50 protein-coding genes and 2 pseudogenes (2 of these 52 only partly in view) are annotated in these 57671 nt (G+C 63.4%); 26 read left to right on the forward strand and 26 right to left on the reverse strand.

Going from position 1 to position 57671, the window contains the following annotated elements:
* Together C163_RS20945 and C163_RS20950 are read right to left on the reverse strand one after the other, a co-directional pair.
* Positions 1-49, reverse strand: the start of a protein-coding gene (locus tag C163_RS20945; RefSeq protein ID WP_025340459.1) for a prepilin peptidase. The gene continues 470 nt to the left of window position 1, outside the view; 49 of the gene's 519 nt are visible here — the first part of the coding sequence; the start codon lies at positions 47-49; its stop codon lies off the left edge, out of view.
* Between the two features lie 30 nt (positions 50-79).
* A complete protein-coding gene (locus C163_RS20950; protein ID WP_025340460.1) occupies positions 80-289 on the reverse strand; it encodes a Flp family type IVb pilin in 210 nt (69 codons plus the stop codon).
* Positions 290-739: 450 nt separating this feature from the next.
* Here C163_RS20950 and C163_RS20955 point away from each other — a divergent pair, with 450 nt between their 5' ends.
* On the forward strand, positions 740-1618 hold the full coding sequence (locus C163_RS20955; protein WP_025340461.1) for a DNA-binding response regulator: 879 nt from the start codon (positions 740-742) through the stop codon (positions 1616-1618).
* Here C163_RS20955 and C163_RS20960 read toward each other — a convergent pair.
* The 4 genes from C163_RS20960 to C163_RS20970 all read right to left on the reverse strand — a co-directional run bounded on the left by C163_RS20960 (position 1603) and on the right by C163_RS20970 (position 4681).
* Positions 1603-2103, reverse strand: a complete 501-nt coding sequence (locus C163_RS20960) for an AlpA family transcriptional regulator (RefSeq protein WP_025340462.1) — start codon at positions 2101-2103, stop codon at positions 1603-1605. The two genes, C163_RS20955 and C163_RS20960, sit on opposite strands and share 16 nt — an antisense overlap.
* A 5-nt stretch (positions 2104-2108) precedes the next feature.
* Positions 2109-2384, reverse strand: coding sequence for a hypothetical protein (locus tag C163_RS27570; RefSeq protein WP_081742319.1), 276 nt, complete (start codon positions 2382-2384; stop codon positions 2109-2111).
* A 194-nt stretch (positions 2385-2578) separates the two neighbouring features.
* Positions 2579-3793 carry an SAM-dependent methyltransferase gene (locus tag C163_RS20965; protein WP_025340463.1) on the reverse strand — a complete coding sequence of 405 codons (1215 nt, stop codon included), beginning with the start codon at positions 3791-3793 and terminating at the stop codon, positions 2579-2581.
* Positions 3794-4063: 270 nt separating this feature from the next.
* A complete protein-coding gene (locus tag C163_RS20970) occupies positions 4064-4681 on the reverse strand; it encodes a TPM domain-containing protein (RefSeq protein ID WP_025340464.1) in 618 nt (205 codons plus the stop codon).
* A gap of 186 nt (positions 4682-4867) precedes the next feature.
* Between C163_RS20970 and bglX the strand changes: the two genes are divergently transcribed.
* The 5 genes from bglX (at position 4868) to C163_RS20995 (ending at position 13313) form a co-directional block, all read left to right on the forward strand.
* Positions 4868-7159, forward strand: coding sequence for a beta-glucosidase BglX (bglX, locus tag C163_RS20975; protein ID WP_025340465.1), 2292 nt, complete (start codon positions 4868-4870; stop codon positions 7157-7159).
* Positions 7160-7306: 147 nt separating this feature from the next.
* Positions 7307-9064: an ATP-binding protein gene (locus tag C163_RS20980; protein WP_025340466.1), complete on the forward strand. Its 1758-nt coding sequence runs from the start codon at positions 7307-7309 to the stop codon at positions 9062-9064.
* Entirely contained in the window at positions 9058-10392 is a 1335-nt protein-coding gene (locus C163_RS20985) for a sigma-54 dependent transcriptional regulator (RefSeq protein ID WP_025340467.1), read from the forward strand. Before C163_RS20980 ends, C163_RS20985 begins: the two co-directional genes overlap by 7 nt.
* Positions 10393-10671: 279 nt before the next feature.
* The gene (locus C163_RS20990; protein WP_025340468.1) at positions 10672-11991 is read left to right on the forward strand and encodes an MFS transporter; all 1320 of its coding nucleotides are present in this window, start codon (positions 10672-10674) and stop codon (positions 11989-11991) included.
* A 182-nt stretch (positions 11992-12173) separates the two neighbouring features.
* Positions 12174-13313: a Fic family protein gene (locus C163_RS20995; RefSeq protein WP_025340469.1), complete on the forward strand. Its 1140-nt coding sequence runs from the start codon at positions 12174-12176 to the stop codon at positions 13311-13313.
* On the opposite strand, the gene C163_RS21000 is transcribed toward C163_RS20995, so the two are convergent.
* The gene (locus tag C163_RS21000) at positions 13292-14044 is read right to left on the reverse strand and encodes a membrane protein (RefSeq protein ID WP_025340470.1); all 753 of its coding nucleotides are present in this window, start codon (positions 14042-14044) and stop codon (positions 13292-13294) included. The two genes, C163_RS20995 and C163_RS21000, sit on opposite strands and share 22 nt — an antisense overlap.
* A 344-nt stretch (positions 14045-14388) precedes the next feature.
* Between C163_RS21000 and C163_RS21005 the strand changes: the two genes are divergently transcribed.
* Both C163_RS21005 and C163_RS21010 read left to right on the forward strand, forming a co-directional pair.
* A complete protein-coding gene (locus C163_RS21005; RefSeq protein ID WP_025340471.1) occupies positions 14389-14754 on the forward strand; it encodes a heme utilization protein in 366 nt (121 codons plus the stop codon).
* Between the two features lie 118 nt (positions 14755-14872).
* Positions 14873-15478 (forward strand): flavin reductase family protein, encoded by a 606-nt coding sequence (locus C163_RS21010; protein WP_025340472.1) that lies wholly within the window; start codon positions 14873-14875, stop codon positions 15476-15478.
* Here the strand turns inward: C163_RS21010 and C163_RS21015 are convergent, their stop codons facing one another.
* Both C163_RS21015 and C163_RS21020 read right to left on the reverse strand, forming a co-directional pair.
* Positions 15479-15745: a hypothetical protein gene (locus C163_RS21015; RefSeq protein WP_015271637.1), complete on the reverse strand. Its 267-nt coding sequence runs from the start codon at positions 15743-15745 to the stop codon at positions 15479-15481. It abuts the gene before it with no gap.
* Positions 15746-15875: 130 nt separating this feature from the next.
* Positions 15876-16169, reverse strand: a complete 294-nt coding sequence (locus C163_RS21020; RefSeq protein WP_025340473.1) for a putative quinol monooxygenase — start codon at positions 16167-16169, stop codon at positions 15876-15878.
* A gap of 202 nt (positions 16170-16371) precedes the next feature.
* On the opposite strand from C163_RS21020, the gene C163_RS21025 reads away from it, so the two are divergent.
* Positions 16372-17292: an AraC family transcriptional regulator gene (locus tag C163_RS21025; RefSeq protein WP_025340474.1), complete on the forward strand. Its 921-nt coding sequence runs from the start codon at positions 16372-16374 to the stop codon at positions 17290-17292.
* Between the two features lie 135 nt (positions 17293-17427).
* Here C163_RS21025 and C163_RS21030 read toward each other — a convergent pair whose 3' ends face one another.
* Positions 17428-19065 carry a 5-guanidino-2-oxopentanoate decarboxylase gene (locus C163_RS21030; protein WP_025340475.1) on the reverse strand — a complete coding sequence of 546 codons (1638 nt, stop codon included), beginning with the start codon at positions 19063-19065 and terminating at the stop codon, positions 17428-17430.
* Between the two features lie 114 nt (positions 19066-19179).
* Between C163_RS21030 and C163_RS21035 the strand changes: the two genes are divergently transcribed.
* Positions 19180-20055 carry a LysR substrate-binding domain-containing protein gene (locus C163_RS21035; protein WP_025340476.1) on the forward strand — a complete coding sequence of 292 codons (876 nt, stop codon included), beginning with the start codon at positions 19180-19182 and terminating at the stop codon, positions 20053-20055.
* A gap of 200 nt (positions 20056-20255) precedes the next feature.
* Here the strand turns inward: C163_RS21035 and C163_RS21040 are convergent, their stop codons facing one another.
* Both C163_RS21040 and C163_RS21045 read right to left on the reverse strand, forming a co-directional pair.
* Positions 20256-20870, reverse strand: a complete 615-nt coding sequence (locus tag C163_RS21040) for an NAD(P)-dependent oxidoreductase (protein WP_025340477.1) — start codon at positions 20868-20870, stop codon at positions 20256-20258.
* 27 nt (positions 20871-20897) lie between these two features.
* Positions 20898-21773, reverse strand: a complete 876-nt coding sequence (locus tag C163_RS21045; protein WP_025340478.1) for an MBL fold metallo-hydrolase — start codon at positions 21771-21773, stop codon at positions 20898-20900.
* Between the two features lie 103 nt (positions 21774-21876).
* Between C163_RS21045 and C163_RS21050 the strand changes: the two genes are divergently transcribed.
* Complete coding sequence (locus C163_RS21050) at positions 21877-22782, forward strand: LysR family transcriptional regulator (RefSeq protein ID WP_025340479.1); 906 nt, start codon at positions 21877-21879, stop codon at positions 22780-22782.
* 133 nt (positions 22783-22915) lie between these two features.
* Here the strand turns inward: C163_RS21050 and C163_RS21055 are convergent, their stop codons facing one another.
* A complete protein-coding gene (locus C163_RS21055) occupies positions 22916-23785 on the reverse strand; it encodes an oxaloacetate decarboxylase (RefSeq protein WP_025340480.1) in 870 nt (289 codons plus the stop codon).
* Between the two features lie 440 nt (positions 23786-24225).
* Here C163_RS21055 and C163_RS21060 point away from each other — a divergent pair, with 440 nt between their 5' ends.
* Entirely contained in the window at positions 24226-25677 is a 1452-nt protein-coding gene (locus C163_RS21060; RefSeq protein WP_025340481.1) for an MDR family MFS transporter, read from the forward strand.
* A gap of 220 nt (positions 25678-25897) precedes the next feature.
* Here C163_RS21060 and ttgR read toward each other — a convergent pair whose 3' ends face one another.
* The gene (gene ttgR, locus C163_RS21065; protein WP_025340482.1) at positions 25898-26530 is read right to left on the reverse strand and encodes an efflux transport transcriptional regulator TtgR; all 633 of its coding nucleotides are present in this window, start codon (positions 26528-26530) and stop codon (positions 25898-25900) included.
* Positions 26531-26788: 258 nt separating this feature from the next.
* Between ttgR and ttgA the strand changes: the two genes are divergently transcribed.
* From ttgA to C163_RS21095, 6 genes are all read left to right on the forward strand, one after another.
* Positions 26789-27943, forward strand: coding sequence for a toluene efflux RND transporter periplasmic adaptor subunit TtgA (gene ttgA, locus C163_RS21070; RefSeq protein WP_025340483.1), 1155 nt, complete (start codon positions 26789-26791; stop codon positions 27941-27943).
* Positions 27944-27946: 3 nt separating this feature from the next.
* Entirely contained in the window at positions 27947-31099 is a 3153-nt protein-coding gene (gene ttgB / locus C163_RS21075) for a multidrug efflux RND transporter permease subunit TtgB (protein ID WP_025340484.1), read from the forward strand.
* Positions 31096-32553 carry an AdeC/AdeK/OprM family multidrug efflux complex outer membrane factor gene (locus C163_RS21080; RefSeq protein WP_025340485.1) on the forward strand — a complete coding sequence of 486 codons (1458 nt, stop codon included), beginning with the start codon at positions 31096-31098 and terminating at the stop codon, positions 32551-32553. Before ttgB ends, C163_RS21080 begins: the two co-directional genes overlap by 4 nt.
* 360 nt (positions 32554-32913) lie before the next feature.
* Positions 32914-34170, forward strand: coding sequence for an OprD family porin (locus C163_RS21085; protein ID WP_025340486.1), 1257 nt, complete (start codon positions 32914-32916; stop codon positions 34168-34170).
* Between the two features lie 181 nt (positions 34171-34351).
* The gene (locus C163_RS21090) at positions 34352-35275 is read left to right on the forward strand and encodes a LysR family transcriptional regulator (RefSeq protein ID WP_025340487.1); all 924 of its coding nucleotides are present in this window, start codon (positions 34352-34354) and stop codon (positions 35273-35275) included.
* 194 nt (positions 35276-35469) lie between these two features.
* Positions 35470-35982, forward strand: a complete 513-nt coding sequence (locus C163_RS21095) for a DUF962 domain-containing protein (protein WP_025340488.1) — start codon at positions 35470-35472, stop codon at positions 35980-35982.
* Between the two features lie 127 nt (positions 35983-36109).
* Here C163_RS21095 and pcaC read toward each other — a convergent pair whose 3' ends face one another.
* From pcaC to pcaR, 9 genes are all read right to left on the reverse strand, one after another.
* On the reverse strand, positions 36110-36502 hold the full coding sequence (pcaC, locus tag C163_RS21100; RefSeq protein ID WP_013974040.1) for a 4-carboxymuconolactone decarboxylase: 393 nt from the start codon (positions 36500-36502) through the stop codon (positions 36110-36112).
* An 11-nt stretch (positions 36503-36513) separates the two neighbouring features.
* Positions 36514-37305, reverse strand: coding sequence for a 3-oxoadipate enol-lactonase (gene pcaD, locus C163_RS21105; protein WP_025340489.1), 792 nt, complete (start codon positions 37303-37305; stop codon positions 36514-36516).
* An 11-nt stretch (positions 37306-37316) separates the two neighbouring features.
* Positions 37317-38669, reverse strand: a complete 1353-nt coding sequence (locus C163_RS21110) for a 3-carboxy-cis,cis-muconate cycloisomerase (protein ID WP_025340490.1) — start codon at positions 38667-38669, stop codon at positions 37317-37319.
* A 9-nt stretch (positions 38670-38678) separates the two neighbouring features.
* Positions 38679-39968, reverse strand: a complete 1290-nt coding sequence (locus C163_RS21115) for an MFS family transporter (RefSeq protein WP_025340491.1) — start codon at positions 39966-39968, stop codon at positions 38679-38681.
* Positions 39969-40153: 185 nt separating this feature from the next.
* On the reverse strand, positions 40154-41359 hold the full coding sequence (pcaF, locus tag C163_RS21120) for a 3-oxoadipyl-CoA thiolase (protein WP_170978873.1): 1206 nt from the start codon (positions 41357-41359) through the stop codon (positions 40154-40156).
* Positions 41356-42135 (reverse strand): CoA-transferase subunit beta, encoded by a 780-nt coding sequence (locus C163_RS21125; RefSeq protein ID WP_015271653.1) that lies wholly within the window; start codon positions 42133-42135, stop codon positions 41356-41358. The genes pcaF and C163_RS21125 overlap by 4 nt, the downstream gene beginning before the upstream one ends.
* Positions 42132-42992, reverse strand: a complete 861-nt coding sequence (locus tag C163_RS21130; protein WP_015271654.1) for a CoA transferase subunit A — start codon at positions 42990-42992, stop codon at positions 42132-42134. Before C163_RS21130 ends, C163_RS21125 begins: the two co-directional genes overlap by 4 nt.
* 238 nt (positions 42993-43230) lie before the next feature.
* Positions 43231-44577 (reverse strand): MFS transporter, encoded by a 1347-nt coding sequence (locus C163_RS21135; RefSeq protein ID WP_025340493.1) that lies wholly within the window; start codon positions 44575-44577, stop codon positions 43231-43233.
* 411 nt (positions 44578-44988) lie between these two features.
* Entirely contained in the window at positions 44989-45879 is an 891-nt protein-coding gene (pcaR, locus tag C163_RS21140; protein ID WP_025340494.1) for a pca regulon transcriptional regulator PcaR, read from the reverse strand.
* 489 nt (positions 45880-46368) lie between these two features.
* On the opposite strand from pcaR, the gene C163_RS27390 reads away from it, so the two are divergent.
* Together C163_RS27390 and C163_RS21150 are read left to right on the forward strand one after the other, a co-directional pair.
* Complete coding sequence (locus C163_RS27390) at positions 46369-46569, forward strand: hypothetical protein (RefSeq protein WP_003259583.1); 201 nt, start codon at positions 46369-46371, stop codon at positions 46567-46569.
* A gap of 313 nt (positions 46570-46882) precedes the next feature.
* Entirely contained in the window at positions 46883-48355 is a 1473-nt protein-coding gene (locus C163_RS21150) for an inorganic phosphate transporter (RefSeq protein WP_025340495.1), read from the forward strand.
* Positions 48356-48579: 224 nt separating this feature from the next.
* On the opposite strand, the gene C163_RS21155 is transcribed toward C163_RS21150, so the two are convergent.
* On the reverse strand, positions 48580-50055 hold the full coding sequence (locus C163_RS21155) for a helicase HerA-like domain-containing protein (protein WP_025340496.1): 1476 nt from the start codon (positions 50053-50055) through the stop codon (positions 48580-48582).
* Between the two features lie 170 nt (positions 50056-50225).
* On the opposite strand from C163_RS21155, the pseudogene C163_RS27780 reads away from it, so the two are divergent.
* The 5 genes and pseudogenes from C163_RS27780 to C163_RS21175 all read left to right on the forward strand — a co-directional run.
* Positions 50226-51242, forward strand: a pseudogene (locus tag C163_RS27780) (cache domain-containing protein); the annotation flags it as partial.
* 261 nt (positions 51243-51503) lie between these two features.
* Positions 51504-52100: pseudogene (locus tag C163_RS27785) on the forward strand (methyl-accepting chemotaxis protein); the annotation flags it as partial.
* A 243-nt stretch (positions 52101-52343) separates the two neighbouring features.
* Positions 52344-53465 carry a glycosyltransferase family 1 protein gene (locus tag C163_RS21165; protein WP_025340498.1) on the forward strand — a complete coding sequence of 374 codons (1122 nt, stop codon included), beginning with the start codon at positions 52344-52346 and terminating at the stop codon, positions 53463-53465.
* Positions 53458-54222, forward strand: coding sequence for a DUF2334 domain-containing protein (locus tag C163_RS21170; protein WP_025340499.1), 765 nt, complete (start codon positions 53458-53460; stop codon positions 54220-54222). The genes C163_RS21165 and C163_RS21170 overlap by 8 nt, the downstream gene beginning before the upstream one ends.
* The gene (locus C163_RS21175; RefSeq protein WP_025340500.1) at positions 54219-55211 is read left to right on the forward strand and encodes a lysylphosphatidylglycerol synthase transmembrane domain-containing protein; all 993 of its coding nucleotides are present in this window, start codon (positions 54219-54221) and stop codon (positions 55209-55211) included. Before C163_RS21170 ends, C163_RS21175 begins: the two co-directional genes overlap by 4 nt.
* 308 nt (positions 55212-55519) lie before the next feature.
* On the opposite strand, the gene purU is transcribed toward C163_RS21175, so the two are convergent.
* The gene (gene purU / locus C163_RS21180; protein ID WP_023662871.1) at positions 55520-56371 is read right to left on the reverse strand and encodes a formyltetrahydrofolate deformylase; all 852 of its coding nucleotides are present in this window, start codon (positions 56369-56371) and stop codon (positions 55520-55522) included.
* A gap of 283 nt (positions 56372-56654) precedes the next feature.
* Between purU and mvaT the strand changes: the two genes are divergently transcribed.
* Positions 56655-57032 carry a histone-like nucleoid-structuring protein MvaT gene (mvaT, locus tag C163_RS21185; RefSeq protein WP_003259590.1) on the forward strand — a complete coding sequence of 126 codons (378 nt, stop codon included), beginning with the start codon at positions 56655-56657 and terminating at the stop codon, positions 57030-57032.
* Positions 57033-57117: 85 nt separating this feature from the next.
* Here mvaT and sbcB read toward each other — a convergent pair whose 3' ends face one another.
* A protein-coding gene (sbcB, locus tag C163_RS21190; RefSeq protein WP_025340501.1) for an exodeoxyribonuclease I crosses the window boundary here: on the reverse strand, positions 57118-57671 show its end. 880 nt of this gene lie beyond the right edge of the window; 554 of the gene's 1434 nt are visible here — the last part of the coding sequence; its start codon lies beyond the right edge, outside the window; its stop codon occupies positions 57118-57120.

Here is a 57671-nt window from a genome sequence, read left to right on the forward strand (position 1 = left end):
CTACCAGCCCTAGCAGCACGACAATGGCGAACAGAGATTCTGCGGACATTGCTGCATCTCCCATCGGGCCGAATATTGGTTAACCCCCGTTGGCAGGCGCGGCAGGCGCGTTGAGAACAGCATCTTTCAGTCCGGTGATCTTGGTGTTGACTGCCCCGCCCAACAGTTGGAAAGCACCCACAACGGTAAGAGTGATCAACCCACCAGCTACCGCGTACTCCACAATGGTCAGCCCATCTTCGTCTTTGACGAACTTCATAACCGAAGCCTTGATAGTTTGCAGATTCATTTCGCTCACCTCGCTAAGGACATTATTTTTCTTCCCGGGCAGTGGTGTTTTGCACTACCTGTTGCGAATCCTAGTCAGAGGGTGACAGCAGTAGTTAGGAGATTTTTGCGAATCGCTAGGACTTTTTTGCGGCCATTGGCCAGCATCGAAAAGGTGGGCGAGGCCACCAGTAAAACAGGCAGGAAACCCGAATATGAGAAGCACTTTCGTACGCATTTGCAGCCGGCTCAGGGAAAGGTTCTGGCACGTTTGTTCAAAGCCGACAAACGGTCGCCATGATCAAAGACCAGCCTGACTGCGGAACCTGTCTAACATCAGGGTTTTACAAAACCCATAGAACCCCTTAAGCAAAAACGATCTAAGGTAATAACCAAATTGCTCGGCGACTTAATAGTGTTTTGACAATACTGCTGCTCGTAGGGAAACTCCCCAGCATAAGGTTAAGTCACGATGTCTAACCCGGGCACAAAGCCGCTGTTGTTGTGGTTCGATCTGACACGCGATCGTTCCACCGAAGCGCTGATGGCACAGTTTAGTCATGTCTGCGATTGCAAACTGGCGAAGGCCGTCGCGCATTCCGAACGCCAGCATGCAGACATGATCTGCATGCATTTCGATCGCCCCGACACCCTCAACCTCAACCTGCTGCTGGAAGTGAAACGCAACTCACCATCCATCCCGGTCACCATGTTCACCGTGCAGCACTCCGAAGAGTTGGCCGTCTGGGCCATGCGTTCGCGGGTCTGGGAGTATCTGGTATTGCCGCTGACAAGCGGTGAGAAAAGTCGCTACATCGATGTCCTCAAGCAGCTTTGCGACATACGCCGCGCCAGCAAGGCCTCAGGCAATGCGCAGCGCATCGATCATCTTCCCTCCCTGCCGGACAGCATTCGCCTGACCGGCGAACACCACAAGCACCAGGCGCTGAGCAAGGTCATGCCTTACATCGACCAGCACTTCCGCGAATGTGTCGATCAAAAAGACCTCGCGCAGCGCTGCGGCATGACCACGGCCCGCTTCAGCCGCCTGTTCAAGGAAGTCAACGGCGTTGGGTTTTTGGATTACATCCTGAGCAAGCGCATGAATCTAGCCATGGACCTGCTCGTCAACAGCCAGATGCCGATTACCAGCATCGGCTATGAGGCAGGCTTCAAGGACCCGTCCTACTTCGCCCGCACCTTCAAGCAGGTCAGCAACTGCACGCCCAGCGAATACCGCCAGGCCCGCCAGCTCGAAGCGACGGCCAGCGAAACCGAGCCCTTGAAAGATACCAATGCAGCCGTGGCAGACAATTTGTTGCAGGGTGCGGGGACTCACAAGTATCGCTGAAGCACTACCCGTTCATATGCGCTTGAAATATTGACTGCCATCGCTATGCGAGCCAGTTCAAGGGTGCCCTGGCCAATTGAGTAGCTACCCCGCGCCTGCAACCAAACCAGAATGTCGGCAAGATGCCAGAGAGCAGTGCTGCCATCGTGCACGGGGGCAGGGAAGTTATGTGAATGCGCCAACATCAATTTCCGCATGTTTTGCCGAGATACGCCTATGATTTCAGCCACATCGGAAAGCCCTACAAGATCGGGGGTCGCTTCGATGAGGCGAGCGCCTGGCACCACTCTGCAAACATCTTTCAAAGCGCTCTCGATAGCCTCTTTCGCAGTAGGGGACTCGCGGATGAAGGCAAGCGCCAAGCGGCCCGGTTGACCTACGCCAACCACCGCATCATCGCATCCGCCTTCAGCCAGACGCTCCAGTAGCGCATCGGTGTCTTCGTTTTCGCTCAATTGATACTTGAGGGTGAACTCATATTCCACGGCTTCTACTCCTCTCCGGCATTTGGTGCGCCTGAGGCAACTTTGCTGCCCGAACAGTTATCAACCACACGCCTCAGCTGACGCGCCAAATTGCCAGGGCTCCTCGGGGTGCTCCAGATACTGGTAATGCAAAACTCCCCACACCGACAATGGGCATCGTTCCACGGGCAGTACATTTTCCCCCAACAATGCCCCCCACCCACCACTACTCTCCATCCCTTTGACTCAGCGTGCCTCAAGGCCTGCTCAACCTCCTTCCTGGCGTGACTGGGGCGTGACATCAGATTTTCTCCAGTGTGGACTTGCATGCCAAAGGTTGTCAAATGACAACCACCCAATCGGCAAGCGTGCACGCCACACTACAGAATTGATGATGCTGGGAGTCGCTGTAAGTAACTGTTGGGAATTGTCCTACGCGGAATCGGGACTTTGACCCGAAGAATGTTTTAGAGGCCCGTAGAAGCAAGCAGTGCTGTCAGAGCAACCCGTCCGCCTGCAACAACGTCTCCAGGCAATGCTCCTGCACCCCGTAAAACGCCTTGAGCTGCCCGATCTTCTCCAGCAACGCGCCGTTGTCCCCTGCCTGGCGCCGCTTCACCGCAAGAATCATCTTGTTCTTGTTGGTGTGCTCCAGCGAAATGAACTCGAACACCTTGGTCTCGTACCCGCAGGCTTCCAGGTACAGCGCGCGCAGGCTGTCGGTCAGCATCTCGGCCTGCTGGCCCAGGTGCAGGCCGTACTGCAGCATCGGTTGCAACAACCCTGGGCTGTGCAGTTGCGGGCGGATCTGCTTGTGACAGCACGGCGAGCACATGATGATCGCGGCGTTGCAGCGGATGCCGGTGTGGATGGCGTAGTCGGTGGCGATGTCGCAGGCATGCAGGGCGATCATCACTTCGATGGCCTCGGGCACCACGCTACGCACGTCGCCACACTGGAACTCCAGGCCTGGGTGCTCCAGGCGCAAGGCGGCGGCGTTGCACAAGTCGACCATGTCCTGGCGCAGCTCGACGCCGGTTACCTGTGCTTCGCGGCCCAGGCTGTTGCGCAGGTAGTCGTGCATGGCAAAGGTCAGGTAGCCCTTGCCAGAGCCGAAGTCGGCCACCCGCAGCGCCTGCTCCGCCGGCACCGGGGCGCTGGCCAGGGCATGGTCGAAGACTTCGATGAACTTGTTGATCTGCTTCCACTTGCGCGACATGGACGGGATAAGCGCGCCTTGTGCGTCAGTCACGCCGAGGTCACGCAGGAACGGCCGCGACAGCTCCAGGTAGCGCTTCTTCTCGCGGTCATGGCCGCTGCTGCTGGCAGCTTCGCGCGGTGCCTGTGCGCCGTGGCGCTGGAGCATGGGCTTGCCCTTCTTGCTGAAGGTCAACTGCACTTCACCGTCGGCATCGAACAGGTGCGCGTTGCGGAAGCTGTCCGGCAGCAGCTCGGCGACCAGCGCCTGGGCCTGGTCCAGCGCCAGGTTGCGGGTGATGTCGCGGGTCTGGTGGCGATAGACCAGCGACAGGCACGGCTGGCCCTTGACCTGCAGCGGCTTGGCAATGATCCGTTGCAAGGTCTGGTCGGCACCGACATGGCGCGCCAATACCAGTTTGACCAGGGTATTGCCATGCAGGGCGGCTTTCAGCAGGTCGAGAAACTGGGTGCGCGCATCCGGCGCGGATGGGGCAGAAGAACTGGCGGACATGGAAAAACGGTGCCTCGGATAGCGGGGAGCGCATGGCGCAATGCACGCATTCTACAGGGTGCTCAACTTCCTGTGGGAGCGGGCTTGCCCTAATGCCAGTCAGTTAAGGTCTGCCTGTTTAATTGGGGCTGCTTTGCAGCCCTTCGCGGGCTTGCCCGCTCCCACAGGGGTCGCGCAAATCATGGGCTCAGCGGCACACCTGTGGGAGCGGGCAAGCCCGCGAAGGGCCGCAAAGCGGCCCCCATTTGCTTAACTGACTGGCATTAGGGCTCAATCGAGAATCACCAACCGGTTGGGCAACTCGTTACGTGCATGGGTAGGCGGCACATGTTCGCTGAGCAGTTCGCCGCACGCCTCGATGCACTCGACAAAACCCTGCAAGGTGCGGCCCTGGCGTACCTGTTCGGCAAAGCGGGCGACGATGGCCGCGCGGGCGGTGGCATCCAGGTAGTGCTCGATGCCGCGGTCGACCAGGATCTCCACATGCCGCTCCGCCTCGCTGACGAAGATCAGTACGCCCGTGGCACCAGCAGTGCGCTGCAGGTTCTGTTCGCGAAACTGCTGGCGGGCCAGGCGCGAGGCGCGCCAGCGGCGCAGGGCTCGGGGGATCAGCCAGCCGGCCAGGCGTGGGCTGCGCAGCAGCAGGCACAAGCCGACGAACAACAGCACATTGGCCACCAGCAAGCCACGCACTCCGGGCCAACCCAGCAGCCAGTGAAACAGGGCCGGCACGGCCAGCGCCAGCACGGCGGCCCAGAACAACGGCCAGTAGGCGTAGTCATCGGCCCGGCGGGCCAGCACCGTCACCAGTTCGGCATCGGTGCGCCGTTCGGCACGGGCAATGGCTTCGGCGATCTGGCGCTGATGGTATTCGTCGAGGGGGGTCATGCCGTCGGTCTCTTGAGCGTTCTTATAGTTGTTGTCCCGGCATTCGGGGCTTCGTCCGCAGGCGACATATTCAGGCATAATCCGCCGCTGGAAGAAATGCCTGCAAATCGTACAACAATAGCCGCCTGAAAACTTCGGCCGCGCGCGTATCACCGTGGATACGGCAGAGGCCCCACAACGGAATTGATGATGAAACTGTCTTTGCTGGGCCTGGCCATGGGCCTTGCCAGTCAGGCGGCCCTCGCCGCCCCCTCCGCCCCGCCCCTGCAGGACAAGCAGGCGTTCATCGACCATCTGATCAGCCAGATGACCGAAGCCGAGAAGATCGGCCAGCTGCGCCTGATCAGCATCGGCCCGGAAATGCCCCGCGACAAGATTCGCGAGGAAATCGCCGCCGGCCGCATCGGTGGCACCTTCAACTCGCGTACCGCGCCCGAGAACCGGCCGATGCAGGACGCGGCCATGCGCAGCCGCCTGAAGATCCCGATGTTCTTCGCCTACGATACCGTCCACGGCGAACGCACCATTTTCCCGATCGGCCTGGGCATGGCCGCGACCTGGGACATGGACGCCGTCGCCAAGGTCGGCCGCACCGCCGCCATCGAAGCCGCGGCCGACGCCCTGGACATGACCTTCGCACCGATGGTCGACATTGCCCGCGACCCGCGCTGGGGCCGCACCAGTGAAGGCTTTGGCGAAGACACCTACCTGACCTCGAAGATCGGCCAGGTGATGGTCCGCTCGTTCCAGGGCAGCAGCCCGGCCAATCCCGACAGCATCATGGCCATCGTCAAGCACTTCGCCCTGTATGGCGCGGTGGAAGGCGGGCGCGACTACAACACGGTCGATATGAGCCTGCCGAAAATGTACAACGACTACCTGCCGCCCTACCGCGCCGCGCTTGACGCTGGTGCCGGCGGGGTGATGGTGGCGCTGAACTCGATCAACGGCGTGCCGGCCACCTCCAACACCTGGCTGATGAACGACCTGCTGCGAAAGGAGTGGGGCTTCAAGGGCGTGACCATCAGCGACCACGGCGCCATCCAGGAGCTGATCCGCCATGGCGTCGCCCGCGATGGCCGCGAAGCCGCCAAGCTGGCGATCAAGGCCGGCATCGACATGAGCATGAACGACACCCTGTACGGCGAAGAGCTGCCAGGCCTGCTGAAGTCCGGCGAAGTGACCCAGGGCGAACTGGACCAGGCGGTGCGCGAAGTGCTGGGTGCCAAGTACGACATGGGCCTGTTCAAGGACCCGTACGTGCGCATCGGCAAGGCCGAAACCGACCTGAAGGACTACTACGGCAACGACCGCCTGCACCGCGATGCCGCGCGTGACGTGGCGCGCCGCAGCCTGGTGCTGCTGGAAAACCGCAACCAGACCCTGCCGCTGAAAAAGGCCGGCACCATCGCCCTGGTCGGCCCGCTGGCCGATGCCCCGATCGACATGATGGGCAGCTGGGCAGCCGACGGCAAACCAGTGCACTCGGTGACCGTGCGCGAAGGCTTGCGCCGCGCCGTGGAGGGCAAGGCCAAGCTGGTCTACGCCAAAGGTTCCAACGTCACCGGCGACAAGGCGATGTTCGATTACCTGAACTTCCTCAACTTCGATGCACCGGAAATCGTCGACGACCCGCGCCCGCCCGCGGTGCTGATCGACGAGGCGGTGAAGGCGGCGAAGCAGTCCGATGTGGTGGTGGCAGTGGTCGGTGAATCCCGCGGCATGTCCCACGAGTCGTCGAGCCGTACCACCCTGGAAATCCCGGCCAGCCAGCGGGAACTGATCAAGGCCCTGAAGGCCACCGGCAAGCCGCTGGTGCTGGTGCTGATGAACGGCCGCCCACTGTCGATTGCCTGGGAACGCGAGCAGGCCGACGCCATTCTGGAAACCTGGTTCGCCGGTACCGAAGGCGGCAACGCGATTGCCGACGTGCTGTTCGGCGATTACAACCCGTCCGGCAAGCTGGCCATCACCTTCCCGCGCTCGGTCGGGCAGATCCCGATGTACTACAACCACACCCGTATTGGCCGGCCCTTCACGCCGGGCAAGCCGGGCAACTACACCTCGCAGTACTTCGAAGAGCCCAATGGCCCGCTGTACCCGTTCGGCTATGGCCTGAGCTACAGCAGTTTCGAGCTGTCGGGGCTGAAGCTGTCGAACAAGGACCTCAAGCGTGGCGACACGCTGGAAGCCAAGGTGACGGTGAAGAACACCGGCAAGGTGGCAGGCGAGACCGTGGTGCAGCTGTACCTGCAGGATGTATCGGCATCGATGAGCCGCCCGGTGAAGGAATTGAAGAACTTCCAGAAGCTGATGCTCAAGCCTGGCGAATCGCGCACGTTGAGCTTCCGCATCAGCGAAGAAGACCTGAAGTTCTACAATGGCCAACTGCAGCGGGTTGCCGAGCCAGGGGAATTCAATGTCCAGGTCGGGCTGGATTCCCAGGCGGTGCAGCAGCAGAGCTTTGAACTGCTGTAACTGACCGGTTTGCCTGTACCGGCCCCTTCGCGGGCTTGCCCGCTCCCACAGGTACTGCACAAGTCCATCGGGCTGTGAATCTCCTGTGGGAGCGGGCAAGCCCGCGAAGAGGCCGGCCCTGATACTCCATTCATCCGGACCCGCCCCATGCCCTTTTCCGTTCGCGCCCTGCGTCTGGGGCTGATCACCCTGCTGATCGTGCTGGGCACCGCCCTCAGCGCCGGCTGGGCCATGCACCAGGCCAAGCGCCAGGCCATGGAAGCCGACGCCCAGCGTGCCAGCCAGCAGTTGGGCCTGTACGCCAATGCCCTGCACACGCTGATCGACCGCTACCGCGCCCTGCCCGCCGTGCTGGCACTGGACCCGGAGCTGATCGCCGCCCTGCGTGGCCCGGTCAGCGAACCGGTGCAGGACGCCCTGAACCGCAAGCTCGAACGCATCAATGGCGCCGCCAACTCCTCCACCCTCGAACTGCTCGACCGCACCGGCCTGGCCATCGCCGCCAGCAACTGGCGTTTGCCCAGCAGCTACGTGGGCTCCAACTACGGTTTCCGCCCCTACTTCAAGCAGACCCGCAGCCAAGGTAGTGGCCGCTTCTACGCCGTGGGCGTGACCAGTGGCGTGCCGGGCTACTTCCTCGCCAGCGCGGTGAACGACGAGCATGGCCGCTTCCTCGGCGCCATGGTGGTGAAGCTGGAGTTCCCCGAGCTGGAGCGCGAGTGGCGCCAGGGCAGCGACATCCTGCTGGTCAGCGATGCCCGCGGCATCACCTTCATCGCCAACCAGGACGGCTGGCGCTACCGCGAACTGCAGCCACTCAGTGGTGCCGACCGTGCCGAACTGGCCGAAACCCGTCAGTACGACAAGCAGCCGCTGGTGCCGCTGCAGCACCAGGTGCTGACCCGCTTTGCCGCCAACAGCACCCTCAGCCGGGTGCAAGGCCCGGAGGGCAGCGCCGAGTACCTGTGGGAAAGCCTGCCACTGGAGGGTGAAAACTGGACCTTGCACCTGCTGCGCAAGCCGCAGGTGGCCGCCGACGGTCGCAATGCCGCCCTCGGCGCCGCCGCCGTTTGGCTGAGCCTGGTGTTCGCTGCGCTGTTCGTCAGCCAGCGCCTGCGCCTGGCCCGCCTGCGCCAGCGCAGCCGGGAGGAGCTCAAGCGCCAGGTCGAGGAGCGCACCCGTGAGCTGCGCACCGCCCAGGAGGGGCTGGTGCAATCGGCCAAGCTGGCGGCGCTGGGGCAGATGTCGGCAGCCATGGCCCATGAAATCAACCAGCCGCTGACCACCCAGCGCATGCAGCTGGAGACCCTGCGCCTGCTGCTCGACCATGGCCGACATGACGAAGCACGCCAGGCACTGGAGCCGCTGGAGCAGATGCTCACACGCATGGCCGCGCTCACCAGCCACCTGAAAACCTTCGCCCGCAACAGCCCGGTCGGCCTGCGCGAGCGCCTCGACCTGGCCACGGTGGTCGACCAGGCCCTGCACCTGCTGGAAGCACGCATTCGCAGCGAAGAAGTGGAAGTAGCCCTGTACCTGGCGCGCCCGGCCTGGGTGCGCGGCGATGCCATTCGCCTGGAGCAGGTGCTGATCAACCTGCTGCGCAATGCCCTCGACGCCATGGCCGACAAGCGCTACAAACGCCTGGAGATCCGCATCGAGCCCGACGGCGAGCTGTGGCGCCTGAGCGTGCTGGATTCGGGTGGCGGCATTGCCGAGGCCGACCTGGCCAAGGTCTTCGACCCGTTCTTCACCACCAAGCCGGTGGGCGAAGGCCTGGGGCTGGGCCTGGCCATTTCCTACGGCATCGTCCACGAGGCCGGTGGCCAGCTACAGGCCGAAAACCTGCCTGGCGGCGCGCGCCTGAGCCTTACCCTGCCCCGTGACCTGGAGCCTGTATGTTGAATTCAGTGATCGTCGTCGATGATGAAGCCAGTATCCGCACCGCGGTCGAGCAATGGCTGAGCCTGTCCGGCTTCAGCGTGCAACTGTTCGCCCGCGCCGAAGAATGCGTGGCACACCTGCCACGGCACTTTCCCGGGGTAATCATCAGCGATGTACGCATGCCGGGCATGGATGGCCTGCAATTGCTCGAACGCCTGCAGGCGGACGACCCCGACTTGCCGGTGATCCTGCTGACCGGCCACGGCGATGTGCCCATGGCAGTGGAAGCCATGCGCAGCGGGGCCTACGACTTCCTGGAAAAACCCTTTACCCCGCAGCACCTGCTGGGCAGCCTGCGCCGGGCCCTGGAAAAGCGCCAGCTGGTCCTGGAAAACCGCCGCCTGCACGAGCAGGCCGACCTAAAGTCACGCCTGGAAGGCACGCTGCTTGGCATGTCCCAAGGCCTGCAACAGCTGCGCCGGCAAGTGCTGGATCTGGCCAGCCTGCCGGTCAATGTGCTGATCCGCGGCGAAACCGGCAGTGGCAAGGAGCGCGTGGCCCGCTGCCTGCACGATTTTGGCCCGCGCGCCGACAAGCCGTTCGTCGCCCTCAACTGTGCAGCCATCCCCGAGTCGCTGTTCGAGGCCGAGCTGTTCGGCCATGAAAGCGGCGCTTTTACCGGTGCCCAAGGCAAGCGCATCGGCAAGCTGGAGTACGCCAACGGCGGCACGGTGTTCCTCGACGAAATCGAAAGCATGCCGCTGGCCCAACAGGCCAAGCTGCTGCGGGTGATCCAGGAACAGAAGCTGGAGCGCCTGGGGGCCAACCAGAGCATCAGCGTCGACCTGCGCATCATTGCCGCGACCAAGCCCGACCTGCTCGAAGAAGCCCGCGCCGGGCGCTTCCGCGAAGACCTTGCCTATCGCCTGAACGTTGCCGAGCTGCGCCTGGCGCCATTGCGTGAACGGCGTGAGGACATTCCACTGCTGTTCGAGCACTTTGCCCGTGCCGCCGGCGAAAAGCTTGGCCGCGCAACCCCGCCACTGTCGGGTGCGCAACTGGCGCAGCTGCTGTCACACGACTGGCCGGGCAACGTGCGTGAACTGGCTAACGCGGCGGAACGCCATGCATTGGGGCTGGGCTCACCGAACATCGAGGTGGCGCCTGCCGGGCAGTCGCTGAGCGAGCAGATGGAAGCGTTCGAGGCGCAATGCCTGCGCGCGGCGCTGCGCCAGCACGGGGGCGCGATCAATGCAGTGATGGAAACGTTGCAGCTGCCGCGGCGCACGCTGAACGAAAAGATGCAGCGGCACGGGTTGGTGCGCGAGGACTTCATTGGGCGGGAATGAGCGGAAATCCGCCTATCGCGCTCGATCACTAAGCAAATAACCGCTCATTAACAGGATTCTTTTGGGGCTGCGTTGCGGCCCTTCGCGGGCACGCCCGCTCCCACAGGGAAACGCGAAGATTCAGACGTCACGCGGTCCCTGTGGGAGCGGGCGTGCCCGCGAAGGGGCGCGCAGCGCCCCCATTTGAAGCCCAATGCACCCATTTGGCACACCTTCTGCAATTGCCTTGGCAAGCTGCGCCACGGCGCGCTCCACAAAAACAACGAGAAGGTATCCCTGATGGATAATGCCACCTCCCTGCCAGCCGGGGCGGCCACCGCGCCTGCCACAGAAAAAACCACCGCCAGCCGCTTGAAGTCGATCTTCAGCGGGTCCATCGGCAACATGGTCGAATGGTACGACTGGTACGTCTACGCCGCATTCTCGCTGTACTTCGCCAAGGCCTTCTTCCCAGCCGGCGATTCCACCGCACAATTGCTCAATACCGCCGCGATCTTCGCCGTGGGCTTCCTCATGCGCCCGATCGGTGGCTGGCTGATGGGCCTGTACGCCGACCGCAAAGGCCGCAAGGCCGCATTGATGGCCTCGGTGCTGCTGATGTGCGCCGGCTCGCTGGTCATCGCCCTGACCCCGGGCTACGAAACCATCGGCGTCGCCGCGCCAATCCTGCTGGTCATCGCACGGCTGCTGCAGGGCTTGTCGGTGGGTGGTGAATACGGTACCTCGGCCACCTACCTCAGCGAAATGGCCAGCAAGGACCGCCGTGGCTTCTTCTCCAGCTTCCAGTACGTGACCCTGATCTCCGGCCAGCTCATCGCCCTGGCGGTACTGATCGTCCTGCAACAGACCCTGACCACCGAGCAGCTGTATGCCTGGGGCTGGCGCGTACCGTTCGTGATCGGTGCGCTGTGCGCCGTGGTGGCCCTGTACCTGCGTCGCGGCATGGAAGAAACCGCCTCCTTCACCAAGAAGGAAAAGGCCAAGGAAAGCCTGATGCGCACCCTGCTGCGCCACCCCAAGGAGCTGATGACCGTGGTCGGCCTGACCATGGGCGGCACCCTGGCCTTCTACACCTACACCACCTACATGCAGAAGTACCTGGTCAACACCGTGGGCATGAGCATCAGCGACTCGACCACCATCTCGGCCGCCACGCTGTTCCTGTTCATGTGCCTGCAGCCGCTGATCGGCGGCCTGTCCGACAAGATCGGTCGACGCCCGATCCTGATCGCCTTCGGTGTACTCGGCACCCTGTTCACCGTACCGATCCTCAGCACCCTGCACACCATCCAGACCTGGTGGGGTGCGTTCTTCCTGATCATGGCGGCGCTGATCATCGTCAGCGGCTACACCTCGATCAACGCCGTGGTCAAAGCCGAGCTGTTCCCCACCGAAATCCGCGCCCTGGGCGTGGGCCTGCCGTACGCCCTGACCGTGTCGATCTTCGGCGGCACCGCCGAGTACGTGGCCCTGTGGTTCAAGAGCGCCGGCATGGAGAGTGGCTTCTACTGGTACGTCACCGCCTGCATCGCCTGCTCGCTGCTGGTTTACGCGACCATGAAGGACACCAAGCAGCACTCGCGGATTACCACTGAGTGATGCTGGCCTGGCAGTACTGAAAAGGGGCGCTCCAGTGCATGGGGCGCCCCTTTTTTGTGATACGCGGCAGCCTGTGAGCCGATTGACGGCCTTATTCGGCTCACAGAATGAACCGAATAGCGCTATTATTCGGCTCACAAGATGAGCCGAATAGCCGGCTCATTCGGCTCATGGGACGGATCATGAATAGCCCCTTATGGATCTGGCAGCAACCTGCCTGGCCACGCTTCACCTGGCAAAACGAAGCCATCGCGCCAACGCTACGCAATTGCATCGACATGCAAGGACGCCTGCTGGGCAAGATCGGCAGCGTCGATGCGCTCAGCAAGTGCCAGAACATCCTCGATACGCTGCTGCAAAACATCGTCACCTCTTCGGCAATCGAAGGTGAGCAGTTGAACGTGGGTTCTGTCCGCTCTTCCCTCGCTCGCCGGCTGGGCATCGAGGAGCAAGGACCTACCAATGCCCGCAGTGAAGGGCTGGCGGAGCTGATGCTGGATGCAACGCAAGGGTATGACCGACCGCTGACCCTGCAGCGCCTGTACACCTGGCACCAGTGGCTGTTCCCACTGGCACAAGGCGCCTTGAGCAAAGCGATACTGGTCGGCCAGTTGCGTGATGAAATGCCCATGCAGGTGATCTCCGGCCGGCTCGACAAGCCTACCGTGCATTTCGAAGCACCACCGCGCGATGGCCTGGAAGCCCGACTCAACGAGTTTCTCGACTGGTTTGCCAACAGTCGCGATTCCACCAGCCTGGACCCACTGCTACGTGCTGGCATCGCCCACTTCTGGTTCGTCACCCTGCATCCGTTCGACGATGGCAATGGCCGTCTGACTCGGGCAATCACCGACCTGGCGCTGGCGCAAGGTGAGCGACAGGCCATTCGTTTCTATGCCATGTCTGCCAGCATCCTCGAAGACAGGGCCGGCTATTACCAAGTGCTGGAGAACAGCCAGAAAGGCGACCTGGATATCACCCGCTGGCTATCCTGGTTTCTTGCTACCCTGCTGCGCAGCCTGGAACAGGCCCTGGCCAATATCGACCGGATACTGGCCAAGGCCAGGTTCTGGCAAGCACATCGCTCAGATGGTTTGCTGCCCGAACAGGTAAAGGTGCTCAACAGGTTGCTCGATGGCGGCCCCCGAGGATTCGAGGAAGGCATCAACGCAGCGCAATACCAGGCGGTGGCGAAGGTATCAAAGGCCACTGCGACCCGCCACCTGACCGATCTGCTCGACAAGGCCTGCCTGGTTCGCCTGCCTGGCGGGGGCCGCAGTACCCGCTACCGCATCAAGACTCAGGACATCTCCAACGCCTGACGCGGCTCACGGCGCTGGTACCAGGTGGCCATCAGCACCAGTACCAGCAACACCCCGCCCAGCACCGCCGAAGAGCCGACCGTGCCGAAGTCCAGGCCGCCCTTCTCGTGGGGCTTGGTGAGGAAGTCGCCCAAGGTGGCGCCGAACGGGCGGGTAAGCACGAACGCAACCCAGAACAACACCACGCCAGGGATGCGTGTCCAGTAGCGGGCCACCACTACCAAGGCGATGGCACTGCCGATCAACAGTGCGCCACCGGCAAAACCGAGCCCCGAGTCATCGGCCAGGTAATCGCCCAGCGCGGTGCCGAGGGTGTTGGAAAACAGGATCGCCACCCAGTAGAACAATTCGCCCGTGCGGTTCTTGATGCGGGTGACATCCAGCGGGTTGCCGCTCAGGCGCCATACCAGGAAGGTCAGCAGCAGGATGCCGATGAGGATGGCCGAACCCGCGGCGTAGCCCAGGCCTAGGGTGCGGTCCATGAAGTCGGACATGGTGGTGCCGGCGGTGCTGGTGGAAAGGATCACCAGCCAGTACAGCATCGGATGGTAGCGGCGCGAGTACAGCTGGCCGAGCAAGGTCAGCAGGAACACGCTGATCAGCAGCAGCGAGCTGAGGGCATAGCCGATGTTCAGGGTCATCGACAGCAAATCACCCGCCGTTTCGCCAAGGGTGGTAGCGCAGATCTTCATGACCCAGAAGGCCAAGGTGATTTGCGGAAGTTTGTTCATTGTTGTGCCGCTCCGGTTTGAGGTGCGGCGATGGTGCTGAGCAGCATTTGAAAAATCGGTTGGTGATGTATGAAAAATGCGTTGAGCAGCCTTCAATGACAGATTTTTCATCCTTAACGCCCCATTAATTCCACCCCCTCAAGCTGCAATGGCTGGCAGAACGTCGGCGCATGGGCAGACACATCCTGAGCCAAAACCGCTGCCAGAGCCCCAAGATGCGCGCCAACATATATCTAATTATTCGATTTTTAAGCGCTATTATTTGCGCTTTTTAATCAAGTTAATCGGCGTAGGATTAAACCCATAGAAACAAAACAACCTCAAGAACCCCTGGAGCAACGACCATGAAAAACAAACTGATCCTCACCCTGGCCCTCTCGGTTTTCGCTGCTGGCGCCTTCGCCGAAGATGGCTTCAACCGCACCAACGCCCACACCTTCGCAGCGACCCAGAGCCAATCCGCTGCCTACGCTGAAGATGGCTTCGACCGCACTGGCGGCCAGCGTTTCGCCGAAGACGGCTTCGACCGCACCGGTGGCCAGCGTTTCGCCGAAGACGGCTTCGACCGCACCGGTGGCCAGCGCTTCGCTGAAGACGGCTTCGACCGCACCGGTGGCCAGCGCTTCGCTGAAGACGGCTTCGACCGCACTGGCGGCCAACGTTTCGCCGAAGATGGCTTCGATCGCACCAACGCCCACCGCATCAGCTGATCCCTGATGCGAGCACCCAGCCCGGCTTCGGCCGGGCTTGATCATTTGCAGGCGGGCACAGGCTTGGCACACTAGGCGCCTTGTCCACCAGGAGGTAGGGCCAGCAAGCCCAGCACAGATGTATTACTACGAACCCGCCAAAGGCCACGGCCTGCCCCACGACCCGTTCAACGCCATCGTCGGCCCCCGCCCTATCGGCTGGATCTCCTCACAGGACCGCGAAGGCCGCCTGAACCTGGCGCCCTACAGCTTCTTCAATGCCTTCAACTACATCCCGCCGATCATCGGTTTCTGCAGCGTCGGGCGCAAAGACAGCCTGAACAACATCGAGCAGACCGGCGAATTCGTCTGGAACCTGGCAACCCGCCCGTTGGCCGAGCAGATGAACCAGAGCTGCGCACCGGTTGCCGCCGAGATAAGCGAATTTGAATTGAGCGGCCTCACCGCCAAGCCGTCGAACATCGTCAACGTGCCGCGTGTCGGCGAAACCCCGGTGGCCTTCGAGTGCAAGGTCAGCCAGATAGTCCAGCTCAAGCGGGCCGACCAGGAACTGGTGCCCAGCTGGCTGATCCTGGGTGAAGTGGTGGCGGTGCACATTGCCGAGCACCTGTTGAAGAACGGTATCTACGATACCGCTGCCGCCGAGCCGATCCTGCGTGGCGGTGGCCCGGCAGACTATTTCGAGCTGGGCAACCTGTTCAAGATGGCCCGCCCGCCGGCCTGATCACCAGATCAGCTCACCCTCTTCGCTGACGCCCTGCAGGCGTTGCAGCTCGGCCGTGGCCGCTTCATCGGCGGCCACGGCGCCCTTGAACACCTGGCCGTCGAGAATCTTGTGAAAGCGCGGCGCGCCGCCCATGCCCAGGGCCTTGACCGCGATGGCCGCGTTGTAGCCGCCACCTTCCACCGGGACCATCGCCGAAACCGCTTCGAAATGCGGGAATTCTCTACGTGCCATGTTGCTATCTACCTGGTTGATCAAGGGCAGCATCTTACCCCATTCACCTGCACCGGCCCTATCGCCGGCAAGCCAGCTCCCACAGGTACTGCACCGCCCTCAAGACCTGTGATGACCCTGTGGGAGCTGGCTTGCCGGCGATGAGGCCAGAACAGGCAATACCTCAATCAAAGGTATGCAGATCCAGACTGCTGACCACCTGTTCCTGCACCAACTCACCAAACACTTCCAGCGTTGCCGAAGCAAAGTAGCCAGTCATCGCCTGCTGGTCTTGCCAGCTGCCACTGAGCAACCATAAATCGGCATCAGCCTGCGAACGCTGCACCGTGAAACTCAGGCAGCCCGGTGCCCGCAACGAGGGCTCGAGCAGGTCACGCAGGCGCGCGCCCAGCTCCGCCGAGCGCCCGCTGCTGGCACGGATGAAAGCAAGGTGGGTGACCGGTTGTGTCGGGGTCATTGCACAATCTCCTTGAAGCAGGCGGACGGAAAAGCCAGGCTGCCAAGGTTAGGGCCTCACCCGCGCGACGCGTTAGGCCATTACTGCTCGCCGATTGCCTGATCCTGCAGCGCGGCAGGATCAGGCAATCGGCGTGCAGCTTTTGACTAGCGCCCGCCATTGCCCAAACCTATGCTGCGTCGGTCAGCAGAGGAAAGCCATCATGACCACCGCCACGTCCATCGACCCGAGCCTGGAACTGCAACGCCAGGAGCTGGCCGAGCTGATCCGCCGCCACGCCGGGGAGCCCCACGGCCCGGCATCGGCCATCGATGACCTGTACCTGGTGCGCTACACCGAAAACGTGCGCTCGGTACCGACCCTGGCGCAACCCGCGCTGTGCATCCTCGCCCAGGGCAGCAAAAGCCTGTTCCTGGGTGACGAGCAGTACGCCTACGACCCGCTGCACTACATGGTGGTCTCGGTAACCTTGCCGCTTAGCGGCGTAAAGCTCGACGCCAGCCCCGAGCACCCTAGCCTTGGCCTGCGCATGGACCTGGACCCGGCCGAAATCAGCCAGCTGATCGCCGAAAGCGGGCCGATGCTGGTGCCCAACCGGCCTTCCGGTCGTGGCTTGTATGTGGAAAGAACCGATGCCGCGTTGCTCGACGCCTTGCTGCGGCTGATACGCCTGCTGGACACCCCTCGCGACATCGCGATGCTCGCGCCGCTGTTCCGCCGGGAGATTCTGTACCGCCTGCTGCGCGGGCCGCAGGGCTATCGGTTGTACGAAATCGCCTTGGCCAACAGCCAGACCCACCGGGTTTGCCAGGCCATTACCTGGCTCAACCAGAACTACCAACTGCCTTTGCGCATCGAGGACCTGGCGCGGGAGGTCAACCTCAGCACCTCGACCTTGCACCACCGGTTCAAGGCCGTGACGTCGATGAGCCCGTTGCAGTATCAGAAGCAACTGCGCCTGCAGGAGGCGCGGCGCTTGATGCTGAATGACGGGCTCGAGGCGGCGGTGGCGGCCTACCGGGTGGGGTATGAAAGCCCGTCACAGTTCAGCCGTGAATACAGCCGGCTGTATGGCGCGCCGCCGATTCGTGATGTGGCCAGGTTGCGGGCGACTGCTGGCTGAAATTTTGGCTGGCAGTACCGGCCTCTTCGCGGGCTTGCCCGCTCCCACAGGTACAGCACAGCGTTCAGAGCCTGTGCAAAATCCTGTAGGAGCGGGCAAGCCCGCGAAAGGGCCGGTACAGACAATAGCTTCACTTCAACCCAACACAGCCCCCTGCCACTGATTCTGGTCAACCTGGATCAAGGTCGGCCCCTTGCGCTCCACTGCCTGCCCCAACGCCACCTGCAGCTGCGCCACATCTGCCACCTGCTCCGCCGCCGCGCCCAGGGCCCGCGCCACACCGATGAAGTCCGGCGTATGGATATCCACCCCGACTGGCTCGATGGCCCGGTTGACCATGTACTTCTTGATTTCCTCGTACCCCTGGTTATTCCACAGCAGCACGATCAGCGGCACCTGCGCTTCCACCGCGCTGGCCAGCTCCGGCAAGGTGAACTGCAAACCGCCATCACCAATCAGGCACACCGCAGGCGCACGCTCACCGATCTGCTCCGCGCTGCCCAGCCAGGCGCCCATGGCCGCCGGCAATGCATAACCCAAGGTGCCGTAGCCGGTCGAGGCATTGAACCAACGGCGTGGCTGGTCCATGTCCAGGGTCAGGTTGCCGGTGTACACCGGTTGGGTCGAATCGCCCACCAGAATGGCATTGGGCAGGCGCTCGATAATTGCATTCAGCAAACGTGTCTGGCTCAGGGTCGGCTGGTCCCAACCCGCCGCCAGTGCCTGGCGCAGCTTGGCCACCCGGGCCGCGCCCCACGTGCTTTCACGCACGGGTTGCGGCAGTGCCTGCAAGGCGCCAAGCAGCGCCTCGGCGGCCAGTTCGGCATCGGCCACCAGCGACAGCGTCGGCAGGTAATTGCGCACGGTCTGGTCCGGGTCGATGTCGATGCGCAACAGGCTGCCCGGGATCTCGAAACCACCTTTGAAGGTAACGTCATAGTCGGTTTCGGCCAGTTCGGTGCCGATCGCCAGCACCACATCGGCCTCGGCCACCAGCGCCCGCGTGGCTGGCAGTGACTGGGTCGAGCCAATCTGCAGCGGGTGGCTGGCCGGCAGCAGCCCCTTGGCATTGATGGTCAGCGCCACCGGCGCCTGCAGGTGTTCGGCCAGGCGCGCCAGCGCAGCGCCCGCGGCCAATGCGCCGCCCCCGGCCAGGATCAATGGCCGCCGTGCATTGGCCAGGCGCTCGGCCATCTGCGCCACGGCCTGCGGCGCTGCCCCCGCCCGGCTGCTGCGCACCACGCGCCCCGGCAGCAGGTGATCGGCCGGTTCGACCAGCACGTCGAGCGGGATCTCGATATGCACCGGGCGCGGCCGGGCGCCTTCGAACACGGCGAATGCCCGGGCCAGCACCTGCGGCAGGTCATCTGCACTCATCAGGGTGTGGGAAAACGCCGCCACACCCGACACCAGCGCTGCCTGGTTGGGCAACTCGTGCAGCTTGCCGCGGCCACCGCCCAGCTGGTCGCGGGCCTGCACGCTGGAAATCACCAGCATCGGGATCGAGTCGGCATAGGCCTGGCCCATGGCGGTGGTGATGTTGGTCATGCCCGGGCCGGTGATGATGAAACACACCCCGGGCTTGCCGCGGGTCCGCGCATAGCCGTCGGCCATGAACCCGGCCCCCTGCTCGTGGCGCGGGGTGACATGGCGGATGGACGAGCCCGCCAGGCCGCGATAGAGCTCCACGGTATGTACACCAGGAATGCCGAAGACATGGTCAACGCCATAGCCTTCAAGGAGTTTTACCAGTACTTCGCCGCAGGTTGCCATCGGGTTTCACCATGAATCTTGGTTGGGTTATGCCCTTATTGGACCCAGCCACGGCTATCACCACAATGCAAAAAAACACATACTAGCCATGTCCTGTAATCATGGCTCAGCACAATGAAACGCCTCCCGCCCCTGCCCGCCCTGCATACCTTCCTGGTCACCGCCCAGCACTGCAATTTCACCCGTGCCGGGCAGCAGTTGCATATCACCCAGGGCGCCGTCAGCCGACAGATCGCGGCCCTCGAAGAGCATCTGGGTTATGCCTTGTTCCAGCGCCAGGCCCGTGGGCTGAGCCTGACCCGTGAAGGCCAGGACTGGCTGCCAAGGGTGCAGCAGGTGTTCGCGCTGATCGAACAAGGGGTGCGCGAGGTGGGTGGGCGCAGCACTACCTTGCAGCTCAAGGCACCGACCTGCGTGATGCGCTGGCTGCTGCCACGCCTGATGGAATGGCAGGCGCTACGCCCGGATGTGCCTGTAGAGCTGACCACCACGGTGCAACATGGAGTGGACTTTCGCCGCGAGGGTTTCGATGCGGCGGTGGTGTATGGCGATGCGCCGAACCATGGGCTGCGCGTGCGCAAGCTGTTCGATGAGCAGCTGACGCCGGTGTGCGCGCCGTCATTGCGCCAAGGGCCGGTACCGTTGCAGCAGGTCGAGGACCTGGCGCTACACATGCTGCTGCACCCGTCGCGGGATGAGCATGACTGGCGGTTATGGCTGCAGGCAGCCGGGGTGACGCTGGGCACTCAAGGGCCGAAGCAGCATTTCGAGACGCTGGACATGGCGATGGCCATGGCCTCGCAGGGCACCGGCGTGGCCATCGGCGACTGGTCGCTGATCGGCGATGACTTGCGCGGGGGGCGGTTGTGCATGCCGTTTGCGCTGAAAGTGATGACCGGCAAGGGGTATTACCTGGTGAGCCAGGCCAAGAGCTTGCCGCCGGGGCTGGTGGAGTTGTTGGATTGGCTGGAGGAACAGGCCAGCTTCTAAGGCCCGTTTTCCCTATTCGCCGATGTGCACAAGCCCTTGTAGGAGCGGCCTTGTGTCGCGAAAGGGCTGCGCAGCAACCCCGGCGATATTGCACCTTGGCGGATATCCTGGGGCCGCTGCGCGACCCTTTCGCGACACAAGGCCGCTCCTACAGGCGAGCTGCCTGCACCAGATACATTCATGCAAACGAAGCAGGCGACTCAGTACCCGACCGTGAACCGCTGCCGCGAGTGCTGCGGCTTTTCCAGTTCGTCGAGCATGGCAATCGCGTAATCGGCAAAGGTGATCCAGCTCTTGCCATTCGCGCCGATCAACAGATGATCCTTGCCCAGCTTGTAATGCCCGCTGCGCTCACCTTCAACGAACTCCGCCGACGGCGACAGGAAGGCCCAGTCCAGGTTCGGCTCCCGTTGCAACGCTTCCAGAAAACGCACCCCGGCAGTGGCCTCGGCCTTGTATGCCTCGGGGAAGTCCGGGCTGTCGATCACCCGATGCCCCGACGGCAGCAACAGGCTACCGGCCCCACCTACCACCAGCAGGCGCCTGACCCCGGCCCGCTTGACCGGCTCGATGATGGCGTGTGGCTCGATGGTCGAGAAATGCGCCGCACTCAGCACCGCATCCGCACCCGCGACCGCCGCTTGCAAGGCCGCGCTGTCCTTGGCATCCAGCGCCTTGACCGTCACCCCGTCCCGCCCCTGCAACCGGGACGGGTCGCGGGCGATGGCCAGCACACTGTGGCCACGGCGCAGGGCCTCTTCCAGCAACTGGCTGCCAGCGCGGCCAGTGGCACCGATGATTGCAATCTTGCTCATGGGATACTCTCCATCAGTTGAACGGAATTACCACTTCATCTCGCCCTTGGCGACCTTGGCCCCCAGCTCCAGCGAGCTTTCATCGGCCAGCCCTGGGTAACGTCGCTTCATTGCCGCGATCAACGCACCGGCGTCTTTCGCCTTGGCGGTCTCGGCATCGAAATCACGAATGTAGTTCGCCGTGAAACGCACGGCCTGCAGCGATCGGCTGCTGTCTTCCAGGTAATGCCCGGGGATGACCGTGCGCGGCGCCAGCGCTTCGATGTGCGCCAGGGTGCCGAGCCAGTCGGCGTGGGACTTGGCCGTTTGCGTGTCGGCCATCCATACATGAATGTTCTCCGACACCACCACGCCACCGACCACCGCCTTGATCGACGGGATCCACACAAAACTGCGGTCAGGTTGCGGGCCGTCCAGGCCGACCACCTCGAGGGCCTGCCCTTCCAGCGTCAGGCGGTTGCCTTCGAGCACCTGCGGCAGCACCAGCCGCGCCGGCCTGTCCGCGCCCATCTGCGGGCCCCAGTAGGCCAGCTTGGCATCCATGGTCTGGCGGATATGGGCAACCGTGGCGGCCGACGCCAGCACCTTGGCCTCGGGGAAGGCCTGGGTCAGGGTATCCAGGCCGAAGTAGTAGTCCGGGTCGCCATGGCTGATGTAGATACTGGTCAGCTGCTTGCCACCCGCCCGCAGGCGCTGCACCAGCTGCTCGGCCTGGGCCTTGCCGAACTGGGCATCGACGAGGATGGCGTCGTGCTCGCCGCTGACGATCACCGAACTGACCGGGAAGATCGCCTCATGCCCGGGGTTGTAAACCTCCAGCCGCAAGGGGTCGGCAGCCAGCGCCGGGCCGGCCAGGGTCACACAGGCCAGCAGCAGGCCACGCAAGGGAGTGAAAAGAGACATCGCAAACGCCCGTCAGATGAACAATGCCCAACAGCTTAGTTGCCCAATCCGTGACAAAAAATGCGATGCTCGAACATAGTTTGTTTCTGAAACCGGGCAAATCATGGACCGTCTCAACGCCATGCGCGTATTCGTCACCGTCGTCGACCTGGGCAGCCAGTCGGCGGCGGCGGATCATCTGCAACTGTCGCGGCCGGTGGTGTCGCGCTACCTGGCAGAGCTGGAAGACTGGGTTGGCGCACGGCTGATGCAGCGCACCACACGCAAGCTCAGCCTCACCGCCGCCGGCCAGGAAACCCTGCCTCGCTGCCGGCAACTGCTGGAACTGGCCGGCGACCTGCAGGCCGCGGTGCAGCAGCCGGATGACGCGCCCAAGGGCGCATTGCGCATCAGCGTCAGCACCTCGTTCGGCCAGGCCCAGCTGGTGGATGCAGTGGCCGCCTACGTCCGGCGCTACCCCGGGGTGAAGGTGGAACTGCAGATGCTCGATCGCACGGTCAACCTGGTGGACGAGCGCATCGACCTGGCCATCCGCACCAGCAATGACCTGGACCCCAACCTGATCGCCCGGCGCCTGAGTGTGTGCCGCTCGGCAGTGTGTGCGGCACCGGCCTACCTGCGCGAGCACGGCACGCCGCAACGGGTCGAGGAGCTGAGCCGGCACAACTGCCTGACCCATGCCTACTTCGGCCACAGCCTGTGGCATTTCGAGGTCGCCGGCCAGCAAGTCGCCGTGCCGGTGGCGGGGAACATCAGTGCCAACGAGGCGATGACACTGCAGAAGGCGGCGCTGGCCGGCGCAGGTATCGCCATGCTGCCGACCTACCAGGCCGCGGAGGCCCTGCGCCGGGGTGAACTGGTGCGCCTGCTGCCCGAAGCCAGGCCACGCGAGCTGAACCTGAATGCGGTGTACACCTCACGCAAGCACATGCCGGCGACCTTGCGCAGCATGCTGGATTTTCTGGTGCAGCGGTTCAAGGACGAACCGGAGTGGGATCAGGACTTGTAAGGCCCATGTGGGAGCGGCCTTGCGTCGCGAAAGGACCGCGCAGCGGTCCCGGGATCTTGGCCACATCAAATATTGTCGGGGCTGCTACGCAGCCCTTTCGCGACACAAGGCCGCTCCTACAGGGATGGCGTTGTCACTCCTCGACGCTCATGTATTCCTTGGCCCAGCGGATGTAGTCCTCGGGCTGAGTGTAGGTATGCGAGAGTTCGGTGGCGCTGAGGTTTTCCGACTTGTTCTGCTGGCCGCGCTGCAGCCGCAGGCAATCGTAGGTGGCCTTGATCGCGGCAAAGTAGGCGGCGTGACCATCGACCACGATGCGCACGCCCAGGCGTGCCAGGCGCTCGTCGTCGCGCAGGCTCGGGTTGCCGTAGGTCACCAGCATCAGCGGCACCGTCAGGTGCTCGGCAATCTGCTCGAGTTGCTCGAAGTCCTTCACCCCAACCATGCAGATACCGTCGGCTCCGGCCTTCTGGTAGCTCTGGGTACGCACGATGATTTCTTCGGTGGTGAGCACGCCAGCGTTGGTCCTGGCAATGATCGACAGCGACGAATCGACCCGCGCCTCCAGCGCCGCACGGATCTTGCCGACGCCCTCTTCAACCGGGATCAGGTCGGTGGACTTGCGCCCAAACTGGGCAGGCAGCAGGGTGTCCTCGATGGTCAGCGCAGCCACGCCGGCACGCTCCAGTTCGATGACCGTGCGCATGACATTCAGCGCGTTGCCATAGCCGTGGTCGGCGTCAGCCAGCACCGGCAGTTGCGCCACGCGACCAATACGGGTGGCCTGCTCGACGAACTCGCTGAGGGTGATCAGGGCGAAGTCCGGTGCAGCCAGTACCTGCAACGAAGCGACCGAACCACCGAGGATGCCGACCTCGAAGCCCAGGTCTGCGGCAATGCGTGCCGACATCGGGTCGAACACCGATGCGGTGTGATAACAGGAACCTGAAGCGAGCAGCTCGCGGAAGGCAAAACGCAGATCTTGATGGGAAGCCTTGGGCATGATCACTCCGCAAAATAAGTTGAAATTCGAACGGTAACTACCGACCCCTGTAATCGGGTCTACCTGGCCTGTTCCAACCGTCGCCATCTGGGCGGTCATGCTCGACATGCAGGCAGAGGAATAAAAGGTGTGGGAGACAGCGGCGCGAAAACCTGCGGCATAATGTTGCACCAAGCTGGTGCAAGCCCCCGGTTTTCAGCCTCTGTGGCATACCAACGATATCACGCAGCCATGCAGCACTGGATGAATGCGCCAATGCCGATCTTGCATAGGGGATGCAGATAGTACATAGGAAGCTACCTAACTCAGGTTACAATTTCGGGGCCCCTTCGCGGGCACGCCCGCTCCCACAGGTACACCACAACCATCAAGCCCTGTGTTGTACCTGTGGGAGCGGGCATGCCCGCGAAGAGGCCTCAACCGATAAACAAGGTATCCCCGTGACCGCCGCCCTGCCCCCCACCACCCTGCGCAATGTGCTCACCGCCCTGATGCTGGCGATCTTCCTCGGCGCCCTGGACCAGACCATCGTTGCCGTCTCGCTGCCGGCGATCTCGGCGCAGTTCAACGATGTCGGCCTGCTGGCCTGGGTCATCTCCGGTTACATGGTGGCAATGACTGTGGCCGTGCCGATCTACGGCAAGCTGGGCGACCTGTACGGGCGGCGCAGGATGATCCTCACCGGCATCAGCCTGTTCACCCTGGCCTCGATCGCCTGCGCCCTGGCCCAGGACATGCAGCAACTGGTGCTGGCCCGGGTACTGCAGGGCATTGGCGCCGGTGGCATGGTCTCGGTGAGCCAGGCGATCATCGGCGACTTCGTGCCCCCGCGAGAGCGCGGCCGCTACCAGGGCTATTTCAGCAGCATGTACGCGGTGGCCAGCGTCGCCGGGCCGGTGCTGGGCGGCTGGCTGACCGAATACCTGTCATGGCGCTGGGTGTTCTGGATCAACCTGCCGCTGGGGCTGGTTGCACTGTGGGCGATCCGCCGCGCCCTCGGCGGCATGCCGGCGCAGCGCCGCGAGGCGCAGGTGGACTACCTTGGCGCCGTGCTGCTGATTCTCGGCCTGGGTAGCCTGTTGCTGGGCATTACCCTGGTCGGCCAGGGCCACGCCTGGGCCGACCCGGCCGTGCTGGCCCTGTTCGCCTGCGCCGCGCTGGGCCTGGTGCTGTTCATCGCCCATGAGCGCCGCTGCCCGGAGCCACTGCTGCCACTCGGCCTGTTCGGCAACCGCGTGGCGGTGCTGTGCTGGGGCGTGATCTTCTTCGCCAGTTTCCAGTCGATCTCCCTGACCATGCTCATGCCGTTGCGCTACCAGGGCATCACCGGCGCCGGTGCCGACAGCGCTGCCCTACACCTCCTGCCGCTGGTGATGGGGCTGCCCATGGGTGCCTTTACCGGCGGGCGCATGACCAGCCTGACCGGGCGCTACAAGCCGCAGATCCTGGCCGGCGCACTGCTGATGCCGCTGGCCATTTTCGCCATGGCGCTGACTCCGCCGCAGTCGGCCTTGCTCAGTGCACTGTTCATGCTGCTGACCGGCATCGCGTGCGGGCTGCAGTTCCCGACCTCGCTGGTAGGCACGCAAAGCGCGGTGGACAGCAAGGATATCGGCGTGGCCACCAGCACCACCAACCTGTTCCGCTCGCTGGGCGGGGCCATGGGGGTGGCGTGCATGTCCAGCCTGCTGCTGGCGCTGCTGCACCAGGGCGGGTTCGAGTCGCTGGGTAATCCCTTGCTGGGGAGCCTGAAGGCCGGAGAAGTGGACCTGGTGACACAGGGGCGGTTGCTCGAGACGTTCCGGCAACTGTTGATGGGGAGTGCGCTGGTTGCACTGCTCGGGCTGCTGGCGGCGGTGGCATTGCCGGATCGGCAACTGCGCGGGCGCTAAGAGCTGCGCGATTTTTGTAGGAGCGGCCTTGTGTCGCGATAGGGCTGCAAAGCAGCCCCTGCAATTCATGCATTGATGCTGAAAACCTGGGGCTGCTCTGCAGCCCTATCGCGACACAAGGCCGCTCCTACAGGATTTGCACCTTATGCCAGTCACCCGAAAGCATTAATCCCCCCTTAACACAAAGGGGTAACACTCCCTCACAATCCTTAACAAAGTGTCATTTGCGCAGAGCCGGGCTCAAGCGCAGCATATCCAGCCCGGTGTCGACCCATTTTTCGACATCCTTCAACAGATCGACACTGTCAGGCAGCAACAGCCAGCGCCCGATCAGGCCATCGACATAGGCAAACATGGCCACCGCCGCGCGCTCGACATCCAGCTCGCCTGGCAACTGGCCCCGGCGCACGGCATTGGCCAACGCCAGGGTGATGCCCTTGTGGCAATCCAGCACCGCACCCTGGCGCTGCTGGCGAATTTCACACATGTCATCGGTGAACTCGCACTTGTGATGCAGGATTTCATTGATACGCCGGGTTCGGGCATCGAGCACCAGCTCGTTGAACACTTGCAGCAACAGCTTGCGCATGCAGCCAAGCGGGTCCACTTCGTCCTCGCTTTCGCTCGCCCGCGCCAGGTGGTCATGGGTTTCATGCAGGCTGTCGAGCAGCGCCTGCACCAACTCGGCCTTGTTGTTGAAGTGCCAGTAGATCGCCCCCCGCGTCACACCCGCCAGTTCGGCGATGTCGGCCAGGGTGGTTCGCGCAACCCCGCGCTTGTAGAAGGCCTTTTCCGCCGCCTCGATGATCTGGGCGCGGGTTTCCTGGGCTTCTTCTTTGGTTCGACGGACCATGGCAGTACAAACCTCATCTGCCCCGAACGCGCGGCGCGTGCGGGGAACACTCCGGGGGCACCTCTGCAGGGTGCCTCGCGGAGGAGCTAATCAAGGGCTGTGGCAGTACCCGAGTACAACCCAGCGGTATTTACAAACAACCATGAATGTAAGTATATTCCTTAGCAAGCTATTTATCCACCGGATAGCAATTTTTCCAGATCAAGACTCTTCCATTACTCTTGAGCGTCTCCCAGCTCCAGCGACCCGAGGATCCTCATGCAATTCAAGCCAGCCGTTACCGCTCTGGTTTCCGCCGTCGCCCTGGCAACCCTGCTCAGTGGCTGTAAGAAAGAAGAAGCAGCGCCAGCGGCGCAGGCTCCTCAGGTCGGCGTCGTGACCATCCAGCCCCAAGCCTTCACCCTGACCTCGGAATTGCCGGGGCGTACCAGTGCCTACCGCGTCGCCGAAGTGCGCCCGCAGGTCAACGGCATCATCCTCAAGCGCCTGTTCAAGGAAGGCAGTGAGGTCAAGGAAGGCCAGCAGCTGTACCAGATCGACCCTGCCGTGTACGAAGCCACCCTGGCCAATGCCCAGGCCAACCTGCAGGCCACCCGCTCGCTGGCCGAGCGCTACAAGCAGCTTATCGACGAACAGGCTGTCTCCAAGCAGGAATACGACGACGCCAATGCCAAACGATTGCAGGCCGAGGCTTCGCTCAAAAGCGCGCAGATCGACCTGCGCTACACCAAGGTCCTGGCACCGATCAGCGGCCGTATCGGCCGTTCTTCGTTCACCGAAGGTGCACTGGTGAGCAATGGCCAGGCCAACGCCATGGCCACCATCCAGCAACTCGACCCGATCTACGTCGACGTCACCCAGTCCACCGCCGAGCTGCTCAAGCTGCGCCGTGACCTGGAAAGCGGCCAGTTGCAAAAGGCCGGCGACAACGCCGCCTCGGTGCAGCTGGTGCTGGAAGACGGCAGCCTGTTCAAGCAGGAAGGCCGCCTGGAATTCTCCGAAGTCGCGGTCGACGAGACCACCGGCTCGGTCACCCTGCGCGCCCTGTTCCCCAACCCCGATCACACCCTGCTGCCAGGCATGTTCGTGCATGCGCGGCTCAAGGCCGGGGTCAACGCCAACGCCATCCTGGCCCCGCAACAGGGCGTGACCCGCGACCTGAAAGGCGCGCCGACCGCACTGGTGGTCAACCAGGAGAACAAGGTCGAACTGCGCCAGCTCAAGGCCAACCGTACCCTGGGCAGCGACTGGCTGATCGAGGAAGGCCTGAACCCGGGTGACCGCCTGATCACCGAAGGGCTGCAGTACGTGCGCCCGGGCGTCGAGGTCAAGGTCAGCGAAGCCACCAACGTCAAGAAGCCGGCCAGCCCTGTTCAGGCCAACGCGGCGAAAGCAGACGCCAAAGCGGAGTAAACCATGTCGAAGTTCTTTATCGATCGCCCGATCTTCGCCTGGGTGATCGCCTTGGTGATCATGCTGGTCGGCGCCTTGTCGATCCTGAAGCTGCCGATCAACCAGTACCCCAGCATCGCGCCGCCGGCCATCGCCATCGCCGTGACCTACCCGGGCGCCTCGGCGCAAACCGTGCAGGACACCGTGGTACAGGTGATCGAGCAGCAGCTCAACGGTATCGACAACCTGCGTTATGTGTCGTCGGAAAGTAACTCCGACGGCAGCATGACCATTACCGCCACCTTCGAGCAGGGCACCAACCCAGACACCGCACAGGTGCAGGTGCAGAACAAGCTGAACCTGGCCACCCCGCTGCTGCCGCAGGAAGTGCAGCAGCAAGGTATCCGCGTCACCAAGGCAGTGAAGAACTTCCTGCTGGTGATCGGCCTGGTGTCCGAAGACGGCAGCATGACCAAGGACGACCTGGCCAACTACATCGTCTCCAACATGCAGGACCCGATCTCGCGTACCGCGGGTGTGGGTGACTTCCAGGTGTTCGGTGCACAGTACGCCATGCGCATCTGGCTCGATCCGGCCAAGCTGAACAAGTTCCAGCTGACCCCGGTCGACGTCAAGACCGCCGTGGCCGCGCAGAACGTGCAGGTGTCCTCCGGCCAACTCGGCGGCCTGCCGGCCATGCCGGGTACCCAGCTGAACGCCACCATCATCGGCAAGACCCGCCTGCAGACTGCCGAGCAGTTCGAGAAGATCCTGCTCAAGGTCAACAGCGACGGTTCGCAGGTGCGTCTGGGTGATGTCGCCCAGGTTGGCCTGGGTGGTGAAAACTATGCCGTCAGCGCCCAGTTCAACGGCAAGCCGGCCTCCGGCCTGGCAGTTAAACTGGCTACCGGTGCCAACGCCCTGGACACCGCCAAGGCCCTGCGCCAGACCATCGCCGACCTGGAACCGTTCTTCCCGCCTGGGGTGAAAGCAGTATTCCCGTATGACACCACCCCGGTGGTCACCGAATCGATCAGTGGCGTTATCCACACCCTGATCGAAGCCGTGGTCCTGGTGTTCCTGGTGATGTACCTGTTCCTGCAGAACTTCCGCGCCACCATCATCACCACCATGACCGTACCGGTTGTGTTGCTGGGTACCTTCGGCATCCTTGCCGCTGCCGGCTTCAGCATCAACACCCTGACCATGTTCGCCATGGTCCTGGCCATCGGCCTGCTGGTGGACGACGCCATCGTCGTGGTGGAGAACGTCGAGCGGGTGATGTCCGAGGAAGGCTTGCCGCCCAAGGAAGCGACCAAGCGCTCGATGGAGCAGATCCAGGGTGCCCTGGTGGGTATCGCCCTGGTGCTGTCGGCGGTACTGCTGCCCATGGCGTTCTTCGGCGGCTCCACGGGTGTGATCTACCGGCAGTTCTCCATCACCATCGTCTCGGCCATGGGCCTGTCGGTGCTGGTGGCGCTCATCTTCACCCCGGCCCTGTGCGCCACCATGCTCAAGCCGCTGAAGAAGGGCGAGCACCATGTGGCCAAGGGTGGCTTCTTTGGCTGGTTCAACCGCAACTTCGACCGCAGCGTAACCGGCTACGAGCGCAGCGTGGGCACCATCCTGCGCAACAAGGTACCGTTCCTGCTGGCCTACGCGCTGATCGTGGTCGGCATGATCTGGCTGTTCGCCCGCATCCCTACCGCGTTCCTGCCGGAAGAAGACCAGGGCGTATTGTTCGCCCAGGTACAGACCCCGGCCGGCTCCAGTGCCGAGCGCACCCAGGTGGTGGTCGACCAGATGCGTGAGTACCTGCTCAGCGAAGAGGCCGACACCGTGGCTTCGGTGTTCACCGTCAACGGCTTCAACTTCGCCGGCCGTGGCCAGAGCTCGGGTATGGCGTTCATCATGCTCAAGCCGTGGGATGAGCGCTCCAAGGAAAACAGCGTGTTCGCCCTTGCCCAGCGCGCCCAGCAGCACTTCTTCACCTTCCGCGATGCGATGGTGTTCGCCTTTGCCCCGCCTGCGGTGCTCGAACTGGGTAACGCCACCGGCTTCGACGTGTTCCTGCAGGACCGCGGCGGTGTCGGCCATGCCAAGCTGATGGAAGCGCGCAACCAGTTCCTGGCCAAGGCCGCGCAGAGCAAGATCCTAAGCGCCGTGCGCCCGAACGGCCTGAACGACGAGCCGCAGTACCAGCTGACCATCGATGACGAGCGTGCCAGCGCCCTGGGCGTGACCATCGCCGACATCAACAACACCCTGTCGATTGCCCTGGGTGCCAGCTACGTCAACGACTTCATCGACCGTGGCCGGGTCAAGAAGGTGTACATCCAGGGCGAGCCGAACGCGCGGATGAGCCCGGAAGACCTGCAGAAGTGGTACGTGCGCAATGGCGCCGGCGAAATGGTGCCGTTCTCCTCCTTCGCCAAGGGCGAATGGACCTACGGTTCGCCGAAGCTGTCGCGTTACAACGGCGTCGAGGCAATGGAAATCCTCGGTGCTCCGGCCCCGGGCTACAGTACCGGTGAAGCCATGGCCGAGGTCGAGCGCATTGCTGGCGAACTGCCAAGCGGCATCGGCTTCTCCTGGACTGGCATGTCCTACGAGGAAAAACTCTCCGGTTCGCAGATGCCGGCACTGTTCGCCCTCTCGGTACTGTTCGTGTTCCTGTGCCTGGCAGCCCTGTACGAAAGCTGGTCGATCCCGATCGCCGTGGTACTGGTAGTACCGCTGGGTATCATCGGTGCCCTGATCGCCACCAGCCTGCGCGGGTTGTCCAACGACGTGTACTTCCTGGTCGGCCTGTTGACCACCATCGGCCTGGCGGCGAAAAACGCCATCCTGATCGTCGAATTCGCCAAGGAACTGCACGAGCAAGGCCGCAGCCTGTACGACGCGGCGATCGAGGCGTGCCGCATGCGTCTGCGCCCGATCATCATGACCTCGCTGGCGTTCATCCTCGGCGTGGTACCGTTGACTATCGCCAGCGGCGCCGGCGCCGGCAGCCAGCACGCCATCGGTACTGGCGTGATCGGCGGCATGATCAGTGCGACCGTGCTGGCTATCTTCTGGGTACCACTGTTCTTCGTCGCAGTGTCGTCACTGTTCGGCAGCAAAGAGCCGGAAAAAGACGTCACCCCTGAAACTCCACGTTATGAGGCTGGGCAATGACCAAGTCTTTGTTGTCCCTGGCAGTAACCGCTTTCATTCTTGGCGGCTGCTCGCTGATCCCTGACTACCAGACCCCGGAATCGCCGGTGGCTGCGCAGTGGCCGCAAGGCCCTGCGTACTCGCCGACGCAATCGGCGGAAGTTGCCGCCGCCGAGCAGGGCTGGCGCCAGTTCTTCCACGACCCGGCGCTGCAGCAGCTGATCCAGACTTCGCTGGTCAACAACCGCGACCTGCGCGTTGCCGCGTTGAACATCGACGCCTACCGTGCGCAGTACCGCATCCAGCGTGCCGACCTGTTCCCGGCGGTTTCGGCCACCGGCAGCGGCAGCCGCCAGCGCGTACCGGCGAACATGTCGCAGACGGGCGAAGCGGGCATCACCAGCCAGTACTCGGCCACCCTGGGCGTCAGCGCCTATGAGCTGGACCTGTTCGGCCGCGTGCGCAGCCTGACCGAGCAGGCCCTGGAAACCTACCTGTCCAGCGAGCAGGCGCGTCGCTCCACGCAGATCAGCCTGGTGGCCAGCGTGGCCAACGCCTACTACACCTGGCAGGCCGACCAGGCGCTGTTCAAGCTGACCGAAGAAACGCTGAAGACCTACGAGGAAAGCTACAACCTCACCCGTCGCAGCAACGAAGTCGGCGTAGCCTCGGCACTCGACGTCAGCCAGGCGCGTACCGCCGTGGAAGGCGCCCGGGTCAAGTACTCGCAGTACCAGCGCCTGGTCGCCCAGGACGTCAACAGCCTGACCGTGCTGCTGGGCACCGGCATTCCCGCCGACCTGGCCAAGCCTCTGGAGCTCAATGCCGACCAGCTGGCCGAAGTACCGGCCGGCCTGCCGTCGGACATCCTCCAGCGTCGCCCGGACATCCAGGAAGCCGAGCACCTGCTCAAGGCCGCCAATGCCAACATTGGCGCGGCCCGCGCAGCGTTCTTCCCGAGCATCAGCCTGACCGCCAATGCCGGCAGCCTGAGCCCCGACATGGGCCACCTGTTCTCGGGCGGCCAGGGCACCTGGCTGTTCCAGCCGCAGATCAACCTGCCGATTTTCAACGCCGGCAGCCTGAAGGCCAGCCTGGACTACTCGAAGATCCAGAAGGACATCAACGTCGCCAAGTACGAAAAGACCATCCAGACCGCCTTCCAGGAAGTCTCCGATGGCCTGGCGGCGCGCAAGACCTTCGAAGAGCAGCTGCAGGCGCAACGCGACCTGGTGCAGGCGAACCAGGACTACTACCGCCTGGCCGAACGCCGCTATCGCATTGGTATCGACAGCAACCTGACCTTCCTCGACGCCCAGCGCAACCTGTTCAGCGCCCAGCAGGCGCTGATCGGCGACCGCTTGTCGCAGCTGACCAGCGAAGTCAACCTGTACAAGGCGCTTGGCGGTGGCTGGTACGAGCAGACCGGGCAGGCCAACAACCAGCAGGCAGCGGTGGAAGCACCGAAGAGCTGATTGAAGCTGTCAAAGCATCAAGCCCACCCTCGCGGTGGGCTTTTTGTTTTGTGTTGCCTGAACCGGCCTCTTCGCGGGTGAACCCGCTCCCACAATGTTTTGCATAAATGCTGAAGGCTGTGCAGTACCTGTGGGAGCGGGTTTACCCGCGAAGAGGCCAGTCCAGGAGAACAATTAACCAACCAGAACATTCCGTTCGATTATCGCCCGCTTCCGTTTGTGGCGAATTGCCTCACCCCAGCCCTACCCCGCACCATCCTCCCACGCAACGTTGCCCCGGTTCATCCCAAAAGACCCGCACCTGCAGGCCGCATCCTGCAGCGTACCGGCTCGCCCATAAAAACAAGAGATCCACGACAGATGAGCACTTTGCAACCCGCACGCCAGCTGCTGCCCGGCCTGTTGGCCATGTCCTGCGCACTCCCCGTGTTCGCCGCCGACCAAGGTGGTTTCCTGGAGGACGCCAAGGCCACCCTCAACCTGCGCAACTTCTACATCAACCGCAACTTCGTCGACCCGGCCCACCCGCAGGCCAAGGCCGAGGAGTGGACGCAGAGCTTCATCCTCGACGCCCGCTCCGGCTTTACCCAAGGCACCGTCGGTTTCGGCGTGGACGTACTGGGCCTGTACTCGGTCAAGCTCGACGGCGGCAAAGGCACCACCAACACCCACCTGCTGCCGGTGCACGATGATGGCCGCCCGGCCGATGACTTTGGCCGCCTGGGCGTGGCACTGAAAGCCAAGCTGTCCGAAACCGAGCTGAAAGTGGGTGAATGGATGCCGGTACTGCCGATCCTGCGCTCGGACGATGGCCGCTCGCTGCCGCAGACTTTCCGCGGCGGCCAGCTGACCTCGAAGGAAATCGCCGGCCTGACCCTGTACGCCGGCCAGTTCCGCGGCAACAGCCCGCGCAACGACGCCAGCATGGAAGACATGTCGCTGAACGGTAAGGCCGCATTCACCTCCGACCGTTTCAACTTTGGCGGCGGCGAGTACACCTTCAACGACAAGCGCACCATGATCGGCCTGTGGGATGCCCAGCTCAAGGACATCTACCGCCAGCAGTACCTCAACCTGGTGCACAGCCAACCCCTGGGCGACTGGACCCTGGGCGCCAACCTGGGCTACTTCATCGGCAAGGAAGACGGCGCCGAACGCGCTGGCGAACTGGACAACCGCACCGCCTCGGCCATGCTCTCGGCACGCTATCAGGGCCACACCCTCTACGTCGGCCTGCAGAAAGTCAGCGGCGACGACGCCTGGATGCGGGTCAACGGTACCAGCGGCGGCACCCTGGCAAACGACAGCTACAACTCCAGCTTCGACAACGCCAAGGAGCGCTCCTGGCAGGTGCGCCATGACTTCAACTTCGCCACCGTTGGCGTGCCAGGCCTGACCCTGATGAACCGCTACATCAAGGGGGACAACGTCACCGCAGGCGGCGTGGACGATGGCAAGGAATGGGCGCGAGAAACCGAATTGGCCTATGTGGTGCAGTCGGGCAGCTTCAAGGACCTGTCGGTGAAGTGGCGCAACTCCACCATGCGCCGCGACTTCAGCACCAACTCGTTCGATGAGAACCGGTTGATCGTGAGTTACCCGCTGAATCTCCTCTGAATTCTTCAGGTTCACCACAGTTTCAGAATCTGTGGTGAACCTGTGGGAGCGGGTTTACCCGCGAAGAGGCCAGAAGCCACAACAAATAACCATAAGCTATAAACAAATCAATAAACCTTCTTTGACGACATATGCAGCAACCGCTTGAATAGGCCCCTGATCCCCGCCCCAGAGCCGTGACATGGACCTCCGTCAGCTGCGCTACTTCATCGCCCTCACCGAATACCGCAGCTTCGTCCGTGCCGCCGAGGCCATGGGCATCACCCAACCCGCCTTCAGCCGTGCCATCCAGAGCCTGGAACACAGCTTCGGCTGCCCACTGGTCGACCGCGCCAGCAAAGCCCTGCCGCCCACCCCCGAAGGCCTGGTGGTGCTGCAACATGCCCGGCGCCTGGTACAAGGTGCCGCGCAGCTGAGCAACGAAGTGCTGCAGATGACCAAGCTCGACGCCGGCGAGCTGCATTTCGGCAGCGGCCCGGCGCTGGCTGTGCGCCTGGTGCCCGACGCCCTGCGCCACTTTCTCGAACGCCACCCGGGCATCCGCACCTCGCTGCTGGTGGACAACGCCGAACGCCTCGGCCAGGCTCTGCGCCGCGAGCAGATCGAGTTTTTCGTCGACGATATCCGCCCGTTCGAAGCCGACCCCAACTTCCACACCGAGCCCCTTTCACCACGCCCCGGCCTGTTCTTCTGCCGCCCAGGGCACCCATTGCTGGCCAAGGACAGCCTGTCGACCAACGACCTGTTCAGCTACCCGCTGGCCAGCGCCCTGCTAGCCCCCGGCGTGCGCAAGCGCCTGGCCAACCTGAGCGGGCGCAGCGATTTCACCCCGCACCTGCAAACCGAGCACCTGGCCGTGCTGCGCAGCGTGGTGGAGGCCAGCGATGCCATCGGCACCGCCAGCGAGGAAGCCGTGGCCGAAGACCTGGCCAGCGGCCGCCTGGTGCGCCTGCACTGGCGCAACCTGCCACCGGCGCTGGAAGTGCTGAGCGTGCGCTGTGGCGTGGTCAGCCGCAGCGGTTACCGGCTGTCGCCGGCGGCGCGAGCGATGATCGAGACGCTGGTGGGGCTGGATATGCCAGTGCGGGCTGCTGCCATTCGCTGAGCTGATGATGGTGGTGGCTGCGGGCTATCCTGATCACTATCCGGTCACAGGTTGCCTGTACTGGCCTCTTCGCGGGCTCGCCCGCTCCCACAGGTAATCCACCTGGCTTGAAAACTGTGGTGATCCTGTGGGAGCGGGCAAGCCCGCGAAGAGGCCGGTTCAGGCAAAACAAAGCTGAACAGGGAGGCACAACAATGAAAACCCTCGTCGACCACCTGAGCCAATACGCCAGCTACCACCGCGACCCACGCAACATCGCCACCCACTTCGTCGGCATCCCGATGATCGTGCTGGCGGTCACCATCCTGCTGTCGCGCCCTGGCTGGGAGGTAGCCGGCATGTGGCTGTCCCCTGCCCTGCCGGCGGCGGCAGCCTCGGTCTGGTTCTACCTGCGCCTGGACCTGCGCTTCGGCCTGGTGATGGGGTTGTTGCTTGGGCTATGCCTGTGGGTCGGCCAGGTGCTGGCGATGCAGACGACAGCGCTGTGGCTCGGTGCCGGGCTGGGGGCGTTCGTGGTGGGCTGGATCATCCAGTTCGTCGGCCATTACTACGAAGGCCGCAAGCCGGCGTTTGTCGACGATGTCAGCGGATTGATCATCGGGCCGTTGTTCGTGGTGGCAGAAGCGGCATTCATGCTTGGCCTGTGCCCGGCCCTGAAACGCGCCGTCGAGGCCAACGCCGGGCCCGTGGTGGCGCGCTCTATGTAGGAGCGGCCTTGTGTCGCGATAGGGCTGCGAAGCGGCCCCAGGGTTTCAGCTTCGCAGCCAATATTGCCGGGGCCGCTTTGCGGCCCATCGCGACGCAAGGCCGCTCCTACAAGGGACCGCGTAGTGGTCAGGTACGCGACTCCACGCCCAGCTCATCCCACACCGACTCAGCCATGTGGAAGGTGGCATTGGCCGCCGGAATGCCGCAATAGATCGCGCTCTGCATCAGCACTTCCTTGATCTCGTCGCGGGTCACGCCGTTGTTGGCCGCCGCGCGCAGGTGCAGCTTCAGCTCGTCGTTGCGGTTCATGCCAATCAGCATGGCGATGGTGATCAGGCTACGGGTATGGCGCGGCAGGCCCGGGCGAGTCCAGATGTCACCCCAGGCGTGGCGGGTGATCATCTCCTGGAACTCGCCGTTGAAGTCGTTGAGCTTCTCCAGGCTGCGATCCACGTGGGCATCGCCAAGCACTGCGCGGCGTACTTGCATGCCGGCGTCGTAACGTTGTTTCTCGTCCATGGCGGTATCCCTCAGTGAGCCAGCAGGAAGTCGAGCACGCGGCGGCTGAACGCCTCGCCGATCTCGACGTTGGACAGGTGCGCCGCCGGGAAGTCGACGTACTCGGCACCCGCGATACCGGCCTGCATGAAGCGGCCGTGCTCCGGAGTGGTCACCACGTCCTCGGTACCGGCAACGATCAGCGCCGGCACCTGGATACGGCCCAGTTGCTCGCGGTAATCGGCATCACGCACCGCCGCGCAGTTGCTGGCATAACCTTGCGGACTGGTTTGCGCCAGCATCTGGCAGATGCGCTGGGCCTGCGCTGGCTGGGCCTGGGCGAAGCCCGGGGTGAACCAGCGGGCGATGGAGGCATCGCGCAGGTCGACCATGGCCTGCTGGCCGCCCTTGAGCACGGTGTCGATACGGGTGTTCCACACCTCGTCGTTGGCGATCTTGGCGGCGGTATTGCACAGGGTCAGGCTGTGCAGGCGCTCGCCGGCATTGATGCCCAGCCACTGGCCGATCAGGCCACCCATCGACAGGCCGACGAAGTGCGCCTTGGCAATATCCAGGCCATCGAGCAGGGCCAGCACGTCACGGCCCAGCTGTTCGATGCTGTAAGGGCCTTCAGTGACCAGCGACCCACCGTGGCCACGGGTGTCGTAGCGCAACACGCGCAAGTGCTGGCTCCACAGTGGAATCTGCGTGTCCCACATGCCCAGGTCGGTACCGAGCGAGTTGGACAGGACCAGCACCGGGGCGTTTTCCGGGCCATCGATCTGGTAATTCAAAACGCCATCGGCCAGTTGCAAGTGCGCCACAGCGGTCTCCTTCAGGCAGTGAAACGTTGATGTTCGGACACGGCGCGCGCCACCCAGACGCGGGCCTGGCCCAGGTAATGGGCAGGGTCGAGCAAGCGATCGAGTTCTTCGGCGGACAACTCGGCGCTGACTTGCGGCTCTTCACCCAACACGGTGCGCAGGTGGCGCTGTTCGGCCACGGCGCGCTGGCAGCACTGCTCCAGCAGGTGGTGGGCGTGGTCGCGGCCCAGGCGCTGGGCAAGGACGATGCTCACCGCTTCGGCCAGCACCAGGCCCTGGGTCAGGTCGAGGTTACGGCGCATGCGCGCGGCATCCACTTCCATGCCCTCGGCAATCACCTGGGCCTGGCGCAGCGCACCAGATACCAGGCAGCAGATGTCCGGCAGGGTTTCCCATTCGGCATGCCACAGGCCGAGGCTGCGCTCATGCTCCTGGGGCATGGCGGCGAACAGCGTCGAAACCAGCCCCGGCACGCGGGTCGCGGCGCCGATCAGCACCGCGGCGCCCACCGGGTTGCGCTTGTGCGGCATGGTCGAAGACCCACCCTTGCCCGGCGCGGAAGGCTCGAACAGTTCCCCCGCCTCGGTCTGCATCAGCAGGCTGACATCACGGCCGAACTTGCCCAGGCTACCGGCGACCAGGCCCAGCACCGAGGCAAACTCCACCAGGCGGTCGCGCTGGGTGTGCCAGGGCTGCTCGGGCAGGGTCAGCTTGAGCTGCTCGGCCAGGGCTTCGGCCACCGGCATCGCCTTGCTGCCCAAAGCCGCCAGGCTGCCCGAGGCACCGCCGAACTGCAGCACCAGCAAGCGTGGGCGCAGCTCCTGCAGGCGCTGGCGGTGACGGGTCAAGGCGCCCAGCACACCGGCCAGTTTCATGCCCAGGGTCACCGGGGTGGCATGCTGCAGCCAGGTGCGCCCCACCAGCGGCGTGTCGGCGTGCTGCAAGGCCTGGCGCGACAAGGTATCGGCCAGCTTGCCGAGGTCGGCTTCGATCAGGTCGAGGGCAGCGCGCAGCTGCAGGACCAGCCCGGTGTCCATCGCGTCCTGGCTGGTGGCGCCCAGGTGCACATAGCGCTCGGCTTCGGGCACGCCACTGGCAATCACCTTGCCCAACGCCTTCACCAGCGGGATCGCCGAGTTGCCAGCAGTGGCGATGGCATTGGCCAGCGCGCCAACGTCATAGCGCTCGGCGTGGCACGCCGCCTCGATGGCCGCTACCGCGCTATGCGGGACCAGCCCGGCAGCCGCCTCGGCCCGCGCCAGCGCCGCTTCGAAGTCGAGCATGCCCTGCAGGCGGCCACGGTCGGAGAAGATCTCGCGCATGGCCGGTGCGGTGAAGTAGGCGTCGAACAGTTGGTTGGTCATGCCACGTCCTTAATCATCGTGGTGCAGGTACGCGGCCTGCTTCGGCAAGCGCAGGCTGAACAGGAAGGCAATCGCCATCATCGCTGTCACGTACCAGTAGAAAGTGTTTTCCATGCCCAAGGTCTTCAGGCCCAGGGCAACGTATTCGGCCGAACCACCGAACGCCGCGTTGGCCACTGCATAGGCCAGGCCCACGCCCAGCGCACGCACCTGCGGCGGGAACATCTCGGCCTTCACCAGGCCGCTGATCGAGGTGTAGAAACTGACGATACACAACGCCAGGGTAATCAGCACGAAGGCCATGAACGGGCTGCTCACGGTTTTCAGCGCCATCAGCAGTGGCACTGTGAACAGCGTACCCAGGGCGCCGAACAGCATCATCGAATTACGCCGGCCGATGCGGTCGGAGAGCATGCCGAAGAACGGCTGCAGCACCATGAACAGGAACAGCGCGCCGGTCATCACGTAGCTGGCGTTTTTCGCAGTCATGCCAGCGGTGTTGACCAGGTACTTTTGCATGTAGGTGGTGAAGGTGTAGAAGATCAGCGAACCGCCCGCGGTATAGCCGAGCACGGTAATGAAAGCCGCCGCGTGGTTGCGGAACAGGCCCTTGATGGTACCGGCGTCCTTGTCCTGGCGGGTTTCGGCGCTGCTGGTCTCATGCAGCGAGCGGCGCAGCATCAGCGAGATCAGCGCGGCAATGGCGCCGACCACGAACGGAATGCGCCAGCCCCAGGCGCGCAGTTCATCTTCAGTGAGCAGCTGCTGCAGAATCACCACCACCAGCACCGCCAGCAACTGGCCGCCGATCAGGGTCACGTACTGGAACGAGGCGAAGAAGCCGCGCTGGCCGCGCAGCGCCACTTCACTCATGTAGGTGGCAGTGGTGCCGTATTCGCCGCCTACCGACAGGCCCTGGATCAGCCGGGCCAGCAACAGCAGCGCCGGGGCCCAGGTGCCGATGCTGGCATAGGTGGGCAGGCAGGCGATCATCAGGGAGCCGAAGCACATCATCAGCACCGAGATCATCAGGGAATTCTTGCGACCATGGCGGTCAGCGAGGCGGCCGAAGATCCAGCCACCTATGGGGCGCATCAGAAAGCCCGCGGCGAACACGCCTGCCGTGTTCAACAACTGCACGGTGGGGTCGTCGGAGGGGAAGAAAGCCGGGGCAAAGTAGATCGCGCAGAAGGCATAGACGTAGAAGTCGAACCATTCCACCAGGTTGCCTGAAGAGGCACCAACGATAGCGAAGATGCGTTTACTGCGTTCTTCGCCGGTGTAATAGGCTGAGGTCATGGTGAGTTTACTCCTGGAGGGTCGCAGGTAATTCTAGACACACCTGGTAACACACTCGTTCCGCTATCTGGCTGGCAATTAGCCTTGAGTCGCATGTGCCGGCCTCTTCGCGGGTAAACCCGCTCCCACAGGGGATGCGTGGTTCCCTGTGGGAGCGGGTTTACCCGCGAAGAGGCCGGTACAGGTCAAACCCGCTCGATGGCCAGCGCCAAACCTTGGCCTACGCCCACACACATGGTCGCCAGACCTTTACGCCCACCGCTCTTCTCCAGCTGGTGAAGCGCAGTCAGCACCAGGCGCGCACCGCTCATGCCCAGCGGGTGGCCCAGGGCGATGGCACCGCCGTTGGGGTTCACCTGCGGTGCATCGTCGGCCACACCCAGCTCACGCAGCACCGCCAGACCTTGGCTGGCAAAGGCTTCGTTGAGCTCGATCACATCGAAATCATTCACCGCCACACCCAGGCGCTCGGTCAGCTTGCGCACTGCCGGCACCGGGCCAATGCCCATCACCCGCGGTGCAACACCGGCACTGGCCATGCCCAGTACCCGGGCACGTGGGGTCAGGCCGTGTTTCTTCACCGCCTCGGCCGAGGCCAGGATCAACGCCGCGGCACCGTCGTTCACGCCCGAGGCGTTGCCGGCGGTGACGGTCTTGTCCGGGCCGTTGACCGGCTTGAGCTTGGTCAGGGCTTCCAGTGTGGTTTCCGGGCGCAGGTGCTCGTCATGCTCGACGATGGTCTCGCCCTTCTTGTGCGCGATACGCACCGGCACGATTTCTTCGGCGAAGAAACCGGCGGCCTGGGCGGCAGCTGCCTTCTGCTGGCTGCGCAGGGCGAAGGCGTCCTGGTCAGCACGCGAAACCTGGTAATCGTCGGCCACGTTGTCGGCGGTTTCCGGCATGGAATCCACACCGTACTGGCTCTTCATCAGTGGGTTGATGAAACGCCAGCCGATGGTCGTATCTTCGAGCTTCATGTTGCGCGAATAGCCGCTTTCGGCCTTGCCCATGACGAACGGGGCACGCGACATCGACTCGACGCCACCGGCAATCGCCAGCTCCATTTCGCCGCTGGCAATGGCGCGGAAGGCAGTGCCGATGGCATCCATGCCCGACGCGCACAGGCGGTTCAGGGTAACGCCCGGGATGCTCTGCGGCAGGCCGGCCAGCAACAGCGCCATGCGCGCCACGTTGCGGTTGTCTTCACCGGCCTGGTTGGCGCAGCCGAAGAACACTTCGTCAACCTGATCCCACTGCACGCTCGGGTTGCGCTCGATCAGCGCCTTCAGCGGCACGGCGGCCAGGTCGTCGGCCCGCACGCCGGCCAGGGCGCCGCCGAAGCGGCCGATCGGGGTACGGATGGCGTCACAGATGAATACGTCGCGCATCAGGCTTCTCCTGCCACCTGGCCATGGGCCGCGGCGGTACGGGCTTCGAGGTCACGCAGGGCGGACAGCTCGACTTCGGTAGGTTCGGCAGTGGTCTGCACATCGTCGGCAAAGCGGATCGCCCAGCCAGTGGCGGCGATGATCTGCTCGCGGGTCACACCCGGGTGGATCGCGGTGACGACGAATTCGTGGGTGCCGGCTTCCGGCTCCATGATGCACAGGTCGGTGATGATGCCGACCGGGCCGTCGCCTGGCAGGCCAAGGCGTTTACGCGAGTCGCCGCCTTCACCGTGGCCAACCGAGGTGATGAAGTCCAGCTTGTCGACGAAGGCACGCGGCGACTGCTTGAGGATGATCAGCACCTGCTTGGCGGAACCGGCGATTTCCGGTGCGCCACCGGCACCCGGCAGGCGGGTTTTCGGGGCGTGATAGTCACCGACCACAGTCGTGTTGATGTTGCCGAAGCGGTCGACCTGGGCGGCGCCAAGGAAGCCGACGTCGATGCGCCCACCTTGCAGCCAGTAGCGGAAGATCTCGCCGGTCGGCACCACGGTGTCAGCGGTTTCGGCCAGCTCGCCGTCGCCGATCGACAGCGGCAGCACGCTTGGCTTGGCGCCGATCGGGCCGGATTCGTAGATCAGCACCACGTCTGGCGACGAGGTCAGGCGCGCCAGGTTGGCAGCCTTGGATGGCAGGCCGATGCCGACGAAGCACACAGCACCGTTGCGCAGGCGACGGGCTGCGGCGACGGTCATCATTTCGGAAGTGGAGTAGCTCATTGTGCGGCCTCCGCAGTGCTGGCCAGCTTGGCCTTGAATTCGTTGAAATCGGCAGTGCCACGGATGTAGGTGTCGATCCAGGCGGTGAACGATTCGCGGCTACGCGCGATCGGGTCCCAGGCCTGGTAGAAGCGGTTGTCACGCTCGTAGTAGCCGTGGGCATAGGACGGGTGCGCACCACCAGGTACCAGGCATACCGCGCTCAGCGCCCAGGTCGGCAGCACGCAGGCGTTCATCGGCGCCTGCAGGTCGTCGACGATTTCCTCGACGGTGACGATGCAGCGCTTGGCGGCCAAGGCGGCTTCCTTCTGCACACCGAGGATGCCCCACAGCAGCACGTTGCCCTTGCGGTCGGCCTTTTGCGCGTGGATCACGGTCACGTCCGGGCGCACCGACGGCACGGCTGCCAGCACTTCACCAGTGAACGGGCAGGTGACGCTCTTGATCAGTGGGTTGACCTTCGGCAGGTCGGAGCCGGCGTAGGCACGCAGCACGGCGAACGGCAGGCCAGAAGCACCGGCGACATAGGCGTTGGCCAGGTCGGCGTGGCTGTGTTCTTCGATTTCGATGGCGTGTGGCCACTGCTTCTCGACGGCATCACGCAGGCGGTGCAGCGAACCGACACCCGGGTTACCACCCCAGGAGAAGATCAGCTTGCTGGCGCAACCGGCGCCGATCAGCTGGTCGTAGATCAGGTCCGGAGTCATGCGCACCAGAGTCAGGTCGCGCTTGCCCTGACGGATGATCTCGTGGCCGGCGGCAGTCGGGATCAGGTGGGTGAAACCTTCGAGGGCGACGGTATCGCCATCCTGGATGAACTGCTTCACGGCTTCGTGAAGCGGGAGAATTGCAGCCATTTGGAGACTCCTGGTCAGGGTGCTTCGGTGAGCTCAGATTAAGGAGACTGGTGGGTGGCTTACAATCCGATAATCGACTATTTGTGCGATTATCGAACAATTTGTTGTCCTGCTACTCATCTTGATTCTGGGGCTGCTGCGCAGCCCTTTCGCGACACAAGGCCGCTCCTACAGGGGATCGCGTTTCCCGGTAGGAGCAGCCTTGTGCTGCGAAGGGCCGCAAAGCGGCCCTCGGGCTTCAGGTCGCGTCAGCGTGGCTCACCAGCCCTTTCACGATCACACCCACGGTCGCCAGCCCTGCCGGCACCAGCAACGCCGTCAGCACCTGTTCGAAGTTCCAGCCCAGCCCCAGCAGCGTTGCGCCACTCCAGGCCCCGAGAATCGCCCCGAAGCGGCCGATACCCAGCATCCACGATACCCCTGTGGCGCGGCCCTGTGTCGGATAGAAGCGCGCCGCCAGCGAAGGCATCGCCGACTGGGCGCCGTTCACGCACATGCCGGCAACCAGCACCAGGGTGGCCAATACGGTGATGTTGCCCAGGCTCTGCCCCACGGCGTAGGCGAACACCCCGGCCAGCAGGTAGAAAATGCCGATCACCTTGTGCGGATTGAAGCGGTCCATGGCCCAACCCACGCCGACGGCACTAAGCACGCCACCGAACTGGAACAGTGCGCCGATGAAGGCAGCCTGCTCCATGCTCGCGCCGCTGTCGCGCATCAAGGTTGGCAGCCAGCTGGTCAGCAGATAGACGATCACCAGGCCCATGAAGTAGGTCAGCCACAACAGCATGGTGCCCATGCCGTAGGTACCGGAGAAGATCAGCGCGAACACGTTGCGCGCTGCCACCGCCTTCTGCTCCGGCACGCTGAAGCTGCCCGCCTCGGCCACCACCTGTGGCGCGATGGGCGACAAGGTCTGGCGCACCTTGTCGGTGCCCCGATTGCGCACCACCAGGAACCGCGCCGACTCCGGCAGCCATACCATCAGCACCAGCGCCAGCAGCAACGGCAGCACGCCACCGATCACCAGCAGGCTGTGCCAGCCGTAAGCCGGGATCATCTTGGCGGAAATGAAACCACCACCGGCCATGCCCAGGTTGAAGCCGCAGAACATGCTGGTCACCAGCAGCGACTTGAGGCGCTCGGGGGTGTATTCAGACAACAGCGTGGTGGCGTTGGGCATGCCTGCGCCAAGGCCCAGGCCGGTCAGGAAGCGCAACACCAGCAACTGGTCGACGTTGGTGGCATAGGCCGAGGCCAGGCTGAAGCCGCCGAATACCAGCACCGCCCCCACCAGCACGCCCTTGCGGCCAAACCGGTCCGCCAGCGGGCCGGAGCCGAGGGCACCGAAAACCATGCCGATCAATGCAGCACTCATGACCGGGCCGAGGCTGGCGCGGTCAATCCCCCACTCCTGCGACAGGGCCGGGGCGATGAAGCCCATGGCGGCGGTGTCCAGGCCATCGAGGAAGACGATCAGGAAGCACAGCAACACCACCCGCCATTGGTAGCGGGACAGCGGCTGCTGATTGATGAACGACTGGACGTCGAGGCTTTTGCCGACGTTGGTTTGCGCTTGGTTCATTGTTGTTATCCAGAATGAGGGGCACAGCCAGGCCACTGCACGCGATAAACCGGTACAGAGGACGATAGTTTGAAGGAATGCGGCCGGCGTCAGCCTGGATATAACGGTACCGCGCGCGGGTGCGGCCGCGGCAGCGAGGGGACAGTATTCATGTAAGTGCCTCTTATTATGTTTTTCTTGTTCGGTCGGCACAGCCGACCGTTGCGAGAGACATTAATCAGCGGGCGGTGGTGGCGCAATTGACCGCGAACGACACTGTGCGTTTATCGCACAGGAAACGGTTTTTACTGTTTTATTTTGGGGCCGCTTTGCGGCCCATCGCGACACAAGGCCGCTCCTACAGGGTTACGCGATCTACCTGTAGGAGCGGCCTTGTGTCGCGAAAGGGGCGCAACGCGCCCCCGGGGCACTTCAGCCAAACAACTGATGGCAAAGGTCCCGGCTGGCCGCCAGCAGGATCGGCAAGAACCGCTGCTCCAGTTCACTGCGCGTCACCCGCCCGACATGGGTACTCACATTCAACGCCGCCAACACCTGCCCCGAGGCGTCATACACCGGCACCGCAATCGAGCGCAGCCCCTGCTCCAGCTCCTGGTCTACCACGCACCAGCCCTGGGCGCGCACCTGCTGGATACAGGCGAACAGCGACTCAGGGTCATGCAAGGTACGGCTGGTACGCGCCTTCAGGTCGGCACGTTCCAGGTATTCCCGCAGGCTGGTGTCATCCATGGCCGCCAACAGAATGCGCCCCATCGATGTGCAATAGGCCGGCAGGCGCCCGCCCACCGACAGGTCGACCGAAATCAGCCGCTCCACGGTGGCCGAACGGGCTATATAAAGAATGTCGTCACCTTCGAGCGTGGCCATGTTGGCCGCCTCGTGCAGCTGGTCGCTGATGCGGTCCAGGTAAGGCTGGGCGGAAATCGCCAGCGGCGTCGACGACAGGTACGCATGCCCCAGTGTCAGCACTTTGGGCAACAGCGAATAGGTGCGCCCGTCGGTGGTGGCGTAACCCAGCTTGATCAACGTGTGCAGGCAACGGCGTACCGCTGCACGGGGGATTTCGGTGCGGTGGCTGATCTGGGCGATGGTCAGGTGACGCTTGCGTTCCTGAAAGGCCTGGATGACTGCCAGGCCTCGCGCCAAGGAGGTCATGAAGTCCGGGTCGCCGGTAAAGGCCTGGATGCGCTTTGCCGGGGAAGCCACGATCGGTGGTGCCAGGGCTGCCGAGGCAGATCGCCCCTGCTCCGGGTTGCCCGACTCTGGATTGACGGAATCGTTGGCCAGGGTTTCGTCACTCATCGCACACCTCAAAAAAAACGCCCACTCGTGCGATTATCGAACAAACGGCCGATAATCGCAATTGACCGCTGACACTTTTACTTATACCTTTCTCATGCCACTTGTGGCTTCTTTGGAGAGACTGGTCAGGTACCCACCGTAGAAGTCCCCAGGCAACGGCCTCGCCTTTTGGCGAGGCCGTTTTTCATTACCCTGCCGGTCGACGGTCCCGCTGCTGCACTGCAACGAACTTTTGGCCGTCTTGCCTTTCAAACTTGTACGAAAGGCCCAAACTGTTGTCGGATGCATTGCGTTACTTGCGTCTGGTGATGTCAGGGTTGGGTAAATAACGATGTTCGGCGAAATATCGGTTGCTATAATCGATTGCGCAGGCCTCGACGATGCCGTGGCAATGGAACCTTCCGCTGTATCAAGCCGTTGCGGCCAGCAAGGCATGTGCACGCTGCACAGCGCATAACAACACTCATCAAACTTAATTCAGGTACTACTGTGACGAAAGATGAACTGCGCGCGGAACTCGAGCGCCAGGCTGAACGTTACAAGGATGTTTACGGTGGCGAAGTCACCACTTACGCCGCACAACCGGATCCGGAACGCAAACCTTGGCGCAAGCGCGCCAGCGTGCGCGACCAGGCCTTCAGCCAGGAACTGGAACGTATGGAAAAAGAACTGCGCAGCGACACTCCCTGACCCCCGGGACCACGCCAGCGCGTCGTCGCCCGGCCAGCCCGGGCGCGGTCGATCTTTACTGTCCGGCCGAAGGTGAAATGGAATTACACAAATTTCATACGGTCGTTTGAACAGAAGCGAAGCGGCTTTTTCGCCAGCTTTTTGCCGGTTTTCGCCAGGTTTTGCGCGTTTTAGCGGACATTTCCCTTCCTGCACGCCCCTCCGTGCACATCACGCTCCCGACAGGAAGATTGCCGTCGGTCTGTCGCGGATGCATCGATTGCCAAGGTTTTCTGGCATAATCCCGCCCCCCTAAGACCGCCAGACAACCTTCATGATCGAATTATTCAGCGGACTGGATGCCTGGGTGTTGGTGAGCCTGCTGCTCGCCTTGACCTTCGTGCTCGCCTTCGAGTTCATCAATGGCTTTCATGACACCGCCAACGCGGTAGCTACCGTCATCTATACCAAAGCCATGCCGCCGCACCTCGCCGTGTTCTTCTCCGGCGTGTTCAACTTCCTTGGCGTTCTGCTCGGCGGTGTCGGGGTGGCCTATGCCATCGTGCACCTGCTGCCGGTAGAGCTGCTGATCAATGTGAACACCGGACACGGCCTGGCCATGGTCTTCTCGCTGCTGGCTGCGGCCATCACCTGGAACCTGGGCACCTGGTACTTCGGTATCCCCGCCTCCAGCTCGCACACGCTGATCGGCTCCATCCTCGGCGTCGGCCTGGCCAATGCCCTGATCAACGACATCCCGCTGGGCGACGGCGTCAACTGGCAGAAGGCGATCGACATCGCCATGTCGCTGGTGGTCTCGCCGATGGCCGGCTTCGCCGTTGCCGCCCTGGTACTGATCGGCCTGAAGTGGTGGCGCCCGCTGTCGAAGATGCACAAGACCCCCGAGCAGCGCCGCAAGCTCGACGACAAGAAGCACCCGCCGTTCTGGAACCGCCTGGTACTGGTGGTTTCGGCCATGGGCGTGAGCTTCGTGCACGGCTCCAACGACGGCCAGAAAGGCATCGGCCTGATCATGCTGGTGCTGATCGGTATCGTTCCGGCCAAGTTCGTTCTCGACCTGAACAGCACCACCTATCAGATCGAGCGTACCCGCGACGCCACCCTGCACATGAGCCAGTTCTACCAGCGCAACGCCGCCACCCTGGGCGAGTTCCTGGCACTGGGCAAGGCCAAGGCCAGCGACCTGCCGGAGCAGTTCAGCTGCAACCCGCAGCAGACCGAGCCGACCATTGCCGCGCTGCAGTCCTCGCTGCAGGGCGTGACCGACTACCACAGCCTGAGTGCCGACAAGCGTGTCGAAGTGCGCCGCTACCTGCTGTGCCTGGACGACACGGCGAAGAAGGTCGGCAAGCTGCCAGGCCTGGAAGCCCGTGAAAAGGCCGACCTGGAAAAACTGCGCAAAGACCTGACCGCCACCACCGAGTACGCCCCGTTCTGGGTGATCGTGGCCGTCGCTCTGGCCCTGGGCCTGGGTACCATGGTCGGCTGGAAGCGTGTGGTACTGACCGTTGGCGAGAAGATCGGCAAGCAGGGCATGACCTATGCCCAGGGCATGTCGGCGCAGATCACCGCGGCTTGCGCCATCGGCATGGCCAACATCTTCGCCCTGCCGGTATCGACCACCCACGTGTTGTCGTCCGGTGTGGCCGGCACCATGGTCGCCAACAAGAGCGGCCTGCAAGGCGGCACCGTGAAGACCATCCTGCTGGCCTGGGTTCTGACCCTGCCTGCGTCGATGGGCCTGGCGGCCGGCCTGTTCTGGCTGGCGTCCAAAGCCATTGGCTGAGTGATACCGCAATAAGAAGAAGGCGCCCTCGGGCGCCTTTTTCGTATCCGCAACACACACGCCTCCTGTAGGAGCGGCCTTGTGTCGCGAAAGGGCTGCAGAGCAGCCCCAGCAATTTGTGCATCTGCGCTGAAATCCCGGGGCTGCTTCGCAGCCCTTTCGCGACACAAGGCCGCTCCTACAGGTAAAGCGCAGGCCTGTGGATGGGGGCCGGTACAGGCAAACTACCTTTTCTTGCCCCCCAGCAACGACCCCATCAACCCACGCACCAACTGCCGCCCCAACTGGTTGGCCGCCTGGCGCACCGCCGACTTGATGGCCTGCCCTGCCGCACTTTGCAAGAACTCACCAGCCTTGTCGGCAAAGCTCTCTTCATCTGCCTTGGGTTGCGGCGCGGGCTCCACCGGCTCGCCCTTGCGCTGGGTCAGCATCTCATACGCCGACTCACGGTCCACCGGCTTGTCGTAACGCCCCGCCAGCGGCGAATCGGCAATCAGCGCACTGCGCTCAGCCGCACTCAACGGCCCGATACGCGACTGCGGCGGTGCAATCAGCACCCGTTGCACCATCGCTGGCGTGCCCTTCTCTTCCAGCGTCCCCACCAGCGCCTCGCCAATGCCCAGTTCAGTCAGCACCGCCAGGGTGTCGAACGCCGGGTTGGGGCGGAAGCCATCAGCCACCGCCCGCAGCGACTTCTGCTCCTTGGCGGTAAACGCCCGCAAGCCATGCTGAATGCGCAAGCCCAACTGGGCCAGCACCGCATCCGGCAAATCCCCCGGCGACTGGGTAACGAAGTACACCCCCACACCCTTGGAACGAATCAGCCGCACCACCTGCTCCAGGCGATCCTGCAATGCCTTGGGCGTATCGTTGAACAACAAGTGCGCTTCATCGAAGAACAACGCCAGCACCGGCTTGTCGGCATCACCGCGCTCGGGCAGTTGCTCGAACAACTCGGCCAGCAGCCACAACAGGAAGGTCGCGTACACCTTCGGTGCATCGTGAACCAACCGGCTGGCGTCCAGCAGGTGGATACGCCCACGGCCATCCGGGTCTGGCCGCAGGAGGTCCTCGAGCTGCAACCCCGGTTCACCGAACAACGCCTCGGCGCCCTGCTGCTCCAGGGTCGCCAACCGGCGCAACAGCGCCTGGGTGGAGGCCGTGGTCATCAGCGCGCTGTCTTCACCCAGCAATTGCGGGTTGTCCTTCAGGTGCGCGAGCAGCGCCTTGAGGTCCTTGAGGTCGAGCAGCAGCAGGCCTTCACGGTCGGCCACCTTGAACGCCGCGTACAGCGCCGCCTGTTGGCTGTCGGTCAGTTCCAGCAGGTTGCCCAGCAGCAGCGGCCCCATTTCACTGAGGGTGGTGCGCAGCGGGTGGCCGGACTGCCCGGCAATGTCCCACAGGGTCACCGGGTAAGCCTGGGGCCTGTGCCCCAGCCAGGGCATGCCGGCGATGCGCTCGGCCACCTTGCCCTGCGGCGCACCAGCAGCGCCCAGGCCGCACAGGTCACCTTTGACATCGGCGGCGAACACCGCAACCCCCGCGTCACTGAACGCTTCCGCCAGATGCTGCAGGGTGACAGTCTTGCCAGTACCCGTTGCACCCGCTACCAGGCCATGGCGGTTGGCCAGCCTCATGGCTTGCCCAACCGGCTGGCCATCCGGGCCAGCGCCTACAACGATGGTCGAAATTTCCGACATCTCTTTAATCCTCTGCTCAAGCTTTACCGTAATTCGGCCGATACCTGTGGGTGATATTCGCCTTAATAGAGAGGAACAACCGAAAAGGGACTTTTTCGGGATGTTGCACTGCTTTGCGACTCCACGCGTGCAAACGCCTGATATGAAACCTTAGCGGAACCGATTACGCCATGAACAAAAGCCTTCGTTTCAGCCACAAGATTCTTTTGGCAGCGTCACTGATCGTGATACTCGCCTTCAGCCTTTTCACGCTCTACAACGATTACCTCCAGCGTAATGCGATCCGCGAGGACCTCGAAAACTATCTGGCTGAAATGGGCGCTTCCACTTCGACCAATATCCGCAACCTGTTCGAAGGCCGTATCAAGCTGGTGGAAAACCTGGCACAGAACATAGCCCAGGACCCGACCAACGCCGAAACCCTGATGGGCCAGAATGCGCTGGTTTCCAGCTTCCTCACCGTCTACCTGGGCAAGGTCGACGGCGGCTTCAGCGTGCGCCCTGATTCGAAAATGCCCGACGGCTACGACCCGCGCACCCGCCCCTGGTACAAGGACGGCATGAATGCCGCCGGCGCGACCCTGACCGAGCCGTACATCGACATGACCACCAACAAGATGGTCATCGGCATCCTCAGCAAGGTTTCCGCCAGTGTCGGCGTGGTCGGTGGCGACCTGGCCCTGGACGGCCTGGTACAGATCATCAACTCGCTGAACTTCGGCGGCATGGGCTACGCCTTCCTGGTGAACGACCAGGGCAAGATCCTGGTGCACCCGGACAAAGACCTGGTGATGAAGTCGCTGTCGGACCTGTTCCCGCAGCACACGCCGAAACTGACCGGTGAGCTGACCGAAGTGCAGAGCGAAGGCCAGGCCCGCCTGCTGACCTTCACCCCGATCACCGGCCTGCCTTCGGCCAACTGGTACATCGGCCTGTCGGTGGACAAGGACAAGGCATTCTCGATGCTCAGCACCTTCCGCACCTCGGCGGTGATCGCCACGCTGGTGGCGGTGGTGATCATCATCGGCCTGCTCGGCCTGCTGATCCGTGTGCTGATGCAGCCGCTGCACACCATGACCCGCGCCATGGAAGACATCGCCGAAGGTGAAGGCGACCTGACCAAGCGCCTGCGTATTCACAACCACGACGAATTCGGCATCCTGGGCAGCGCCTTCAACCGTTTCGTCGAGCGTATTCACAGCTCGATCCGCGAAGTGTCCTCGGCCACCGAGCAGGTCAACGAAGTAGCCCTGCGGGTCATCAGTGCCTCGAACTCGTCAATGACCAACTCCGACGAACAGTCCAACCGCACCAACAGCGTGGCCGCCGCCATCAACGAACTGGGTGCCGCTGCCCAGGAAATTGCCGGCAACGCCGCCCAGGCTTCGCAGCACGCCAGTTCGGCGCGGTTGCTGGCCGAAGAAGGGCAGCAGGTGGTGGAACGCAACATTGCGGCAATGAACCGCCTGTCCGACCTGATCGTCACTTCCAGCGCGCACATCGAGACGCTGAACAGCAAGACCGTCAACATCGGCCAGATCCTCGAGGTGATCACCAGCATTTCCCAGCAGACCAACCTGCTGGCGCTGAACGCGGCCATCGAAGCGGCCCGCGCCGGTGAAGCCGGGCGTGGTTTTGCGGTTGTCGCCGATGAAGTACGCAACCTGGCGCACCGCACCCAGGAGTCGGCGCAACAGGTGCAGACCATGATCGAAGAACTGCAGGTCGGCGCGCGCGAATCGGTCGAGACCATGGACCAGAGCCAGCGCCACAGCCAGGACAGCATGCAGATCGCCAACCAGGCCGGTGAGCGGCTGGACAGCGTTACCGTGCGCATCGGCGAGATCGACGGCATGAACCAGTCGGTGGCCACCGCCACCGAAGAGCAGACCGCCGTGGTCGAAGCGATCAACATGGACATCAACGAGATCAACATGCTCAACCAGGAAGGCGTGGAAAACCTGCAGGCCACCCTGCGCGCCTGCTCCGACCTGGAGCAGCAGGCCGGCCGCCTGAAGCACCTGGTGGGCAGCTTCCGTATCTGATCGCAAACCGCGTCGCCTGCTTCGCGGGCTCGCCCGCTCCCACAGGATCTCCGCCGCTCTTGAATGCGTGGTGATCCCTGTGGGAGCGGGCAAGCCCGCGAAGAAGCCCACACCGATCCCCCGCCTTCCCCCGCCCCGCCCAACCCCGATCGAACAAACTATCCTTCTGATAGGTCAACCTTTAGGCGCGTCATCGCCGGCCCGTTAGCGCCGGATGACAGACCCGAAGACGATCCCGGAGGGATGCTGATCGTGCACATCGCCGACATCACCATGTTCTACGCCCCCGCCAGCGGCGGCGTACGTACCTATCTTGATGCCAAACACCACCGCCTCGACGCCATCCAGGGCGTCCGCCACAGCTTGCTGATACCCGGTGCCAGCGCCCAGCACGCCGATGGCATCTACCAGGTGCCCGCACCGCCGCTGCCGTTCGGCAATGGCTACCGCTTCCCGGTGCGCCTGGCCCCATGGTGCAACGTACTGCGCAGGCTCAAGCCCGACCTGATCGAAGTCGGCGACCCCTACCTGACCGCCTGGGCTGCGCTGGAAGCGCGGCGCAAGCTCGATGTGCCGGTGATCGGCTTCTACCATTCGGATCTGCCGCTGCTGGTCAGCAACCGCATGGGTAACTGGTTCACCCCCAATGTAGAGGCCTATGTCAGCAAGCTGTACGGCAATTTCGACCGGGTCCTGGCCCCCAGCCAGGTCATGGCCGACAAGTTGCGCCGCCTGGGGGTGCGCGATGTGCACGTGCAGCGCCTGGGCGTCGACCTGGCCACCTTCCATCCCAGCCAGCGCGACCCGCAGCTGCGTGCCGAACTGGGCATTGCCGACACCAGTCGCCTGCTGATCTACGCCGGCCGTGGCTCGCGGGAAAAGAACCTGCCGGTGCTGCTCGAGTGCATGCAGCACCTGGGCCACCCCTACCACTTGCTGCTGGTGGGTTCGAACATGCCGGCCAACGTGCCGCAGAACGTCAGTGTGATCGATCACTTCTGCCCGGCTCCGGAAGTCGCCCGGCTGATGGCCAGCGCCGACCTGCTGGTGCACGCCGGCGACCAGGAAACCTTCGGCCTGGTCATTCTCGAAGCGATGGCCAGCGCCACGCCGGTGGTGGCCGTGCGCGCCGGTGCTTTCGGCGAAATCGTCAACGAACAGTGCGGGCGCCTGTGCCGCCCCAACGATAGCAAAGCCATGGCGACGGCCGTGCAGGAGGCGTTCGAGGCCGGCGTGCGCAAGCTCGGGGCTCAGGCCCGTCGCCATGCCGAGCAGCAGTATTCGTGGGACCACGTGGTCGCCGGCCTGCTGCAGCACTACCAGGCCGTGCTTGGCCACCAGCCGCAGGTCCGTGCCCATGGCTGAGCCACTGCCGCCAGCGCGCAGCCTGATGCTGGTGCTGCACGATGTCGCGCCCGAGACCTGGCCCGACTATCAACCCTTCGTCCAGGCCGTCGACGCCATCGGCGGCATCCCCATGACCTGGCTGGTGGTGCCGGACTTTCACCACCGCAACCCGCTGCAGCGCTCGCCCACCTTCTGCCGCTTGCTCGAACGGCGCCTGGCCCAGGGCGACGAGCTTGCCCTGCACGGCTTCTACCATGCCGACAACGGCCCGCCACCACGCACGCCCGGCGAATACTTCATGCGCCGCATCTATACCCATGAAGGCGAGTTCTACGCCCTGGACCAGCAGCAGGCCCTGCAACGCCTGGAGCACGGCCTGGCCCTGTTCGCCCAGCAGGGCTGGCCGGTGGCCGGCTTCGTCGCGCCTGCCTGGCTGATGAGCGAAGGCACCCGCCAGGCACTGCGCCGCCTGCCGCTGCGCTACACCAGCACGCCACAGCACTTGTACCGTTTACCAGACTTCACCGCGATCAAGGCCCCTGGGCTGGTCTGGAGTGCCCGCAGCGCCTGGCGTCGCGGCCTGTCACGGGTGCTGTGCGACTGGCAATGCCGGCGCTGGCGTGACGCCCAGACCCTGCGCCTGGGCCTGCACCCGGTGGACATGCGCCATCGCGCGTCCCGCGACTATTGGCTGAACACCCTGCACACGCTACTGGCACAGGGCCGCGAGCCCCTGACCAAGTCCACCTGGCTCGACCGCCAGGCCAGCGCATGAACCGCCTGGCCTGGCTGGCCCTGGCACTGCTGGGTGCCGTGCTGGTGCCAGCCCTGCTCGGTGGCAGCGAGTTGCTGCCGAGGCTGCAGCGCTTCGCCCCCAGCCTGATGCTGACCCTGCTGAGCATGATCCTGCTGTGCTGGGTCATCAACGCCATCCGCTTGCGCCTGTTGCTCGGTCAGCAAGGAGCAAGGCTTGGGCGCCTGCGCAGCCTGGGTGTGGTGATGGCCACCGAGTTCGCCATCTGTACCACCCCCGGCGGCAGCGGCGGCCCCTTGACCCTGATGGCCCTGCTGGCACGCGACCGTATCGGCCCGGCGCGCAGCGGCGCGGTGTTTGCCATGGACCAGCTGAACGACCTGGTGTTCTTTTTCTGCGCGATGCTGGCGATTGCCGGCTATGCACTGTTCCACAGCCTGGGCCGCAGCCAGGAAAGCATGTTGCTGGGCAGCGCGTTGCTGCTGTGCACGGCACTGGCCGGGGTGATCGGCCTGCTGCGCTATCGGCGCACGGTGATGCGCGTGAACGGCAGGTTGCTGCGCCGCCTGGGCATGAGCCGCCAGCGCAAGTGGCGCTGGGCGCGCAAGCTGCTGCGCTTCATCGACGCACTGGCGCAGACCTGGCGCCTGCCCAAGCGCACGCTGACCCTGGTGTTCACCCTGACCTGCGCCCACTGGGGCCTGCGCTACAGCGTGTTGTATCTGGTATTGAGGGGGTTGGGGGTAGACCTGGCGTGGATCCCCAGCTTTTTGGTGCAGATGCTCTCGCTCAGTGCCGGCCAGTTCAGCCTGCTGCCTGGCGGTGCCGGTGCCGCCGAGCTGACTTCGGCCAGCCTGCTGACGCCACTGGTGGGCAGTTCGACCGCGGCTGCGGCGATCCTGATATGGCGGGCGGTCACTTACTACTTTTATCTGCTGGCGGGTGGGCCGGTGTTTGTGTGGCTGCTGGCGCGCCCGCTGCTGGAGCGTTGGCGGCGTCAGGCGGGTTGAGCTGCTGCCAGAGTTCGGCGGCGCCGGGGAAATCGGTGCCATCGGTGTCGGCCAGGGCTTCGGGGTCGTAGCGGGCCAGGCAGCCTTCACCTAGTGTGGGTGGGGGTGAGGCGGTGGGTTGGTTGCGCTGCTTGGCCATCGGCTTATCCCTCAGATTGCTGGGGGCGCTTCGCGCCCCTTTCGCGACACAAGGCCGCTCCTACAGGAGTTACGCGACGCAGTGCCGGAACGCGATCCCTTGTAGGAGCGGCCTTGTGTCGCGATGGGCTGCAAAGCAGCCCCAGAACCTCACAGGCAACCAGTCTGTATCAGTCAAACACCACAGTCTTGTTGCCATGCACCAGCACCCGGTCTTCCAGGTGATAACGCAGGCCACGGGCCAGCACCATCTTCTCCACATCACGGCCAAAACGGACCATGTCGTCGATGCTGTCGGCATGGCTGACACGCACCACGTCCTGCTCGATGATCGGGCCGGCGTCCAGCTCTTCGGTGACGTAGTGGCAAGTCGCGCCGATCAGCTTCACACCACGCAGGGCGGCCTGGTGATACGGCTTGGCACCGACGAACGACGGCAGGAAGCTGTGGTGGATGTTGATCACCTTTTCAGCATAGTCCTGGCACAGTTGCGGCGGCAGGATCTGCATGTAGCGGGCCAGCACCACCACGTCGGCGGCGTGCTCCTGCACCAGGCGCGACACTTCGGCAAAGGCCGGGGCCTTGTCCTTGGGGTCGACCGGTACATGGAAGAACGGAATACCGTGCCACTCGACCATGCTGCGCAGGTCGTTGTGGTTGGAGATCACGCAAGGGATCTCGCAGTCCAGCTCATCGGTGTGCCAGCGGTGCAGCAGGTCGGCCAGGCAGTGCGACTCGCGGCTGGCCATCAGCACCACGCGCTTCTTCTGCGCCGAGTCGGTAATGCGCCAGGTCATGGAGAACTCTTCGGCGATCGGCGCAAACGCCTCGCGGAAGGCTTCGATACCGAATGGCAGCGATTCGGCGCGGATTTCATGGCGCATGAAGAACCAACCGCTCTGCTCATCGGAGTGGTGGCTGGCTTCGTTGATCCAGCCATTGTACAAGGCCAGGAAATTACTGACTTTCGCCACGATGCCAACACGGTCGGGGCAGGCGATCACCAGACGATAGGTGCGCATGAATGAGACTCCAGAACTTCGCAAAGGCGCTCATTCTAGCGGCCCGCCAGGAAAAACGCAGTATTGATCGCAGCGGCCGTGGCCTGTGTTCCTGACGAAATGCACTGCCAGCATTCTCTGACAGACATGACGAAATGCAGGGTTAATTGTAAATTTTTGTTCACGTAGAAAATGGTTGTCACAGCTTAGTTAACAGTTAATTGCCCAACAATATGTTTACTTGCGAGTATTGCCTGTCTATTATTGCCCCACACATTTCTGAACACGCATTAAGGAACACTCCATGTCCCTGATCAACGAGTACCGCGCTACCGAAGAAGCCATCAAGGAACTTCAGGCCCGCCTGGCCAACCTGTCGCAGGATGACAAGCTGAAGAAAGAACTGGAGTTCGAAGGCAAACTGCGCACACTGATGGGCGAGTACTCCAAGTCGCTGCGCGACGTGATTGCCCTGCTCGACCCAGAGTCGAAACTGAGCAAGGCACCTCGTGGTGCGGTCAAGACTACCGCCACCAAGCGTGCACGCAAGGTCAAGCAATACAAGAACCCGCACAACAATGAAGTGATCGAAACCAAAGGCGGCAACCACAAGACCCTGAAAGAATGGAAAGCCAAGTGGGGTGGCGATGTGGTTGAAAGCTGGGCGACCCTGCTGGACTGATTGTCCGCACACGCCTGCTGCTTATCGCAACAAGAACGCCGGCATATTGCCGGCGTTTTTGTTTGTCCGCGTTTTGTGTCAGCGCTCAGCCAATTGCAAACTGTGCCTGCAATTGCCGGGCATGTACCTGCCACGCGTCCAGCACGCGCCGCCCCGCCTCGTCGGCGCCCTCCCAGGCCTGCTGCCGCGCCTGTTCGAAGTCGCCCAGCGTATTCGGCGCGCCCCAATGCGGGTCGCTCAGGCGCTGCTGGCAGAAGCTGAACCAGCGTTGCCGCTCTTCGCCGGTCAGGGTCTCGGGGAAGTTGCGCGCCCGATAGCGGAACAACAGTTCAGGCAGGCGCGGGTCATCGAACATCCACTGCCCACGGCCCAACTGCGCCGGTTCCAGTGCACGAACTTGCTCACATAAGCGGCGGTCACGATCCCCCAGAAAACCGTCATACAACTGTTGTTCCGGGTCTTCACTCGGGGCGAAGTCTTCCTTGCCGTAGATGTGTTCCAGCTTGTCTTGCCATTGCGCCTGTTGCTTGGCCAATTCTTCGCCGCGCAATTGTAACAACGTCAAGTCCAGGCCCAACCGTTGTTGATCAGCCGGGCGCAATACCGAAAGTGGCGCCAGTACCGGGCAGCGATTGATCT

This window comes from Pseudomonas sp. FGI182 (genome assembly GCF_000511325.1).
Classification (GTDB): domain Bacteria; phylum Pseudomonadota; class Gammaproteobacteria; order Pseudomonadales; family Pseudomonadaceae; genus Aquipseudomonas; species Aquipseudomonas putida_Z.

Bases quoted from the DNA above. Each gene is read 5' to 3' on its own strand.
- C163_RS20950 (WP_025340460.1), bottom strand. From the start codon at position 289: ATGAATCTGCAAACTATCAAGGCTTCGGTTATGAAGTTCGTCAAAGAC.
- C163_RS20955 (WP_025340461.1), top strand. From the start codon at position 740: ATGTCTAACCCGGGCACAAAGCCGCTGTTGTTGTGGTTCGATCTGACA.
- C163_RS27570 (WP_081742319.1), bottom strand. From the start codon at position 2,384: ATGTCACGCCCCAGTCACGCCAGGAAGGAGGTTGAGCAGGCCTTGAGG.
- C163_RS20965 (WP_025340463.1), bottom strand. From the start codon at position 3,793: ATGTCCGCCAGTTCTTCTGCCCCATCCGCGCCGGATGCGCGCACCCAG.
- C163_RS20970 (WP_025340464.1), bottom strand. From the start codon at position 4,681: ATGACCCCCCTCGACGAATACCATCAGCGCCAGATCGCCGAAGCCATT.
- bglX (WP_025340465.1), top strand. From the start codon at position 4,868: ATGATGAAACTGTCTTTGCTGGGCCTGGCCATGGGCCTTGCCAGTCAG.
- C163_RS20980 (WP_025340466.1), top strand. From the start codon at position 7,307: ATGCCCTTTTCCGTTCGCGCCCTGCGTCTGGGGCTGATCACCCTGCTG.
- C163_RS20985 (WP_025340467.1), top strand. From the start codon at position 9,058: ATGTTGAATTCAGTGATCGTCGTCGATGATGAAGCCAGTATCCGCACC.
- C163_RS20990 (WP_025340468.1), top strand. From the start codon at position 10,672: ATGGATAATGCCACCTCCCTGCCAGCCGGGGCGGCCACCGCGCCTGCC.
- C163_RS20995 (WP_025340469.1), top strand. From the start codon at position 12,174: ATGAATAGCCCCTTATGGATCTGGCAGCAACCTGCCTGGCCACGCTTC.
- C163_RS21000 (WP_025340470.1), bottom strand. From the start codon at position 14,044: ATGAACAAACTTCCGCAAATCACCTTGGCCTTCTGGGTCATGAAGATC.
- C163_RS21005 (WP_025340471.1), top strand. From the start codon at position 14,389: ATGAAAAACAAACTGATCCTCACCCTGGCCCTCTCGGTTTTCGCTGCT.
- C163_RS21010 (WP_025340472.1), top strand. From the start codon at position 14,873: ATGTATTACTACGAACCCGCCAAAGGCCACGGCCTGCCCCACGACCCG.
- C163_RS21015 (WP_015271637.1), bottom strand. From the start codon at position 15,745: ATGCTGCCCTTGATCAACCAGGTAGATAGCAACATGGCACGTAGAGAA.
- C163_RS21020 (WP_025340473.1), bottom strand. From the start codon at position 16,169: ATGACCCCGACACAACCGGTCACCCACCTTGCTTTCATCCGTGCCAGC.
- C163_RS21025 (WP_025340474.1), top strand. From the start codon at position 16,372: ATGACCACCGCCACGTCCATCGACCCGAGCCTGGAACTGCAACGCCAG.
- C163_RS21030 (WP_025340475.1), bottom strand. From the start codon at position 19,065: ATGGCAACCTGCGGCGAAGTACTGGTAAAACTCCTTGAAGGCTATGGC.
- C163_RS21035 (WP_025340476.1), top strand. From the start codon at position 19,180: ATGAAACGCCTCCCGCCCCTGCCCGCCCTGCATACCTTCCTGGTCACC.
- C163_RS21040 (WP_025340477.1), bottom strand. From the start codon at position 20,870: ATGAGCAAGATTGCAATCATCGGTGCCACTGGCCGCGCTGGCAGCCAG.
- C163_RS21045 (WP_025340478.1), bottom strand. From the start codon at position 21,773: ATGTCTCTTTTCACTCCCTTGCGTGGCCTGCTGCTGGCCTGTGTGACC.
- C163_RS21050 (WP_025340479.1), top strand. From the start codon at position 21,877: ATGGACCGTCTCAACGCCATGCGCGTATTCGTCACCGTCGTCGACCTG.
- C163_RS21055 (WP_025340480.1), bottom strand. From the start codon at position 23,785: ATGCCCAAGGCTTCCCATCAAGATCTGCGTTTTGCCTTCCGCGAGCTG.
- ttgR (WP_025340482.1), bottom strand. From the start codon at position 26,530: ATGGTCCGTCGAACCAAAGAAGAAGCCCAGGAAACCCGCGCCCAGATC.
- ttgA (WP_025340483.1), top strand. From the start codon at position 26,789: ATGCAATTCAAGCCAGCCGTTACCGCTCTGGTTTCCGCCGTCGCCCTG.
- ttgB (WP_025340484.1), top strand. From the start codon at position 27,947: ATGTCGAAGTTCTTTATCGATCGCCCGATCTTCGCCTGGGTGATCGCC.
- C163_RS21080 (WP_025340485.1), top strand. From the start codon at position 31,096: ATGACCAAGTCTTTGTTGTCCCTGGCAGTAACCGCTTTCATTCTTGGC.
- C163_RS21085 (WP_025340486.1), top strand. From the start codon at position 32,914: ATGAGCACTTTGCAACCCGCACGCCAGCTGCTGCCCGGCCTGTTGGCC.
- C163_RS21090 (WP_025340487.1), top strand. From the start codon at position 34,352: ATGGACCTCCGTCAGCTGCGCTACTTCATCGCCCTCACCGAATACCGC.
- C163_RS21095 (WP_025340488.1), top strand. From the start codon at position 35,470: ATGAAAACCCTCGTCGACCACCTGAGCCAATACGCCAGCTACCACCGC.
- pcaC (WP_013974040.1), bottom strand. From the start codon at position 36,502: ATGGACGAGAAACAACGTTACGACGCCGGCATGCAAGTACGCCGCGCA.
- C163_RS21110 (WP_025340490.1), bottom strand. From the start codon at position 38,669: ATGACCAACCAACTGTTCGACGCCTACTTCACCGCACCGGCCATGCGC.
- C163_RS21115 (WP_025340491.1), bottom strand. From the start codon at position 39,968: ATGACCTCAGCCTATTACACCGGCGAAGAACGCAGTAAACGCATCTTC.
- C163_RS21125 (WP_015271653.1), bottom strand. From the start codon at position 42,135: ATGAGCTACTCCACTTCCGAAATGATGACCGTCGCCGCAGCCCGTCGC.
- C163_RS21130 (WP_015271654.1), bottom strand. From the start codon at position 42,992: ATGGCTGCAATTCTCCCGCTTCACGAAGCCGTGAAGCAGTTCATCCAG.
- C163_RS21135 (WP_025340493.1), bottom strand. From the start codon at position 44,577: ATGAACCAAGCGCAAACCAACGTCGGCAAAAGCCTCGACGTCCAGTCG.
- pcaR (WP_025340494.1), bottom strand. From the start codon at position 45,879: ATGAGTGACGAAACCCTGGCCAACGATTCCGTCAATCCAGAGTCGGGC.
- C163_RS21150 (WP_025340495.1), top strand. From the start codon at position 46,883: ATGATCGAATTATTCAGCGGACTGGATGCCTGGGTGTTGGTGAGCCTG.
- C163_RS21155 (WP_025340496.1), bottom strand. From the start codon at position 50,055: ATGTCGGAAATTTCGACCATCGTTGTAGGCGCTGGCCCGGATGGCCAG.
- C163_RS21165 (WP_025340498.1), top strand. From the start codon at position 52,344: ATGCTGATCGTGCACATCGCCGACATCACCATGTTCTACGCCCCCGCC.
- C163_RS21170 (WP_025340499.1), top strand. From the start codon at position 53,458: ATGGCTGAGCCACTGCCGCCAGCGCGCAGCCTGATGCTGGTGCTGCAC.
- C163_RS21175 (WP_025340500.1), top strand. From the start codon at position 54,219: ATGAACCGCCTGGCCTGGCTGGCCCTGGCACTGCTGGGTGCCGTGCTG.
- purU (WP_023662871.1), bottom strand. From the start codon at position 56,371: ATGCGCACCTATCGTCTGGTGATCGCCTGCCCCGACCGTGTTGGCATC.
- mvaT (WP_003259590.1), top strand. From the start codon at position 56,655: ATGTCCCTGATCAACGAGTACCGCGCTACCGAAGAAGCCATCAAGGAA.